Annotated in this window: 48 protein-coding genes and 1 pseudogene (1 of these 49 running past the window's edge); 19 read left to right on the forward strand and 30 right to left on the reverse strand. The window is 64.5% G+C overall.

Translation table 11 applies throughout. From position 1 onward, the window contains the following. The coding region (locus ACV229_RS35480) for a serine hydrolase domain-containing protein (RefSeq protein ID WP_448087734.1) at positions 1-1,828 on the forward strand (1,828 nt) is incomplete at its 5' end. Positions 1,829-1,978: 150 nt separating this feature from the next. Here the strand turns inward: ACV229_RS35480 and ACV229_RS35485 are convergent. The 3 genes from ACV229_RS35485 to ACV229_RS35495 all read right to left on the reverse strand — a co-directional run bounded on the left by ACV229_RS35485 (position 1,979) and on the right by ACV229_RS35495 (position 7,324). Next, entirely contained in the window at positions 1,979-3,898 is a 1,920-nt protein-coding gene (locus ACV229_RS35485) for a serine hydrolase domain-containing protein (protein WP_448087735.1), read from the reverse strand. Positions 3,899-4,021: 123 nt separating this feature from the next. Next, complete coding sequence (locus tag ACV229_RS35490) at positions 4,022-4,903, reverse strand: sterol desaturase family protein (RefSeq protein WP_448087736.1); 882 nt, start codon at positions 4,901-4,903, stop codon at positions 4,022-4,024. Positions 4,904-5,383: 480 nt separating this feature from the next. Further along, the gene (locus tag ACV229_RS35495) at positions 5,384-7,324 is read right to left on the reverse strand and encodes an ATP-binding response regulator (protein ID WP_448087737.1); all 1,941 of its coding nucleotides are present in this window, start codon (positions 7,322-7,324) and stop codon (positions 5,384-5,386) included. Here ACV229_RS35495 and ACV229_RS35500 point away from each other — a divergent pair. Beyond that, positions 7,295-7,954: a response regulator gene (locus tag ACV229_RS35500; protein ID WP_448087738.1), complete on the forward strand. Its 660-nt coding sequence runs from the start codon at positions 7,295-7,297 to the stop codon at positions 7,952-7,954. The two genes, ACV229_RS35495 and ACV229_RS35500, sit on opposite strands and share 30 nt — an antisense overlap. 224 nt (positions 7,955-8,178) lie before the next feature. Here the strand turns inward: ACV229_RS35500 and ACV229_RS35505 are convergent. From ACV229_RS35505 to ACV229_RS35515, 3 genes and pseudogenes are all read right to left on the reverse strand, one after another. Next, a pseudogene (locus tag ACV229_RS35505) lies at positions 8,179-8,616 on the reverse strand (hypothetical protein); the annotation flags it as partial. A gap of 108 nt (positions 8,617-8,724) precedes the next feature. Next, positions 8,725-9,474, reverse strand: a complete 750-nt coding sequence (locus ACV229_RS35510) for an alpha/beta fold hydrolase (RefSeq protein WP_448087739.1) — start codon at positions 9,472-9,474, stop codon at positions 8,725-8,727. A gap of 43 nt (positions 9,475-9,517) precedes the next feature. Continuing rightward, entirely contained in the window at positions 9,518-9,823 is a 306-nt protein-coding gene (locus ACV229_RS35515; RefSeq protein ID WP_448087740.1) for a putative quinol monooxygenase, read from the reverse strand. Between the two features lie 107 nt (positions 9,824-9,930). On the opposite strand from ACV229_RS35515, the gene ACV229_RS35520 reads away from it, so the two are divergent. After that, the gene (locus ACV229_RS35520; protein ID WP_448087741.1) at positions 9,931-10,890 is read left to right on the forward strand and encodes a GlxA family transcriptional regulator; all 960 of its coding nucleotides are present in this window, start codon (positions 9,931-9,933) and stop codon (positions 10,888-10,890) included. Positions 10,891-10,987: 97 nt separating this feature from the next. On the opposite strand, the gene ACV229_RS35525 is transcribed toward ACV229_RS35520, so the two are convergent. The 6 genes from ACV229_RS35525 to ACV229_RS35550 all read right to left on the reverse strand — a co-directional run bounded on the left by ACV229_RS35525 (position 10,988) and on the right by ACV229_RS35550 (position 17,638). Then, positions 10,988-12,280, reverse strand: a complete 1,293-nt coding sequence (locus ACV229_RS35525) for a D-amino acid dehydrogenase (RefSeq protein WP_448087742.1) — start codon at positions 12,278-12,280, stop codon at positions 10,988-10,990. Positions 12,281-12,438: 158 nt separating this feature from the next. Further along, positions 12,439-13,089, reverse strand: a complete 651-nt coding sequence (locus ACV229_RS35530) for an isochorismatase family cysteine hydrolase (RefSeq protein ID WP_448087743.1) — start codon at positions 13,087-13,089, stop codon at positions 12,439-12,441. Beyond that, the gene (locus ACV229_RS35535; RefSeq protein ID WP_448087744.1) at positions 13,086-14,045 is read right to left on the reverse strand and encodes a D-2-hydroxyacid dehydrogenase family protein; all 960 of its coding nucleotides are present in this window, start codon (positions 14,043-14,045) and stop codon (positions 13,086-13,088) included. The genes ACV229_RS35530 and ACV229_RS35535 overlap by 4 nt, the downstream gene beginning before the upstream one ends. A 102-nt stretch (positions 14,046-14,147) precedes the next feature. Beyond that, complete coding sequence (locus ACV229_RS35540) at positions 14,148-14,900, reverse strand: maleate cis-trans isomerase family protein (RefSeq protein ID WP_448087745.1); 753 nt, start codon at positions 14,898-14,900, stop codon at positions 14,148-14,150. A 40-nt stretch (positions 14,901-14,940) separates the two neighbouring features. Further along, entirely contained in the window at positions 14,941-16,260 is a 1,320-nt protein-coding gene (locus ACV229_RS35545) for an MFS transporter (RefSeq protein ID WP_448087746.1), read from the reverse strand. Positions 16,261-16,753: 493 nt separating this feature from the next. Next, positions 16,754-17,638, reverse strand: a complete 885-nt coding sequence (locus ACV229_RS35550; RefSeq protein ID WP_448087747.1) for a LysR family transcriptional regulator — start codon at positions 17,636-17,638, stop codon at positions 16,754-16,756. A gap of 268 nt (positions 17,639-17,906) precedes the next feature. On the opposite strand from ACV229_RS35550, the gene ACV229_RS35555 reads away from it, so the two are divergent. Further along, positions 17,907-18,542: a YbhB/YbcL family Raf kinase inhibitor-like protein gene (locus ACV229_RS35555; protein WP_448087748.1), complete on the forward strand. Its 636-nt coding sequence runs from the start codon at positions 17,907-17,909 to the stop codon at positions 18,540-18,542. Positions 18,543-18,733: 191 nt separating this feature from the next. Then, positions 18,734-19,453: a helix-turn-helix domain-containing protein gene (locus tag ACV229_RS35560; protein WP_448087749.1), complete on the forward strand. Its 720-nt coding sequence runs from the start codon at positions 18,734-18,736 to the stop codon at positions 19,451-19,453. A 49-nt stretch (positions 19,454-19,502) separates the two neighbouring features. On the opposite strand, the gene ACV229_RS35565 is transcribed toward ACV229_RS35560, so the two are convergent. Together ACV229_RS35565 and ACV229_RS35570 are read right to left on the reverse strand one after the other, a co-directional pair. Next, positions 19,503-20,564 carry a DMT family transporter gene (locus tag ACV229_RS35565; RefSeq protein ID WP_448087750.1) on the reverse strand — a complete coding sequence of 354 codons (1,062 nt, stop codon included), beginning with the start codon at positions 20,562-20,564 and terminating at the stop codon, positions 19,503-19,505. Positions 20,565-20,643: 79 nt separating this feature from the next. Next, positions 20,644-21,570, reverse strand: coding sequence for a LysR substrate-binding domain-containing protein (locus tag ACV229_RS35570; protein WP_448087751.1), 927 nt, complete (start codon positions 21,568-21,570; stop codon positions 20,644-20,646). 305 nt (positions 21,571-21,875) lie between these two features. On the opposite strand from ACV229_RS35570, the gene ACV229_RS35575 reads away from it, so the two are divergent. Both ACV229_RS35575 and ACV229_RS35580 read left to right on the forward strand, forming a co-directional pair. Further along, positions 21,876-23,093: an MFS transporter gene (locus ACV229_RS35575; RefSeq protein ID WP_448087752.1), complete on the forward strand. Its 1,218-nt coding sequence runs from the start codon at positions 21,876-21,878 to the stop codon at positions 23,091-23,093. Positions 23,094-23,193: 100 nt separating this feature from the next. Then, the gene (locus tag ACV229_RS35580) at positions 23,194-23,853 is read left to right on the forward strand and encodes a M24 family metallopeptidase (RefSeq protein ID WP_448087753.1); all 660 of its coding nucleotides are present in this window, start codon (positions 23,194-23,196) and stop codon (positions 23,851-23,853) included. Between the two features lie 62 nt (positions 23,854-23,915). Here ACV229_RS35580 and ACV229_RS35585 read toward each other — a convergent pair whose 3' ends face one another. The 6 genes from ACV229_RS35585 to ACV229_RS35610 form a co-directional block, all read right to left on the reverse strand. After that, positions 23,916-25,037 carry a WD40 repeat domain-containing protein gene (locus ACV229_RS35585; protein ID WP_448087754.1) on the reverse strand — a complete coding sequence of 374 codons (1,122 nt, stop codon included), beginning with the start codon at positions 25,035-25,037 and terminating at the stop codon, positions 23,916-23,918. 669 nt (positions 25,038-25,706) lie between these two features. Continuing rightward, a complete protein-coding gene (ilvD, locus tag ACV229_RS35590; RefSeq protein ID WP_448087755.1) occupies positions 25,707-27,566 on the reverse strand; it encodes a dihydroxy-acid dehydratase in 1,860 nt (619 codons plus the stop codon). 108 nt (positions 27,567-27,674) lie between these two features. Then, entirely contained in the window at positions 27,675-29,150 is a 1,476-nt protein-coding gene (locus ACV229_RS35595) for an MFS transporter (RefSeq protein ID WP_448087756.1), read from the reverse strand. 38 nt (positions 29,151-29,188) lie between these two features. Then, on the reverse strand, positions 29,189-30,223 hold the full coding sequence (locus ACV229_RS35600; protein WP_448087757.1) for a cyclase family protein: 1,035 nt from the start codon (positions 30,221-30,223) through the stop codon (positions 29,189-29,191). Positions 30,224-30,291: 68 nt separating this feature from the next. Continuing rightward, positions 30,292-31,569, reverse strand: a complete 1,278-nt coding sequence (locus ACV229_RS35605) for a CaiB/BaiF CoA transferase family protein (protein ID WP_448087758.1) — start codon at positions 31,567-31,569, stop codon at positions 30,292-30,294. Between the two features lie 27 nt (positions 31,570-31,596). Next, on the reverse strand, positions 31,597-32,346 hold the full coding sequence (locus ACV229_RS35610) for an IclR family transcriptional regulator (protein ID WP_448087759.1): 750 nt from the start codon (positions 32,344-32,346) through the stop codon (positions 31,597-31,599). A gap of 230 nt (positions 32,347-32,576) precedes the next feature. Here ACV229_RS35610 and ACV229_RS35615 point away from each other — a divergent pair, with 230 nt between their 5' ends. The 4 genes from ACV229_RS35615 (at position 32,577) to bfr (ending at position 36,869) form a co-directional block, all read left to right on the forward strand. Then, the gene (locus ACV229_RS35615) at positions 32,577-33,470 is read left to right on the forward strand and encodes an HpcH/HpaI aldolase/citrate lyase family protein (RefSeq protein WP_448087760.1); all 894 of its coding nucleotides are present in this window, start codon (positions 32,577-32,579) and stop codon (positions 33,468-33,470) included. A gap of 110 nt (positions 33,471-33,580) precedes the next feature. Beyond that, positions 33,581-34,660, forward strand: coding sequence for a porin (locus ACV229_RS35620; protein ID WP_448087761.1), 1,080 nt, complete (start codon positions 33,581-33,583; stop codon positions 34,658-34,660). Between the two features lie 52 nt (positions 34,661-34,712). Next, positions 34,713-36,206, forward strand: a complete 1,494-nt coding sequence (locus ACV229_RS35625) for an MmgE/PrpD family protein (protein ID WP_448087762.1) — start codon at positions 34,713-34,715, stop codon at positions 36,204-36,206. 183 nt (positions 36,207-36,389) lie between these two features. Then, on the forward strand, positions 36,390-36,869 hold the full coding sequence (gene bfr / locus ACV229_RS35630; protein ID WP_448087763.1) for a bacterioferritin: 480 nt from the start codon (positions 36,390-36,392) through the stop codon (positions 36,867-36,869). A 47-nt stretch (positions 36,870-36,916) separates the two neighbouring features. Here the strand turns inward: bfr and ACV229_RS35635 are convergent, their stop codons facing one another. From ACV229_RS35635 to ACV229_RS35660, 6 genes are all read right to left on the reverse strand, one after another. After that, on the reverse strand, positions 36,917-37,108 hold the full coding sequence (locus ACV229_RS35635) for a DUF1289 domain-containing protein (RefSeq protein ID WP_448087764.1): 192 nt from the start codon (positions 37,106-37,108) through the stop codon (positions 36,917-36,919). Positions 37,109-37,111: 3 nt separating this feature from the next. Then, a complete protein-coding gene (dmeF, locus tag ACV229_RS35640) occupies positions 37,112-38,404 on the reverse strand; it encodes a CDF family Co(II)/Ni(II) efflux transporter DmeF (protein ID WP_448087765.1) in 1,293 nt (430 codons plus the stop codon). An 8-nt stretch (positions 38,405-38,412) separates the two neighbouring features. Beyond that, positions 38,413-38,691 carry a metal/formaldehyde-sensitive transcriptional repressor gene (locus ACV229_RS35645; RefSeq protein WP_448087766.1) on the reverse strand — a complete coding sequence of 93 codons (279 nt, stop codon included), beginning with the start codon at positions 38,689-38,691 and terminating at the stop codon, positions 38,413-38,415. A 466-nt stretch (positions 38,692-39,157) separates the two neighbouring features. Next, on the reverse strand, positions 39,158-39,877 hold the full coding sequence (locus ACV229_RS35650; protein WP_448087787.1) for a ProQ/FINO family protein: 720 nt from the start codon (positions 39,875-39,877) through the stop codon (positions 39,158-39,160). 1,105 nt (positions 39,878-40,982) lie between these two features. Continuing rightward, positions 40,983-41,474, reverse strand: a complete 492-nt coding sequence (locus ACV229_RS35655) for a flavodoxin family protein (protein WP_448087767.1) — start codon at positions 41,472-41,474, stop codon at positions 40,983-40,985. 225 nt (positions 41,475-41,699) lie between these two features. After that, positions 41,700-42,356, reverse strand: a complete 657-nt coding sequence (locus ACV229_RS35660) for a TetR/AcrR family transcriptional regulator (RefSeq protein ID WP_448087768.1) — start codon at positions 42,354-42,356, stop codon at positions 41,700-41,702. A gap of 82 nt (positions 42,357-42,438) precedes the next feature. On the opposite strand from ACV229_RS35660, the gene ACV229_RS35665 reads away from it, so the two are divergent. From ACV229_RS35665 to ACV229_RS35675, 3 genes are all read left to right on the forward strand, one after another. Then, positions 42,439-43,557: an MBL fold metallo-hydrolase gene (locus ACV229_RS35665; RefSeq protein WP_448087769.1), complete on the forward strand. Its 1,119-nt coding sequence runs from the start codon at positions 42,439-42,441 to the stop codon at positions 43,555-43,557. A gap of 1,714 nt (positions 43,558-45,271) precedes the next feature. Beyond that, positions 45,272-45,967: a ParA family protein gene (locus tag ACV229_RS35670; RefSeq protein ID WP_042585344.1), complete on the forward strand. Its 696-nt coding sequence runs from the start codon at positions 45,272-45,274 to the stop codon at positions 45,965-45,967. Then, positions 45,960-46,985, forward strand: coding sequence for a ParB/RepB/Spo0J family partition protein (locus tag ACV229_RS35675; protein ID WP_448087770.1), 1,026 nt, complete (start codon positions 45,960-45,962; stop codon positions 46,983-46,985). Before ACV229_RS35670 ends, ACV229_RS35675 begins: the two co-directional genes overlap by 8 nt. Before the next feature lie 42 nt (positions 46,986-47,027). On the opposite strand, the gene ACV229_RS35680 is transcribed toward ACV229_RS35675, so the two are convergent. Further along, positions 47,028-48,344 carry a RepB family plasmid replication initiator protein gene (locus tag ACV229_RS35680; protein ID WP_448087771.1) on the reverse strand — a complete coding sequence of 439 codons (1,317 nt, stop codon included), beginning with the start codon at positions 48,342-48,344 and terminating at the stop codon, positions 47,028-47,030. Positions 48,345-51,053: 2,709 nt separating this feature from the next. Between ACV229_RS35680 and ACV229_RS35685 the strand changes: the two genes are divergently transcribed. Next, complete coding sequence (locus ACV229_RS35685; protein ID WP_448087772.1) at positions 51,054-51,389, forward strand: DUF4148 domain-containing protein; 336 nt, start codon at positions 51,054-51,056, stop codon at positions 51,387-51,389. Positions 51,390-51,645: 256 nt separating this feature from the next. On the opposite strand, the gene gcvA is transcribed toward ACV229_RS35685, so the two are convergent. Next, positions 51,646-52,548, reverse strand: coding sequence for a transcriptional regulator GcvA (gcvA, locus tag ACV229_RS35690; protein WP_448087773.1), 903 nt, complete (start codon positions 52,546-52,548; stop codon positions 51,646-51,648). A gap of 145 nt (positions 52,549-52,693) precedes the next feature. Here gcvA and ACV229_RS35695 point away from each other — a divergent pair, with 145 nt between their 5' ends. Both ACV229_RS35695 and ACV229_RS35700 read left to right on the forward strand, forming a co-directional pair. After that, a complete protein-coding gene (locus tag ACV229_RS35695; protein ID WP_448087774.1) occupies positions 52,694-53,992 on the forward strand; it encodes an adenylosuccinate synthase in 1,299 nt (432 codons plus the stop codon). A 301-nt stretch (positions 53,993-54,293) separates the two neighbouring features. Then, entirely contained in the window at positions 54,294-55,232 is a 939-nt protein-coding gene (locus ACV229_RS35700; RefSeq protein WP_448087775.1) for a LysR family transcriptional regulator, read from the forward strand. A gap of 136 nt (positions 55,233-55,368) precedes the next feature. Here ACV229_RS35700 and ACV229_RS35705 read toward each other — a convergent pair whose 3' ends face one another. Continuing rightward, complete coding sequence (locus ACV229_RS35705) at positions 55,369-56,085, reverse strand: dienelactone hydrolase family protein (protein WP_448087776.1); 717 nt, start codon at positions 56,083-56,085, stop codon at positions 55,369-55,371. A 168-nt stretch (positions 56,086-56,253) separates the two neighbouring features. On the opposite strand from ACV229_RS35705, the gene ACV229_RS35710 reads away from it, so the two are divergent. Further along, positions 56,254-56,400, forward strand: a complete 147-nt coding sequence (locus ACV229_RS35710; RefSeq protein ID WP_448087788.1) for a nuclear transport factor 2 family protein — start codon at positions 56,254-56,256, stop codon at positions 56,398-56,400. A gap of 284 nt (positions 56,401-56,684) precedes the next feature. On the opposite strand, the gene ACV229_RS35715 is transcribed toward ACV229_RS35710, so the two are convergent. After that, positions 56,685-57,005, reverse strand: coding sequence for a DUF4148 domain-containing protein (locus ACV229_RS35715; protein ID WP_448087777.1), 321 nt, complete (start codon positions 57,003-57,005; stop codon positions 56,685-56,687). Between the two features lie 464 nt (positions 57,006-57,469). Between ACV229_RS35715 and parS the strand changes: the two genes are divergently transcribed. Further along, a protein-coding gene (parS, locus tag ACV229_RS35720; RefSeq protein WP_448087778.1) for a type II RES/Xre toxin-antitoxin system antitoxin crosses the window boundary here: on the forward strand, positions 57,470-57,671 show its 5' end (the start). Its footprint extends 254 nt past the window's final position; the window shows 202 of its 456 coding nt (coding positions 1-202); it begins with the start codon at positions 57,470-57,472; its stop codon lies beyond the right edge, outside the window.

The raw sequence follows: 57,671 nt of genomic DNA on the forward strand, positions 1-57,671 counted from the left end.
ATTCCTCGGCTATGCGGGAGCGGGCCTGCTGGCCGCCGCGTTGCCGGGCTGCGGCGACGCCGTGAGTGCCACGCCTTATGGCAACACCATCGCGGCGGCCAGACAGTCGATCCAGGCCGTGCTGAACGGCAACCCGCAGAAGCTGGCGAGTATCTCGGTCGCACTGTTCAAGGGCAACGACATCGTCTGGAGCGACGCCTTCGGCTCGGCCTCGATGCAAACCGGCACCGCGGCCACGACGACGACGCGCTACAACATCGCGTCGGTCAGCAAGGTGCTCGCGGCGTTGGCCGCCGTGATCCTGCAGGACCGCAAGCAACTCGACCTCGATGCGCCGATCGTCAACTACCTGCCGGACTTCTCGATGCTGTCGCCGGAATATGCGCAGATCACGCCGCGTCATCTGCTGTCGCATGCCAGCGGCTTTCCCGGTTGCAACTACTTTTCCATCGATACGTTCTCCCCGATCGACGGTTATGCGCGAGCCACGATGGCGATCCTGAAGAACCAGCATCTGAAACATCTGCCCGGCGAAATGGCCGTGTATTGCAACGACGGCTTCACGATCTTCGAACTGGTTGTCGCGGCGGTGACGAATACGAGCTACGCGTCGTTCGTACAACAGAACATCCTCGCGCCGCTCAAGATGACGAACTCCGGTTTCCTGACCACGCCGGTGACCGCGACCCGGACTTCGGGCGAGTTCGCGTATCCGTATCTCGCGGGCAAGACGTTCGAACTCGAATACATGAATGCGTACGCCTCCGGCGGCCTGAACACCACGCCGTCCGACATGATGAACCTCGCGCAGATGTTCATCGACCAGGGCGTGTTTCAGGGCACGCGGATCGTTTCGGCGCAAGGCATCGCGGACATGGCCGTCGACCAGACGTCGAATCTCGCGATCAACCCGCAGCCCGGCTGGCCGTGGGGGCTCGGATGGGATTCGGTCGCGCAGGCGACGCTGGATTCGGTCGGCATCGCCGCATGGAACAAGAACGGCGGCAATACCTTTTTCCATTCTGACTTCTTCGTGCTGCCGCACGCGCGCATGGCCATTCTGGTAACCGGCAGTGCCGGGAACGATCCGAGAAGGATTGCCGAGACCATCTTGCTGAACGCGCTCGTCGAAGACGGCACGCTGGGCGCCCTGCCACCCCTTGTCAGCACGGCCGTTCCGCCGGCCGCCACGCCGCCGAACGTCGCGTCGATCGTCGGCAACTATGGCAATCACCTGTATCCGCTTCGGGTGCGAGCGAACGGCGACGGTACGCTCGCGCTGGAAAAGTGGAGCGGCAGCGAATGGGATCCGCTGCAGGATGGCGCCACGTCGTATCGGTACTGTAACGACGGCTGGTGGTGGAGTGCCGGAAACACGGCACACAGCTATCGCTTCGAAACCGTGGCGGCAGTCGATCCGGACGGCAACCCGTACACGTACCTGATGGACCGCACCACGCGTTTCGGCGCCGGCCATGTCTCCACGGCGATACCGTTCGCCCAGAAACTGCCCGACCGGTCGGCGCTGGACGACGCATGGAGCGCGCGTCTGCAGACGCCCGTGTGGAAGATGAACAATACGGACCTGATACGCGTCCAGCTCGTGGCGGATCCGGGCGCCGCGCTGTTGAGCCTCGCGCAGATTCCCGACTTGCGGGGCTACATCCTGCTCGACAACCAGCCGCTGGTGCCGCTTGCCGACGATCGCGGCGGCATGGTGCTGAAGATCCCGATGAACATGGGCCGCGACCTCCACGAAATCGTCTTTACCACCGTCGACGGCGTGGCGACCCTCACCGACGGCGGTGCCGTTTTGACACCGGCGTGAAGACAGGGCCGGGGCGCGGCTGGATGATTCACCGACGATATCGCGACGTCGACGAGCCGCGGAACCGGCCGCGGCTCGCCGGCCCGGTATCGCCGTCGCTGCACTGCCGTTCGCAGCGAACGGCAATCCTCGAACACGTCACCCGGGTAATCAAGCCCGCTGGCACAGCCATCCGGACGCGGCCATCGTCTCGACGTCGTTTACGTTCGTCAGGCTGATTTCGAACAGATCGCGGCCAAGCATGACCGGCACCGTGACGGACATCCCGCAGCGATCGTCGGCCAGTGGCTTCAACAGCTGGTAGCTGGTATGGACACCGCCATCGACGCTGTAGCCGAACACCACATAGCCCCGCAACGCGTCCATGCTGGCGAGCGACACGCGCAGCTTGCCGGGCGTGGACACCGACTGCGCCGACTCGTTGATCACGTTCCATGACGAATTCACGCGCGCCTGCCACGCGGTGTCGAGCGCCGTCAGTTCCTTCAACTGCTGCGCATACGGCGCGACGCGGAACACATAGCCCGAGCGGTCGACGAGACGCTTGGTCAGATACCGGTTGCTCACCGCATTGCCCGCGTCGTCCGTGCCCGGCAGCATATCGAACCGGTACGACGTGGCATCGCCGTCGCTCCACCACCAGCCGTCGCTGCGATACCGGTAGGGTGTCGCGTCGGGGCCGAGTGCCGCCCACGCGGCGCCGTTCCATTTCGTCAACGCCAGGCTGCCGTCCGCGTTCACGGCGACTTGCACCGGCGTTGCTTCGTTACCGTAGACGCCATCGACCGCGGAAACGTCCGGCGACGGCGCGGCCGGCGGCGCAACGGCATCGATCCGTGCGGGCGCGGCGGCGATGCTGCCGTCTTCCTGCAGCGCCTGCAGCAGGATCGCAGGCGCGATGCTGGCCGCATCGTAGCCCATGCTGCCCGTGATCATCAGCGCCATCCGCGCGGCCGGCAGCACATAGAAATGGCTGGAAAAGAACTGCGTGCCGCCACTCTTGTACGCCGCCGCGGCGCCGGCGGCGCGCAGCACCGGATCGTCGACGTCGTCCCAGCCGAGACCGAAAGCGTACGAATAGCCGAGCCGGGTCGACTTGATCTGCCACCGGTCGGTCTGGTCCGTCAGCATGTCGGCGATCCCCGCCGCCGACGCAATCCGTTGCCCCCGGAACAGGCCGTTGCCGATGAACATCTGCGCGAGGTTCATCATGTCGAGCGGCGTCGTCGCCAGGCCGCCCGTGGCGTACGCGTTCGTGAATTCCTGCCCGTACTGGGTCCCGTTCGCGTACCCGAGCGCGAATTCGCCGCTCGTCGGCACGCTGGTCAGAAAGCCGGAATTCGTCATGCTCAGCGGCGTGAGGATGTTGTGCTGAACGAAATCCGTGAAGCTTTGCCCGGTGACGGCCGCAACCACCAGCTCGAAGATCGTGAAGCCGTCGTTGCAGTACACCGCGAACTGGCCCGGCGGATGATTCAGGTGCTCGTTCGCGAGCACCTTCTGCGCGGCCGCCGCATAGCCGGGAATCGGCACATACGAAAACATGTCGTTCACGTTCTGGCCGGGCAGGCCCGACGAATGCGACAGCAGATGGCGCGACGTGATCTGCGCGTACTGCGGCGACAACATCGAGAATGACGGCACGTAGCGCACGATCGGCGCGTCCAGGTCGATCAGCCCGCGATCCTGCAGGATCACGCCGGCCAGCGCCGCGATGACCTTGGTGACCGAGCCGATGTTGTAGCGCGTCGTCATCGTTGCGGCGGCGGCCGGGCTGACCACGGCACTCCCGAAAGCCTCGGCCCACACCACCTGGTTGCCCTTCAGCAACGCAACCGAGATGCTGGCGACATTCTCCGGGTTGGCGTCGCGCGCGGCCTGAATGGATTGTCGTCCCGCCGCAATGGTTGCGCGATACATCGACTGCTGCTGGATGCTGTCCGCCCCGCCGCAACCCGGCAGCACCGCGGATAACAATCCCGCACCGGCATACCCGAGAAATTGCCGGCGGCCGGCGCTGGCCGGGACGGCGCCTGAATGCGGATCATGCGGGTAGCGTGGGTTCGGCATAGGTGTTTTCCTTGTTGTCACTCCGATGTCATCCGGTATCCCGAACCGCGATTCCCGGCCATTCCGGCACGGACACCGCAGGGCGTCGGCCATCGCGGCGCGGTGGCCCGGCGTTTCCGTATCTCAAGAAACCTGCTGCGTCGCGCGCCGCGCGTCACGGGTAGTCAGCGAACTGCCGTCCGGGCTCCAGCCCGGCGGCCGGATCAGATAATGGATCGCCGTGCGCAGGTTCCCGGCCTTCGCGAGATCGCGCGCGAGGTTGCCCCACTCGTAAAACGCGATCCTGAACGGATTGTCGGTGCCGATGCTCGAGGTCAAACCGTAGTGCGGCGTGAATCGCTCCGGCGTGTACGACCGGAACAGCCGATCCCAGATCATCGTGGTTCCGGCGTAGTTCGTATCCAGGTAGTCGAAATCGCTGCCGTGATGGACGCGATGCTGCGACGGCGTGTTCAGCAGCGCCTCGAACCAGCGCGGCATCTTGCCGATCGCTTCCGTGTGAATCCAGAACTGATAGATCAGGCTGACCGACTGCATGAACAGGATCATCTTCGGATGGAACCCGAGCAGCGGCATCCACGCCCAGAACAGGAACGAGCCGCTGATCGTGCCCGTCCACGTCTGGCGTAGCGCCACCGAAAAATTGTATTGCTCAGATGAATGGTGCACCGAATGCGAGGCCCAGAACCAGCGCACCTCGTGACTCAAGCGATGGAACCAGTAATAGCTGAAATCGTCCGCGAAGAAGCACAGCACCCACGCCCACCAGACGTCCATCGGGACCGTGAAAATGCGATGCTCGTAGACCCAGCTCAGCACCGCCAGCACGAGTCCGCCGGTCAGGACGCTGACGACGAACGCGCCCGCCGCGAGCGCGATATTCGCGAGCGTGTCCCTGGTCCGATACAGCGGCCTCCCGAGCACCGCGGCGAGCACGACTTCCACCACGATCAGCGCCGCGAAAGCCGGCAACGCGGCAACCATGATATTGGGCAGATTTTGCATGACCGTTGCGCTCCAGGCCGGCGGGTGAATACGCCGAGGTTGCCGTTCAAGGATTCGACCGCGATCTGCCGGTCGGATGATGCGCAAGGGCGTCGAGATTCAAGGTGCCGGCACGGCACCCTGTCGCGATGCTTTCAGAAAGTGTCCGCGCCCGAAAGAATCGGCCACACCCGGTCTGGCCGGTTCTTCCGCGGCGCCAGGCGGCGCCGACGACGTGCCGATTCGATCGGGCCCGCGGCCCGACCTCCGTCGCGAGCCGGCCGGCCCGATGCCGGCCGACTCGAACGAAAGGATGGTCTACCCCGGATACCCCGGTTTTTCTGCGATACCCCGCGCTACCGTTTTTTGACTATTGCCAGCAGTTGCGAAGGTACTGCACGCGAATGGCCCGGGTAAATACCGCATATGCAGTATTTGCCGCGCAGGCCACCGTCTCGAACGCTTCACACTCACGGGGCGGCGAAAGCAGGAGAGATGCCGTCAAACCGGTGCGTCGATCAACGCCCGCATTTCCTGCGGATCGAGCGGCTTGTGCATGACGCTGAAGCCGCTCGACGACGCGGCATGGATACCCTCGGGCGACGTATCGCCGGTAATGATGATCGCCGGTATCTCGCGCCCGATGACCCGAAACACTACATGGACGACATCCGCGCCGGTCACGTGCATCGCCAGCCTGAAGTCGGTCACGATCATGTCGAGCACGGCGCGATTGGACGTCGCCAGCTCGACCGCCCGCTCCAGGGATTGCGCAGCGACCACTGTGTGGCCCCAGGCTTGAAGCAGGGTTTGCATGCCGGCCAGCACGTCGCGGTCGTCGTCGACGACCAGAATGGTTTTCAGCGTGCGCCGGCGGCCGGAATCCGGGTCCCTGCTCCGCTCATCCATCCCGGCATCACGCGGCTGGGCATGCTGGATCGCAGCCAGCCGTACGGAGAAGAGCGAGCCGCGGCCCGCGGTCGAGCGCACCCGGACGCTGGCACCGATCAGCACGGCAGTGCGCTGCACGATTGCCAGCCCTAGGCCCAGCCCCTGTTCGCGGTCGCGTGCCGCATTGCCGATCTGGTAAAACTCCCGAAAAATGTTCGGCAGTTGATCGGCCTCGATGCCGATGCCGGTGTCGAAGACCTGGATTTCGACATCCGCGCCGCGGGGGCGGCAGGCCACCAGAATCCCGCCGCGGTGCGTATAGCGCACCGCGTTCGACAACACGTTCGATAGTGTGGTGTGCAGCAGCACCGCGTCGGTTTCCAGCCAGATCGAGGTCGGCCGGATCTTGAGCGCCAATCCTTTGGTCAACGCGGCCTGACGAAATTGATTTTCCAGTGCATCGAGTTCCTGCTGCAGTGGAAAGCGGCGCGGTTCGGCATCGATCACGCCCGCATCCAGCCGGGAAATGTCCAGCAACACGTTCAGCAATTGCGACATGCCTTTCAGCGCGGTCCGAAGCCGTTCGGCAATATCGTCGAGCGCCTCGCGCTCGACGGTCGGCGCCCGAGCCATCGCGCGCAGCGTCGCGATGTAGAGTCCCAGCGCGTGAGTCGGCTGGCGCAGGTCGTGGCTGGCGGCGGCCAGGAACTGCGATTTGCTCCGATTGGCGAGCTCGGCGCGCTCCTTCTCCTCGGTCAGTTGCCGGATCAGGTCGACGTTCTCGAAACGCAGCGATACCGCGTCCCGCACGGTACGCTGCAGGGTCCGGCTAAAGGCCAGATTGACCCCCAGCAGGAACAGCGACAAAAAACCCAGCACCGAAAACAGCGCATTGCCGTACGCGAAAGACCGAATCGCGAACGGCAGCACGGTCGGCAATGCATAAGCGATATAGGTCGGCCACCACGAGGATAGCGAAGCCACCGAGCCGCCGGTCATGCCGGCCAGCACGATGCAGATCAACGCCGTCACGATCGTGTTGTGCGGCGCGAAAAACAGGACGCCCATGGCTCCCCACAGGCAGCCCGACAAACCCGCGAACAACACGTATCTCCGCGCGCGACGCATCGCCGTCTCGACGGGGTGCTCGGCCGTGCGACGATCGCGCCATACCATCACGATACGGATGCCGGTCAGCACGTAGATCGCCGCGGCCCATCCCAGCAGACTCCGTTGCGAAACCTCGCCCCACAACAGAAAGGTTGTCAGGCTGACTACGGCGATATTGCCGAACAGGATCGGCGGCGACTGGCGGTACAGCGTATTGACCAGTTCCAGCCGCACATGGGCGCCATATTGTTGAGGTATCCTTTTTGCCATTTCGTAGTCGCGTGTCGGATCCGGCGTCAAGCGGGTCTGGTGTCGATCTTGTCCGTCGCATGATGTGCCAGCACCGGGGATCGCGTTGTATTGTCGCAAAGGAATGGACTTCCGGGTGATCCGGGAAAAGGCGAAAGAAAAATGAAAAGCATCGTGCTTGCCGAAGACCACGCCATCATTCGCGACGGGTTGAAGCTGTTGCTGAACACGCGGGCCGACTGGCGCGTAGCAGGTGAAACCGGCGACGGGCGGATGGTCGATCAGTTGGTGCGTGATACGCAGGCGGACTTGCTGCTGCTGGATCTGGATTTGCCCGGTTGCTCCGGCATCGAACTGGCGAAGCGAATCAAGGCGCAATCCCCGCAGACCAGGATTCTGGTGGTCACGGGCAATCAGAACCCCGTCACGGTCCGGGCGGCGGTGGCCGTCGGCGTCGACGGGTATATGCTCAAACACGAAGACGGCGACGAACTGCTGCATGCCATTTCGCTGGTGCTGTCGGGTATCCGCTATATCAGCGACGCGCTCGCCCATGCCCTGGAGATCGCGGACGGCGGTGCCGCGCCGTCGGTCACGGCACGGGAGAAGGAGATCCTCGTGCTGATCGCCAACGGACACTCCAGCAAGGACATCGCAACGAAGCTGAATCTGAGCGTGCTGACGGTACGCAAGCACCGGCAGAATCTGATGTCGAAACTGTCGTTGCATAACGTCGCCGAACTGACCGCGTATGCGATACGCGACGGCCTGGCCGTATCGCCCCTTCCCGGCGACGTTCGCGCGGACGAAATGCTGCGCTGAAGTCCGGTCGGCCGGCGCCAGGGCGCGATTGTCGGCCAACTTCGCGCTTCCGGGTTCGGCCATCTGGTGGCATTCGGGGGCGCGGACCGGAAGGCAGGAAAAGTCTGGATGCAGCCATTCGACTTTGCCTCGATTCGGAAGGCTCGCTGGCTCTTGACCTATGCGCAACGCAGTGACAAATGAGCGCCATGTCAATCATCAGCGATAGCGTTCATCTTGCTGGCATGCACGCCGATCACCGCGAGGCCGTGATCCTTGCATTTTCGGGCCCAGCCGCGCGCGTAGGGCAGCGCACGGACGCAATTGATGTACGAGTAGGTCCAGAAGTCGACCATCACGACCTTGCCGCGCAGCGACTGTGCCGTGAGCAGCGGGCTGTCGAGCCACCGGGTGGCGCCCGCCAGAGCGGGCGGCTCGCCTTCTACCGGCAGCGCGCCCAAGGCTCTGGCAGCGGCCTGCACGGGGCCCACGAGATGTATCGCGTCGATCAGTTTCTGTTCGACTACGCTGGTACTCGCCAGCGATACGTGTGTCAGCAGATGAGTATCCAGCCCGAGCGCAATGGCGGCCACCCCCGAGAATACGAAAGGCAGCACGGGCAGGATGCAGGGACTCAGGATGGTGAGCACCCCGCCCAGGTAGGCAGGGATCAGTAAAGGCATGGGAGCGACTTCCGTGGTGGGTTCATGGCGCGATTTGCGCGGCCTCGCGCCCGGATTGCATCCCGGTCTGCACGAGGCCGCGGGCAGCGTGGCCTATCGACTATCTGGCTACTTCGCGGCAGCCTCGATGACTCGAGCGACCTCGGCCGGATGCGACATGTAGACCGCGTGGCCTGCGCTCACTTCGGTAACCTTGGCGCCCGAGCGTTGATACATCCAGCGCTGAAGCTGCGGGCTGACTACGTGATCCTGGGTGGTCAGAACCGCGTAGCTAGGCTTGGTTCGCCAGGCCGCGACAGGCACCGGGGCGGCCACGGCTTTCTCCGCGAGTGGCTGCTGCGAATCTGCCAGGAATTGCGCCTGCTCAGCAGGAAGATCCGCCGCATAGGTCGCACGGAATCTCACCGGCGGGATGTAGAAGAACTTGTCCGGCGTCGCGCGCATGGCATCGTTTGGCGCGGCAAACTTCTGCAAGAGTTGGCCGCTGGCCTCGCCTTTGTCGGGTTGAAGCGCCGCGACATAGACGAGTGCGCTGACCTTCGGGTCGGCGCCTGCGTCCGTGATGACGGAGCCGCCATAGCTATGACCAACCAGCACGACAGGGCCCTGCTGCCGGTCGATGACGCGCTTGGTCGCGTCGACGTCCTCGTCCAGGCTGGTCAGCGGCTCCTGCACGATACTCACGTGATAGCCGTCTTTCGACAGGATGTCGTAGACGGCACGCCAGCCCGAGCCGTCCACGAGTGCGCCGTGAACGATGACGATATCTTTTGCCGGCTTCGCAGCTTCGGCGTGGGCCATCGTGCCACCCGCGGCAACCATGATGGCAACGGAACACATCTTTCGGAATGCGAACATTTTAATCTCCACGATTGCTTGTGCAAACTCATGTACAGGGGTTTCAGGCCACTGCGTTCTTCATGGCCAGAACGTCGAGCGTCTCGACCGCAGGCGGGCATGCCAGCAGCTCATCGACCCGCGCCATCAGGCTCGTTGCCATGTTGCCGGCGAGATGCGCCTGGCGATCCTCTTCACTCGCAAAAGCGTCGAAGACGCCGAACGTGTTCGGCGACAGCCTGAGGGCGAACCAGATCGGCGTCGTTGCCTCCCGATTCGTCAATTCCAGGCCGTCGGCAAGAAAGTCCGCCACTGCCTGCTCCTTTCCGGGCTTGGCTTCAAGTCGGACAAATAAAGCGTGCTTGATCATCTGCGTTCTCCAGTCTCCGCGTGAGGGGCCACGCGATGAGCGCACTTTACAAACGCGGCAGGCTGGGGAACACTGTCTGAATCGACAATTTTGATATCGATTCCGCCATGCGGATTTTTGTTCTGGCGCTTGAAGGCGTGTTCGACACCGGCCTCACCACCGTGCTCGATGCGTTGACGACCGCCAACGAACTTGCGCGCACGACGGGGATGGCCATACCGGGCTTCGAAGTCACCGTGGCGGGGATGCGGCCAGAGGTGCGCACTGCGCTTGGGCTGCAGGTTCCCGTCCACGACATGGCAGGTGCCCCTGCGCCGGACTGGGTCATCGTACCGGCGCTCAACAGGACGACGACGGACCTGCTCGTGCCTTCGCTCGGCCGCGCCGACGTGATCGACGCGCTCGGTGCATTGCGCGCGTGGCACGGTGCCGGCGCTCATATCGGCGCCGCCTGTACGGGCACCTTCGTGCTGGCCGAAAGCGGCTTGCTCGATGGGCGCGAAGCCACGACCACCTGGTGGCTCTCGCCGGTGTTCCGGCAGCGTTACCCCGAAGTGCACCTGGATGCGCATCGCATCGTCGTTCCCAGCGGCAGCACGGTGACGGCAGGGGCCGCCCTGAGCCATCTCGACCTTGCGCTCTGGCTGATCCGCAACAACAGCCCTGAGCTTGCGGGGCTCGTGGCCAAGTACCTCGTATTCGATTCGCGGCCGTCGCAGTCCGCCTTTGCGATCTCCGATCACCTGGCCCATTCGGACCCGCTCGTCGAGCGTTTCGACCGCTGGGTGCGCGAACACCTCGACACGGCCATCGCACTCGACGACGCCGCGGACGCACTGGCGACGAGCACGCGGACATTGACGCGACGCCTGAATGAAGTGCTCGGCAAAACACCCGTCGAGTACATCCAGGACCTGCGGGTCGAGCGCGCCGTTCACCTGCTGAAGACGAGCAAGGACAGCGTGGAGCGCATCGCCGAGCAGGTCGGCTACGCGGACGGCGTCACTTTGCGCACGCTGCTGCGGCGGCGGCTAGGCAAGGGGGTCCGTGAGTTGCGGGCGTCGTGAGTCCTGTCGACCTTCAGGTCGGACCCTGTCGGGTCCGGCAATCGCACCTTCCGCTCCGTCTCCCCCTTGTTGCGGTCCACTGCCTCCGATATCCCGTTCAGTTCAATTCGAAGTCAGCCGGTGGCGCAGGCTCATCCGCGTATCGGAACACGTTGAGATCGTCATGCTGGATCGCCGGCTTCTTGCCCGAGATCAGGTCGGCGAGCAACTGTCCGGAGCCGCAAGACATCGTCCAGCCGAGCGTGCCGTGCCCGGTATTGAGGAACAGATTCGGCAGGCCCGTCCGGCCGACGATCGGCGTACCGTCCGGCGTCATCGGGCGAAGTCCGGTCCAGAACGTCGCCTTCGACGTGTCGCCACCGCCCGGAAACAGATCGTTGACACACATCTCGAGCGTCTCGCGACGCGCCACACGCAGCTCTTTGTCGAAGCCGACGATTTCCGCCATGCCACCGACACGGATGCGCTTCTCGAATCGCGTGATGGCGATCTTGTACGTCTCGTCGAGCACGGTCGACACCGGCGCGGCGGCTTCGTTCGCGATCGGCGCGGTGATCGAGTACCCCTTGAGCGGATAGACGGGAATCTTCACGACGCCCGACAGGAATTTCGTCGAATACGAACCGAACGCAACAACGAATGCGTCTGCATGCACGAGCTTGCTGCCATGCAGCGCACCGACGACTCGGCCACCTTCGACGACCAGGCTATCGATGACGGTGTTGTAGCGGAACGTCACGCCGAGCTGTTCTGCAAGCGCCGCAAGGCGTGTCGTGAAGAGCTGGCAGTCGCCGGTTTCGTCTCCGGGCAGGCGCAGCCCGCCGGTCAGCTTGTGCGACGTCGCCGCAAGTGCGGGTTCAACCCGCGCGAGATCCGCCGGCATCAACAGCTCATAGGCGACGTTCGCCTCCTTCAGCACGGCGATGTCCTTCGCGGCGCCTTCGAGCTGCTGCTGGGTCCGAAACACCTGGAGCGTCCCGCCGGTGCGGCCTTCGTACTCGATCCCGGTGTCGGCGCGCAGCGTCTGCAAGCAGTCGCGACTGTACTCGGCCAGCCGAACCATGCGGCCTTTGTTCACCGCATAGCGCTCAGCCGTGCAGTTCTGCAGCATCTGCCACATCCATTGCAGCTGGAATTGCTTGTCTGCATCATCGGGCCGGATCGCAAGGGGGGCATGCTTCTGGAACATCCACTTGACCGCTTTGAGCGGCACGCCCGGTGCAGCCCATGGCGCGGCATAGCCGGGAGAAATCTGGCCAGCGTTCGCAAAGCTGGTTTCGAGCGCAGGACCCGACTCGCGATCGATGACGGTCACCTCGTGACCTGCGCGTGCAAGATAGTAGGCGCACGTCACACCCACAACACCGCTCCCCAACACGACGACTCGCATGCTGTTTCTCCTCAGGTGTCCAAGCACTTGACGTTCCGCCAGCGAATTCCGTGGTGCCGCAGCCTCCAGCCCGTTCGCCCATGTTAATGGACTCACGGCAGTTTTATTTATCGTTTTCCGTCAATCGACGGCTGAATTCATCGATCTGCGCAATCGCCTCAAACCGCATCGGCGAGCAGCAACAACGCCTCCGCCAGCGACAGCACCGTTGTCCGCGAATCGAATGCGGTAGAGAACAGATGTTCGTGTACCACCTGATCCGGGTCGTAGCAGCAATCCTTGACCGTGTACAGGCGGAAGTCCGCGTCGCTCGCATACGCGACCGACGACAGCACGACACCGGTCGACGCAATGCCGACCATGATCAGCGAATCGATACCTTGTGCGGACAGCCGCACCTCCAGATCGGTGCCGAAGAACACGCTGGCGCGATGCGCGATGATCAGCGGTTCGTTGGCCTGCTTGCCCAACTCCGGCGAGGTCCGGTCGTCGACGAAGAGGCCGAGTTGCTTGATTCCTTGCCCGTTCTTGTTCAATGGGCTGACTTCCGGATAGCCGGGACTGAACCGGAGGTTGGCGAAATAGACGCTGACGCCTTTGGCCCGCGCCGCGTCGCAGAGCTTCCGCGTATTGGCGAGCAAGGCCGGCGCGACCGATGGAAAGAGTCCGAGTATGTCGGTCTGGTAATGCATGACGACGAGCGCGGTTCGCGCCGGCGCGATTGCCGGAAGCTGCGAACCGATGCGCTGCGCGGACGTGCCGCCGGTCCCGTCATTCGTGCTGCCGTCGGGACTCACGTTGGTTGTCATTGCGCCACCTGACGCTGATCAAGCCAATCGACAATATTGCGCACGGTATCGCCGTAAAACGTCTCGTACAGCTCACGTGTCACATAGCCGATATGCGGCGTGGCGAGCACGTTGTCCAGCGAGCGCAACGGGTGCGTCAGCTCGAGCGGTTCGACATCGTACACATCGATCGCCGCCCCTGCGATCTGTCCGCTCTTCAGCGCGGCGAGCAGCGCGGCCGTATCGACGATCGGGCCGCGCGACGTATTGACGATGCGGCTCGCGGGTTTCATTTGTGCAAGCTCGGCTGCGCCGACCAGACCGCGCGTGCGTTCGCTCAACTGGACGTGGATCGACAAAAAGTCGGACGTCGAGAACAGCGTGTCCTTGTCGACCCGCTGCACGCCTTTCGATTCCGCGCGCTCGGCCGTCAGGTTCTGGCTCCACGCAATCACGTTCATCCTGAAAGCACGGCCGATCACGCCGACCGCCGAACCGATATGACCCAGCCCCAGAAGGCCGAGCGTCTTGCCGGCCAGTTGCGTGCCGAGCCTGCGCTGCCAGCCGCCGTCACGCAGGGATCGATTCTCGACGGGGATATTGCGGGCCATGGCCAGGATCATCGCCCATGCGAATTCGATGGTCGGTGTGGACGAATAGCCCGTGTGAACGACCTTGATCCCGCGCTCGGCCGCCGCGTCCATGTCGATCGACGCGTTGGCCGGGCCCGTCGACGCGATCAGCTTGAGATCGGGCAGGCGCTCGATGATCGAACGCGTGAGTGGCGTTCGCTCGCGCATCACGCAAACCACGTCGAATGGCGTCAGGCGTTCGACGAGATGCTCGGTGTCCGCCACATGGTCGTTGAAGACCGTGATTTCCGCGCGGTTCTTCAGCGGAGACCAGTCGGCCACGTCGAGCGCGACGTTCTGGTAGTCGTCGAGAATGGCGACGCGGACAAGAGACGAGCTGGACATGTCTTCCTCCACAAGATCCACAAAATCCACGAGAGCCGCGACAGGCCAGGCCGCAGCACCGCATTCAATCGAATGCGGCCCTGACGCGGGCAGCATCGCACATCAGAACCGGCCGGACAACAGATGCCCTGCGTTCGGCACCTGGGGCCGGAGGTCGAGCGTCTTGAGAATCCGGTACACCGTCGCAACCGACGCGGACAGCACCGGCTTGCCCAATCGGTCCTCGACCGCCTGAATCGCCGGCAAGGACGGCATCTGCACGCAGGCCGACAGCACGACCGCATCCGCTCCGCTCACGTCGAGACGCTTCACGTGGTCGAGCAGGTTCATCGGATCGAGGCGCCCGACCTCGAGATTGTCGGACACTTCCAGGCTGAGCGAATCGGTCACTTCGATATCCTCGCTCTCGATATAGTCCGCAACCTGTTGCGTGAGGGGCTTCATGTACGGCGTCAGGATCGCGACCTTGCCGACGCCCATCGCCTTGATGCCGTCGCACAGCGCGCCGGCGGAACTGACGATCGGCGTGCGGGCATGGTTGTCCTCGGTCACCTGGCCCAGGCGCTGCTCCGACAGCCGGTGATAGCCGGGCCCCTGGCACATGATCGCAACGAGGCACGCGTAGGCCAGCACGTCGCAACGCGCGTCGCTGAGCTCTTGCGCGCAGCGGTCGCTCTGCACGTCCATCTTCTTCAACGCTTCCGGCGTCACATGCATCATGCGCATGCGGGCCGAATGGAAGGTGAAGCGTTCGTCGGGAAACACTGCCTGCCGCGCATTGAGCATCGCGGGAATTTCCGTTTCCATCGTCGTGTTGGAGCTCGGCACGATCTGGCCGATGCGATAGTTCTTCATGATGAGACCGATTGGTGAAAGAAAGAAGGAAAGGACCGGGTCAGTTGCCGCTCGTCAGTTCCGCACCGCGCGTTTCCTTCAGCGCGAAGACGAGAACGGCGGCGGCGACATAGGTGAGCGAGGCCAGGCAGTAGGTCTGCGTGAAGCCGATCACCGAGATCAACGCGGGGACCAGCTTGATGCCGACGATCGCGCCGACCCGGCCGAAGTTGAAGCAGAAGCCCGCCGCCGTCGAACGCAGGCTGGTCGGAAAGAGTTCCGCATACCAGGCGCCGAAACCGCTGAAGTAGCCGGTAAAGAAGCCGAGCACCGCGGACAGGCCCCCGAGCATCGCGATGTTGCCGGCGGTCCACGCGAGCCGGCCGTCCTGCAGCGGAATGGCACGCGCGCCGTAAGCGAACAGCGGAATGGCGACCGCGATGCCGGTGAAGAACAGCGCGAAGGCCTGGCGGCGACCGATCCGCTCCGCCAGCACGCCGAACAGCAGATAGCCGGCCGTCGCACCGATGCCGGTCCATACGAGGAACACGGGCGCCTCGTCGATCCGCACCTGCAGCACGCTTTGCAGGTAGGTCGGCGTGAACGTCATGATGATCCAGTAGCCGTACATGCCCAGCATCGAAATGGACAGCGCGAGCAGCGTCGTCCTGCGCAGGCCCGGTTGAAAGATCTGCAGCAGTCCGCTCCTGCCGGCATTCGCGCGAAGGTAGCTGCGGTTCGCGAGCCACACCGGCGACTCCTTGACGAACGCGAAGATCACGAACGCGATGCAATAGGCCGGAATCGCCGCAGCGATGAACAGATGCCGCCACGACGACGGATCGGCCGGATCGAGCAGCGTCCACGCGAACACGGCGGACAGCAGGCTGCCTGCGGACCATCCCGTCTGCATCAGCGCCATCGCCCGCGCGCGCCCCGACGCCGGCCATACTTCGCCGACGAGTGCGACCGCGGCCGACCACAGTCCGCCCACGCCGATCCCGACGGCGAAGCGGCACAGCGCGAGTTCCGGCACGTCGCGTGCGAAGCCGCACATCAACGTGCCGGTCGCGTACGTCAGCACCGACACGAGCAGGGTCGTCTTCCGGCCGATCCGGTCGGCGAGGTTGCCGAGCAGGAATCCGCCGATACCAGTCGCCAGAAGGAACCACGCGGCGATCGACACGACGCTCGACAGCGACGCCGAAAACGAATGCGCGACGGACAGGATGACGAAGCTGAAGATCGACGCGTCGACGGCGTCGAACAGCCATGCGCCCCATGCCCCGCCCAGCGTGGTGTAACGAAGAAAGCGCGAAGTCGATCCGTGCGGGATCACCGCCGAAGGTTGCATGGTCTCCATTGCTCCATTGATTTTCATGGCCTGTCTCCGGGCCCGGTCGGTTTGCGGTCGTACCGCGGAGTTGCCGGGCATGTCGTCGATACGCTCCCGCGTCGGTGAACGGGGAGTCAGTCGGTGTAGCGTAGAAGCCGCATCGGTCCGTGTACATCGACCATTCGCGAGCCCGTCATCGCGAAATGCGATGACGGGGCTGGCAGGCTCGGGGGCACGGGCGCAGAGCGTCGACGCAGAAGAAACGCGCAGACGGTGGCGGCCCATCCGGGCAACGGCAGCAGATCGATAGGGCGGGGATTACGAGCGGTGTGTCGCAGGGCGCGACGTCAAAGCGGAATGGCGGATCGCAACCGATCGGATGACCGGAGGAAAGCGCAGCGATGCGGTCGGAACTGATCACCCCGCGCCAACATCAGGACCACGAACCAAATCTCCTGCACGCAGCGTTGACGATCGATACCGAGGCGCCCCCGATTGCGATCGCCCTTCAAGGTTTGCGACAGCAGGCCTCGCAGGCTCAACCGCTTGCGCGCAGATGGTCGAAGAAAAGCCGCGCGGACGGCGACAGCGCATCGACGCGACGCACGCAGATCGACAGTTCCCGGTCTGCCCATGGCTCGTCGAGATCGAGAACGTGCGCGCCGGACAGCAGATAGTTCTCGGCAATGCCGGCGGGCAGGACGCCGATTCCGACGCCGCATTCGACCATCCGGCACAGCGCGTCATAGGATGCGACCTCGACGCGGGAACGCAGCGACTTTCCCAGTCGCCCCGCTGCCGTCAGCATCTGCAACCGCAAATGCGTGCCGCTGCGCAGCACGACGTGCTCGTAATCCAGCGTGTCGGCAAATGACACGGATCCGCGAGCGGCCAGCGGATGATCGTGTGCGACCAGCACCTTCAATCGGTCCCGGCGGAACGGATAGACCTCGATATCGGCGCTATACGGCAAGCTGGTGAAGATGCCGATGTCGGCGACATTCGCGGCCACGCCTTCCGTGATCGCGAGGCTTTCGCGTTCCAGCAATTGCAGATTCACGCCGGGGTGGTTCGTCGTGAAGGATCGGATGAGCGGCGGCAGGAACGTCGATACCGCTGAAATATTCACGAGCACGCGAACGAGCCCGCGGCGCCCGTCCGAAAACTCGCCCATGCGGACCGCGATATCGTCGATGCTGTCCAGCAGGTCGCGCGCCAGCACGGCGAGATTCGCGCCGGCCGCCGTTGGCGTCATGCCCTTGTTGGTGCGCACGAGCAGTTGCGCGCCGACCGCATGCTCGAGCTCGCTGAGCCGCCGGCTCACCGCCGCCGCCGCAATATGCTCGTGCGTCGCCACGCTTGCGATCGTGCCGGTCTCCACGACGCGCACGAACAACTTCAACGAAAGGGGATCAAGCTTCAATGTCTCGCCCGTCCTGCCAGCGACTGTCTCCAGGCCTCGCGCGCGACGGCCGGTCGCCGACGCCATCGCCGCGGCGATGCCCGCTCGGCATCGCCAGGGTACTTTATGCCCGAAACCCGGCGAATGATCCTTTACCAATCAAATTGATTGGATATGTGACACGTTTGATCGCTTGAGAGATCATCGACCGACTCCAAGTCCCTACAATGCGGGTGTCGCACGTCGCTGCACACGCGACGCCCCGATTTCCCCATTGGACAAACTTCATATGAAACTCACCAGCCGGAGCTTCCAGAACGGCAAGGCGATTCCGGGCGAATTCGCGTTCGCCGTACCCGATGCGGCAGCCCATGTCGCGCTGTCGGCAAACCGCAATCCGCACCTCGCGTGGAGCGACGTGCCCGCAGGCACGCAATCGTTCGTCGTCGTCTGCCATGACCCGGACGTACCGAGCCGCGGCGACGACGTGAACCAGGAAGGCCGCGTCGTGCCTGCGTCGCTGCCCCGCGTCGACTTCTTCCACTGGCTGCTGCTCGACATCCCGGCCGATACCACCGAAATCGCGGCGGGCTCGCATTCGGACGGCGTCACGCCGCACGGCAAGCCGGGGCCGGACGCCCCCGGTGGCCACCGTCACGGCATCAACGACTACACCGGGTGGTTCGCCGGCGACGAACAGATGAAGGGGGATTACTACGGCTACGACGGCCCGTGCCCGCCGTGGAACGATACGCTCGTCCACCATTACGTGTTCACCGTCCATGCACTCGCGACCCCGACCCTGGCAGTCGCGGGTCCGCTGACCGGCGCGAACGTCCGGGCGGCCCTTGCCAACGCGCAAGTGCTCGGTCAGGCGAGCCTGACCGGCCTCTATAGCCTGAATCCCGACGTCGTGATCGGCTGAGCGGCCCATTCGCGAGCGATTCGAGCATGGCCTGGATACCTTCTGCCACTGCCGCGACGGAGCCCGCAACCGCACGATCGAATGCGGATCCGTCATCCTGGCGATCGCCGTCCGGCGCGCCGCTGCTGAGACGCGCGTTGTGCGGGCTCGCGCAGCCTTCCCTGAAGCAACCGCAACGCACGCCGCGGTTCATGTTTCACGAGGCGACGGCGCTGCTGATCGTATCCGGCCAGCTCGATCTCGATGACGGCACGCATCGAATGTCGATGAGTACACCTGAATCACTGGTATTGGTGGAGCCCGATACCCGCGCGGATCTGCTGAAAACGCCCGGCGGCACCGAGCAACGTTTCCGCTCGATCTTCCTGACTTTCTCGGCCGTGCTGCTGGACAGCTTTCACCGCGCCTATCCGACCGCAAGAAACGACGCGCCACCAGCAGCGCCGTTTCGCGGGGTGCCGCTCGACCGCGATCTCGCGGCGACGCTGCGTCATGTCATCGAAAGCGTGGAGGACAGTGCCATCAGCGACGAGCGGCTTCGATGCCGGCTGCTGGACTTGCTTCTGGCACTCGCCGAACGCGGGCACGTGTTTGGCCGCGTCGATCTGGACAGCACGTCGGGACGGCTTCGCGCGCTGATCGGCGACGAGCCCGCGCGCCACTGGACCGCGCAGACAGCCGGCAAGGAACTGGCGATGAGCGCGGCCACGCTGCGGCGGCGTCTCGCCGGCGAACATGCGCGATTCGAAGACCTGTTGATCGATGTCCGCATGCACCACGCGATGATGCTCGTCCAGACCACCGCGTGGGGTATCGCACGCATTGCGGAGGCGTCCGGCTACAAATCCCGGGCGCGCTTTACCGAACGGTTCCAGGAACGCTTCGGCTATATCCCGTCGACCGTGCGATAGCCCGCAACGAACGCGCCGCCCCGGGCCAGGACACCATCAGCGCAATCGATCAATGCCGATGCCGATGATGGATATCCGGGAAATGCGCATGCGAATGCGTGATCGGCAGATGCACGTGCGGATGCGAGTGCGGCTCGACACCGTCGTACGGGAAATCGTGCTCGTGCTGGTGATGCTCGTCGTGACTGTGACGATGCGTATGCTCGAGCGCGTCGTGCGTGTGTTCATGCTCGTGCCGCTCGCGCACATGCAGCCAGATTCCGAGCGCCATCAGCGCCGCGGCGATCCAGAACGTGACGGCCGGCAGCTCCGGCCAGATCAGCAGCGACAGCGCGACGCCGAACAGCGGCGCGACGGAAAAATAGGCACCCGTGCGCGCCGTGCCGAGATGGCGCAGCGCGACGACGAACAGCACAAGACTGATCCCGTAGCCGCCGAGCCCCGTCAGCATCGCGGCGGCGGTTGCCGTCAGCGGCGGCAGCGTCGCGCCGGCCGCCAGCGCGATCGCGATGTTGACGGGACCGGCAATCAGGCCTTTCAGGCACGCGATGACCATCGCGTCGTTGGCCGACACCTTGCGCGTGAGGTTGTTGTCGATCGCCCAGCACAGGCACGCGCCGGCGATCAGCAACGCGCCCACGGGCACGCGCGCTTCGCCGGGCGTCCACGACAGCAGCACGCCGCCCGCGACGATCGCCACCATGCCGAGAAACACCTGCGTGTCGACGTTCTCCCGGAACACCATCCACGCGATCACGGCCGTCAGCACGCCCTCGAGATTGAGCAGCAGCGCGCTCGTGGCAGCAGGCGTGCTCGCGAGTCCGAGCATCAGCAGCGCAGGCCCGGCGACGCCGCCCGCAGCGATCGCGCCCGCCAGCCACGGGATTTCCGATCGCTTCAGCGAATGCTCGGTGCCGGTCTGTCCGGCAGGCCGGCGCAGCCGGCGAATGACGATGCCGATCCCCAGGCCGGTCCCGCTGCCGAGGTAGAACAGGCCGGCCACCATGAACGGCGACATCGCGCCAAGCAGCGCTTTCGCGAATGGCGTGGCGGCGCCGAACAGCGCGGCGGCGGTCAGGGCGACGATGATCGCGTTGAATCTCGAACTCATATATTCGTGGACTGTTGGTAAGGTGCCAGACCGGCTGTCGTGTGCCGGTCAACGTTGCAACGCGGGTCCGGATCTTACGCTACCCGAAAAGTTCGACATCCGGCAGCGTCGCGACACTCGTTTCGCGCATCAACCGGATGAATTCCGCGATGAAGGGTTTGCCGATGCTCTGCGGCAGCGTTGCCGACCACAGTTCAGCGGTCAGGCCCGCCGGCGTGATCGGCCGGGCGGTCACATATTGCCGCTCGAGATAGGAATTGACGGCCCACCGCGGCAACACTGCAATACCGCGCCGGCTTGCCACGAGCATCAGGATCGCGACGGTCAGCTCCGTCGTCCGGCGTGACGGGTAGATGCCGGCCGGCTTGAGTAGCTGCTGGAAAATATCGAGTACGTCGTCGGCCAGCGGATAGGTAATCAGCGTCTCCGCGCGAAAGTCTTCGGCTTCGAGGTACGCCTTCCTGGCGAGCGGATGCCCGTTGGCAACGAGTGCGACCAGCGGAAACCGGAACAGCGGCTGGTAATGGACCGCCTCCTCGCCCTCGTTGCACGACACGATCGCGAGATCCGCCTTGTCCTGATGCAACAGCCCGATTGGATCGGATTGATACCCGGAAACGAGATCCACATCCACCTCGGGCCATCGGGCCCTGAATGCGTCGACCGCGGGCATCAGCCAGTCGAAGCAGGTATGGCACTCGATCGCGATCCGCAGCGTCCCCAACGCCCCTTCCGCCATCCGATGCAGATCGCGCGCGGTCTGGTTCAGGATCGGCAGCACCTGGTCGGCCGCCTCGAGCAGCCGCTTGCCAGCGGGCGTGAAAACGACGGGGGACGATTTGCGGACGAACAGCGGCACGCCGTAGAAGTCTTCGAGGGCCTTGATGTGATGCGACAGCGCACCTTGCGTGAGGCGCAGCCAGGTTGCCGCGCGCGACACGCTGCCGCTGTCGCGCAGCGCCATCAGCGTCTGGAGATGGCGAACGTCGATCGGAATGCGGTCCATGAGAAAAATCGCGGTCGGCGCGTGAATGCGGTGATCGAGGTAATGGATTCTAGCGCTGCCGCGTAGTCGGCGCCGCACTTCGTTTCGTGCGCCGCAGCCCGCTTGCACACGCCAGCCGACGCCAATCAATCATTAAAAATATTGCGGATGAACGGCAAATTTATTCGTTTGAATAATAGTGGCACGTTCCCCATACTCGAGAGCATTCTCCGGTCGAAGACGCCGGCGCTACATCCCCGTCTTTCGTCCCGGTCCCGGCATCGGTGTGCTCGCGCCGCGCCGCCATTCACGAAAGGATTGCCCCCATGTTCGGCCAACCGATGCACCGTCAGGTGTTCATTCTTGCTACCGCGCAAGCGCTGATCCAGACCGCTTCCGTGCTGGTGATGACGGTCGGCGGTCTGGCCGGCAGCCAGATCGCGGGCCGCCCCGAACTGGCGACCGCGCCGATCGCGGCCATGTTCCTCGGCACCGCCGCGACGATGTTTCCGGCGTCCGCGTGGATGGCCAGGGCCGGCCGCCGCGCCGGCTTCGTGCTCGGCGCGCTGCTGGGCGTGATGGGCGGTCTCGTCGCAGCGCTGGGTACATGGATGGGCTCGCTGCCCGTCCTTGCGCTCGGCACGTTTCTGGTCGGCGCCTACCAGTCGTTCGCGCAGTTCTATCGCTTCGCGGCCAGCGAGGTCGCCGACGACGCTTTCCGCGCCCGTGCAATCTCGCTCGTGCTGGGCGGCGGCATCGTCGCCGCGCTGCTCGGCCCTTCTCTCGCCCGCTTGGGCGGGCCGCTGCTGCAGCCGCTGTACGTCGGCTCGTTCCTGATCCTGTCCGTCGTGTCGCTGATCGCGGTCGGCGTGCTGAGTTGCCTGCACATGCCCAACGCGAAGGCAGACCACGTCGACACGAGAAGCGGGCGACCGTGGGCACGCATCGTCATGCAGCCGGCCTATCTCGTCGCGCTGTTCGGCGCGGTGACCGGCTACGGCGTGATGATCCTCGCGATGACGGCCACGCCGATCGCAATGGTTCACCACCACCACGCACTGTCGGTGGCCGCGACTGTGATCCAGCTCCACGTGCTCGGCATGTTCCTGCCGTCGTTCTTCACGGGTTCGCTGGTCGCGCGCTTCGGCGCGCTGCGCATCATGCTCGCGGGCGTCGCGCTGCTGACGGGCCACGTGCTGACGACGTGGAGCGGCGTGGGCTTCGGTTCATTCGCGGGTGCGCTCGTGCTGCTCGGCGTCGGCTGGAACTTCCTCTTCATCGGCGGCACGACGCTGCTGACTACGACCTACAGCCCGGCCGAGAAAAGCCGCGCGCAGGCGACGAACGACATGACGATCTTTGCCGTCGGCGTGACCTGCTCGTTCAGCACCGGCGGACTGCTCAAGACGTTCGGGTGGCAGACGCTCAATGGCCTGCTGCTGCCGTGGCTCGCGGCCGCCGCGATCGCGATCGTATGGCTGGGCGTGAGGAACCGGCGGCGCGATGCCGATACACGCGGATGGAGAACGGAACCCACGCGATGAACGACATGGCGGCAGCGCGCCGCCGCGCCCGCAGATGCGTGGACAATCCGCCCACCCCTCGCTATATTCATACGGATATAACGAGACAGGAGCAACACGCGTGAGCACCGAGTTGAAACAGGCAGTCGGAAGCAGGTTCGTGCTGGAGCAGATGCTGGCGGCCCGCGACCGCACGTGGGAAGTCATCAATATCGTCGCCGGGGCGATCAAGCCGGGCATGCGGGAATCGGAAGCGGCCGCGCACTGCACGACCGTGATGAAGGAGCTCGGGATGGACCGCATCTGGCACCCGGTCATCGTCCGCTTCGGGGACAACACGCTGAAGACCTTCAAGCAGCGTCCGGACGGCGATCCGTGCCTGCGTGACAACGACATCTATTTCATCGATCTCGGCGTGGTGTGGGATGCGCACGAGGGCGACGCGGGCGCGACGTTCGTCGTCGGCGACGATGCGGAAATGCAGGCCTGCGCGGAGGCCGCGCGAACGCTGTTCGACGACGTGAAGCAGCGCTGGCAGACGACCGGCGCGGCAGGCACCGCCCTCTACGCGTATGCCGGGCAGCGCGCCGCCGAGCTCGGCTGGCGCCTCAACGTGGACATCAAGGGCCATCGCGTGTCGGACTTTCCGCATGCGATCTACAAGGCCGGCGACCTCGGCGATTTCGACGCGTGCCCCGACGCCGGGCTGTGGATCCTCGAGATCCAGATCGCGCATCCGACCCGTCCGTTCGGCGCGTTCTACGAGGATCTGCTCGCCTGACGCGCAACGCGCGGCGGACCGGCGCCCCCGGCGCCTGCGGATGGCCCCGGTGAGCAGCGCGATCACTTGCCGATCACCGCATCCCACACCCGCGCGGTGCGGTCATAGGATGCGGTCACCACCCGCTGACCGTCCGCGCTGAAGGCGGCGGAGAAAACCGTGTCCCGATGCCCGTCGAGCTGCGCGACCTCCTTGCCGGTCGTCGCGTCCCACACCCGCGCGGTTCGGTCATACGATGCGGTCACCACCCGCTGACCGTCCGCGCTGAATGCGGCGGAGCGAACGCTGCTCTGATGCCCGTTGAGCTGCGCGACCTCCTTGCCGGTCGCCGCGTCCCACACCCGCACGATCGGGTCAACGGACGCGGTGACCACCCGCTGACCGTCCGGGCTGAAGGCGGCGGAGAAAACCGCCCACTTGTGTCCGGTGAACTGCGCGATCGCGTTGCCGGTCGTCGCGTCCCAGATCCGCGCGGTCCGGTCGAAGGACGCGGTCACCACGCGTTGACCGTCCGGGCTGAAGGCGGCGCAGATAACCGCTTGCCCGTGTCCGTTGAGCTGCGCGATTGGCTGGCCGGTCACCGCGTCCCACACCCGCGCGGTACGGTCCGCGGATGCAGTCACCACCCGCCGGCCGTCCGGGCTGAAGGCGGCGGAGAAAACCGCCCACTTGTGTCCGGTGAACTGCGCGATCGCGTTGCCGGTCGTCGCGTCCCAGATCCGCGCGGTCCTGTCATCGGACGCGGTCACCACGCGCTGACCGTCCGGGCTGAAGGCGGCGGAGAAAACCTCGCCACGATGCCCGATGAGCTGTGAGATCTGCTTGCCGGTCGCCGCGTCCCACACCCGCGCGGTCTGGTCATTGGACGCAGTCACGACCCGCTGACCGTCCGGGCTGAAGGCGGCGGACACGACCTTGCCCAGATGACCGGTGAGCTTCGCGATTTCCTTGCCGGTCGACGCGTCCCAGATCCGCGCGGTCCTGTCATCGGACGCGGTGACCACTCGCCGACCGTCCGGGCTGAAGGCGGCGGAATTGACCGGGCCATCATGCCCGTCGAGCTGTGCAATCAACATCGACGCGTATGCCCCACGCACGGGTTCCGGCTCAGCTTCTGCCGATCCCGACGCGAACGATTCTCCGGCACACAGGAATCCAAGCAATATGAAGAAAGCCTTCAACATGGTGTTCCTCGCTTCTCTCTGGTCTGCGGTTGCATCGCGGAACGCACGCCGATTTTCCGCTCGATGGCCGAAATGGCGCCCCGTCGGACCGGCCTGGACTCGCAGCAAATCACGCATGGGACACACTTGTGTAGCCTAGCAATTCGTTTCTTGAAGTCCCCCTATGGGAACTACTGCTCCTGCCTAAGTCCAGTAAGGTCGGGAAGACCCCCGCTGAGCGTTTGGGCTTAGCGAAGGACCCTGTCCGGGTGGAGGACATCGAGTATTTCCACCCGCACGCAGCGGACTGACGGATAGCGAGCGCCAAGCAGGCAAGTCAGTCCAGGAACGCCGCGACAGAACGTGTTCAGGCTGGGCCAGTGCCCTCGCCGTGTCCGACACCTCCTCCGCGGTGGCCGACTTTTTGTGACCGCCAACGATGGCCTCGGTCTCCGCCTGGGTCATGCGCAATTCGTCCCAGCCAAGCAGGGCCAGGTCCCGGTTGGCCTGGAGGCGAGCGAATTCGGCCGGCGGCTCGCCCCGGCTGATAATGGTTTGTTGGAGGACACGCCGAGCGCCAGTTCCGGCTCGGTCAGCGACATCCACGGAAATCCGCGACGCCCTCCACAAAAAAAAAGCCGCTCCGGATGAGCGGCTTCGCGGCAGACGGGCACGCGGCCCGCTGCAGAGTCAGTCGTCGAGCAGCGACAGGTCGCGCACTGCGCCCTTGTCGGCCGACATGACCAGCTTCGCGTACGCCTTGAGGGCCGCGGACACCTTGCGCGGACGCGGCTTCGCGGGCTTCCACCCGTTCGCGTTCTGCTCTTCGCGGCGGCGCGCCAGTTCCTCGTCGGACACCAGCACGTCGATCGTGCGGTTCGGGATGTCGATGCGGATCTTGTCGCCGTCGCGCACGAGGCCGATCGCGCCACCGGCCGCCGCCTCGGGCGAGCAGTGGCCGATAGACAGGCCCGACGTGCCGCCCGAGAAGCGGCCGTCCGTCAGCAGTGCGCAGGCCTTGCCCAGGCCCTTCGACTTGATGTAGCTCGTCGGGTACAGCATTTCCTGCATGCCCGGGCCGCCCTTCGGGCCTTCGTAGCGAACGATCACCACGTCGCCGGCCTTGACCTTGTCGTTGAGAATGTTCTCCACCGCCTCGTCCTGCGATTCGGTGACGTGGGCCGTGCCCTCGAACACGAGGATGCTCTCGTCCACCCCGGCGGTCTTCACGACGCAGCCGTCGAGCGCGATGTTGCCCGTCAGCACCGCGAGGCCGCCTTCCTTCGAGAACGCGTGTTCGTACGAGCGGATGCAGCCTTCCGCGCGGTCGAGGTCCAGGCTCGGCCAGCGCGTGTCCTGGCTGAACGCGACCTGCGTCGGAATGCCGGCCGGGCCGGCCAGGTAGAAGGTCCTGACGGCGCCGTCCTGCGTGCGGGAGATGTCCCACTGATCGAGCGCGTCCTTGAGCGTGGGCGCATGCACGGTCGGCACGTCGGTGTGCAGCTTGCCCGCGCGGTCCAGCTCGCCGAGGATCGCCATGATGCCGCCCGCGCGGTGCACGTCCTCGATGTGGTACTTGTTGGTGTTCGGCGCCACCTTGCACAGCTGCGGCACGACGCGCGACAGCCGGTCGATGTCGGTCATCGTGAAGTCGATGCCCGCCTCGCGCGCGATCGCCAGCAGGTGCAGGATCGTGTTGGTCGAGCCGCCCATCGCGATGTCCAGCGTCATCGCGTTCTCGAACGCCTTGAAGCCCACCGCGCGCGGCAGCACGCGCGCGTTTTCCTGTTCGTAGTACTCGCGCGTCAGTTCGACGATCCGGCGGCCGGCGCGCTTGAACAGCTGCTCGCGGTCCGCGTGCGTGGCCACCACCGTGCCGTTGCCGGGCAGCGACAGGCCCAGCGCCTCGGTCAGGCAGTTCATCGAGTTGGCCGTGAACATGCCCGAGCACGACCCGCAGGTCGGGCACGCGGAGCGTTCCACCTCGGCCACGTCGGCGTCGGAATAGGCGCTGTCGGCCGCGATCACCATCGCATCCACGAGGTCGAGCTTCTTGAGCTCGACGGTCTTGGTGACGGGATTCGCGAGGCGCGTCTTGCCGGCTTCCATCGGGCCGCCGGACACGAAGATCACCGGGATGTCGAGGCGCATCGCAGCCATCAGCATCCCGGGGGTGATCTTGTCGCAGTTGGAGATGCACACCATCGCGTCGGCACAGTGCGCGTTGACCATGTACTCCACGGAATCCGCGATGATGTCGCGGCTCGGCAGCGAATACAGCATGCCGTCGTGGCCCATCGCGATGCCGTCATCGACCGCGATGGTGTTGAATTCCTTGGCCACGCCGCCCGCGGCTTCGATCTCGCGTGCGACGAGCTGGCCGAGGTCCTTCAGGTGCACGTGGCCGGGCACGAACTGGGTGAACGAGTTGACGACCGCGATGATCGGCTTCGAAAAGTCTTCGTCTTTCATGCCGGTGGCGCGCCACAGCGAGCGCGCGCCCGCCATGTTGCGGCCGGCGGTGGAGGTTTTGGAACGGTATGCGGGCATTGTGGTTGCTGAAGAAATATCGCAGAAAGGAAGCGGGCCACGGGATTGAAGGCCCCACACACGCCCTTGCGAACAACCTCTTGAGCTGCGCTCCGGGCAAAGGCGGCATTATCCCACACGCGCTCGGCGCGCGCCGGCCACGTCGCCCGCGCCCGGCGGCGCGGCCTCCGCCGCCGCGATCTCGTCGAGCGAGCGGTCATTGGTGCGCGGACCGAACACGCCGATCGACAGCACGACAACCAGCATGCTGGCGCCGATCAGCACGAACACGGCCGGCACGCCCAGATGCTCGAGGATCAGCGCGACGACGTAGCTGCTCGCGACGCCGGTCAGCCGCCCGAACGAATGCACGAAGCCGAGCGCGCGGCTGCGGATCGCCGTCGGAAAGATCTCCGCCTGATACGCGGTGGCATTGCTCGCGAGCGTCGTATTGCAGAACGTGATCAGGATGCCAAGCCCGATCACGGCGGCGGCGGACGACGACAGCGCGAACGCCGTGCCGAACAGCGCGACGCCGGACGCCGTCGCGACGATCAGCCACTTGCGCTCGATCCGATCGGACACCGAGCCCGCGACGAACGGCGACAGCGGATACGCGAACGCAATCAGGAATGCATACAGCAGGCTCTGCGTGACGGGCGTGCCCCGGGCGGCCAGCAGGCTCGGCAGCCACTGGCTGAACCCGAAGAAGCCGATGCTCAGGCACGCGTTGAACGCGATCAGCATCAGCGTCCTGCCGCGATAGCGCGCATTCCATATCGACGCCGCACGCGCGTTCCCCGCTTCGGCCGGCGCCGCGGTCATCACAAGCGGCACCCCATGCGCGACCCCATGCGGCACCGCGGGCAACGGCCGGCCGGACTCGCGCTCGACGCGCGTCTCGATCGCCTGCAGCACGGCTTCGGCCTCGTCGGTGCGGCCGCGCATCGCGAGCCAGCGCGGCGACTCCGGCAGGCGTGATTGCAGCCACCAGACGATCACCGCGCCGCTGCCGCCCGCGAGTATGACCCAGCGCCAGCCGGAGATGCCGAGCGGCGCGCGCGGCACGAGCAGCCACGACGCGAGCGCAAGCACGGGCATCGCGAGATAGCCGATCGCGAAACACACGGCGAACGCGCGGCCGCGCATGCCCTTCGGCACGAGTTCCGTGAGGAACGCGCCGATCGTGATCAGCTCGGCGCCCACCCCGATGCCCGCGATCAGGCGGCACAGGTTGATGCCCGCCGCGGTGTCCTGCACGCACATCGCGAGGCTGGCCACCGTATAGAGCAGCAGCGAACCGGTGAAGACCGCGCGCCGGCCGAAGCGGTCGGCCAGGCGTGCGACGCCGATCTCGCCGATGAACAGGCCGACGAATGTCGCCGCACCGAGCGTCGCCTGGTCGGACAGGCCGAACAGACCTTTCGTGCCGACATGAAAGATGCCGTCGCGGACGAGGCCGGCCGGCAGATAGGTCATCTGGAACAGGTCGTAGACCTCGAAGAACCCGCCGATGCTCAGTATCAGCACGAGGCCCCAGATGCTGGCCGTCGGCGGCAGGCGGTCAATGCGCGCCGTCACGGCAAGCGCGTATGGATTGGACATGCTGCTGTCTCCGGAAAGAATGGGATGTCGCGCCAGGTTCAGACGGTCGCGACCGGATTGACCGGCGAACCGACGAGGCCGCGCAGATGCAGCGGCGGCGCGGTCAGCAGGAAGCGGTTGCGCGCGTGAGCGCGCAGCCAGCGGGCGAGCGGCGTGAGATGCCACAATTCGCCGAGATGGATGCCGAGCTTGAACAGGCACAACTCGTGCAGCGGCATCAGCGGCCCGCGTGCGGCGCGCGGACCGGGCTGCTGCGGCCGCTCTTCGACGGCGTGGTTGTCCGCGACCAGCGCCGCCAGTCCGGACACGTCGATCCATTCGAGCAGTTGCGGATCGGCGCCATCGAGCACGCAGCAGGCGCGATGCACGTCCGTCCCGCTGGCCGGCGCCACCGCATCTGCATCTGCATCGAGCAGCAGGTCGGCAAAGCCGGTATGCAGGCACACGATGTCGCCGCGCTCGACGACGACGCCGTCCGCCGCCATGACCGACATCAGGTCCGCGTAACCGACCTTGCGGCGCGCATCGCCGAAATGATGGCGCAGGTCGATCATCACGCCCCGCCCCTGCACGCCGCACAACGCCATGTGCTCGATGCCGAGCGCATGCGCGCCGCCCACTTGCGCGCCGGCCTCCGGCACCCGCACGTGCTCGCCCATCCGGTAGCCGTTGTAGAACACCGCCTCGGCTTCGCCGTCGCCGTCCGCGTCGAACAGCCCGCCGACGTGCGACAGCGCATCCCATTGCGTCGAGAACTGCGAGTGCACGCAGAACGCGTCGTCGCATACGACGTCGGTGGCGCGCTCGACCTGTTCGTCGGCGCGGTAGCCGAAGTACGGCCTGTCGTGCAGCAACGCGGGCATGATCGCGGGCGGCCGCCGCCGTGCGTTGAGCCCGCCGCCGCGCGGCACGTCGAGCGGCAGGCTGAGCGAAAACACGCGCCCTTCACGCACTTCGCGCACGCCCTCCAGCGTCTTCTGCGGCGTAATCCAGTTGAGGCGGCCCTTCTGGTCGTCGGCGCCGAAGTCTCCCCAGTTCGAGCCGGGCGGCCGGTGTATCCAGCGCGGTTTCATGGTTGAAGTCTCCTTGATTGTGGTTGTCGCGGGCCGTGTTGCACGCCGCTCGTGCGCGGCATCGGCCGTCATCCGTGGCAGATCACCCCGCGTTCGGTCAGCCGGGCGAATTCGCGTTCGCCGAGCAACGGGGCGAGGATCTCGCGGTTGTGCTCGCCGAGCCGCGGCGCGGGCCGCCGGAACGTACCGGGCGTGTGCGAGAAGCGCGGCGCGATGTTGTGCATCGGAATCGTGCCGACGTCTTCGTCGGGCAGATTCACCAGCGCCTCCCGCTCGATCACGTAGTCGTCCTTAACGATCTGGCTAACATCATGGATCGGGCCGGCCGTGACGCCCGTTTCCTCGAAGAATGCGAGATTCTCGTCGAGGTCGCGCGCTGCGATGAACCCGCCGACGATCTCGTCGAGCGCCTGCGCGTGCTGCACGCGCAGCACGTTGGTGCGGTAGCGCGGGTCGTCCACGAGGTCGGGCCGGCCGATCGCGCGGAACAGGCGTTCCGCCATCGTCTGCGTCGAGCTCGACAGGCACAGCCACTTGCCGTCGCGCGTGCGGTACGCGTTGCGCGGCGCCGTGTTGGTCGAACGGCTGCCGGTGCGCGGCTTGATCGTGCCGGTCAGCGCGTAGTTGGCTGCGGACGGCCCGAGGATCGACAGCAGCGGCTCGAACAGCGACACGTCGATGACCTGGCCCGGTGCGTCGTTGGCGTCGCGCGCCCACAGCGCGACCATCACGGCAATCGCGCCGGAAAGGCCCGCCGTCATGTCGCCGAGGAACATCGGCGGCAGCACCGGCTCGCGATCGGCAAAGCCGTTGATCGCCGCAAAACCCGAATAGCCTTCCGCAAGCGTGCCGAAGCCCGGCTTGTGACGGTACGGGCCGGTCTGCCCCCATCCGGAGATGCGCGCGATCACGAGCTTCGGCCGGACCGCCAGCAGCACGTCGGGGCCGAGCCCCATCTGCTCGAGCACGCCCGGCTTGAAGCTCTCGATGAAGACGTCTGCCTCGCGCACCAGCGCGAGGACGATCTCGATGCCTTCGGGCGTGCGCAGGTCGACGCACACGCTGCGTTTGTTGCGTCCGTACACCTTCCAGTTCGTGCTGATGCCGCCGGCGCCGACCGCACGCAGCGTATCGCCCTGCTCCGGCTCGACCTTGACGACGTCCGCGCCGAAATCCGCGAGCTGCACGCTCAGCATGTTGCCGGCCATCAGGCGCGACAGGTCGATCACGCGGACGCCTGCCAGCGGACCCTGCGCGCCGGCGTCGAATTGACGGGCATGAAGCGGGCCGATGCGCGCCGCGTGACGCGCGCCGTCGGTTCCGGATTGTGCTGCGGGTTCGAACATTCCCGATCTCCTTGTCGATTAGTCGTGCTATTCGTGCAATTCGCCCTGCGGGCTGATGGACGCGGGCATGCTGCCCGCTGCCGGCAGATCGCCGCCCAGCGTGTGGGTGAGCTCGCTCGCCGCGGCCTGCACGCGCGGCAGGTAATCGGCGAGCACCTTCTTGTTGAAGCGGTAGCGCGGCACGCCGAGCGAGATCGCGCCGGCGAGCGAGCGGCCCACGCCGAACACCGGGCACGCGATCGCGGCGCTCTCCGGATCGCGTTCCGCGATCGACACCGTGTAGCCCTGCTCGGCCGCCTTGTCGTAATCGCCGCCGCGCGTGCCCGAGAACGCGAGCAGGATCCGTCCGGCCGCGCCGACGTCGAGCGGGAAGCGGTCGCCTTCACGCACATAGGTGTGCACCGCGCGCTGCGCATACGCGCGAAACAGGCACACGCGCTCGTCGCCGTCCCGCACGTAGAACGCCGAGGTTTCGCCGGTCTCGGTGGACAGCCGCGTCAGCAACGGCACGGCGTGCTCGCGCAACTGAAACGATTCGCGATACATCATGCCGAGGTGGAAGGTGGCGGGCCCGAGCACGTAGCGGCCGTCGGGCATGCGCTTGACGAACTGGAACATTTCCAGCGATTCGAACAGACGCAGCAACGTGCTCATGTTGAGCCCCGTCGCGTCGCTGACCTGGGCAAGCATCAATCCGTTCGGCGCATCGCCGAACGCCAGCAGCGCCGTCAGCGCGCGGTTGACGGCGGACACGCCGCCATCTGCCTGAGCATTCATACCTACCTCGCAAAGAGAAACGGGGTCGTCTCGTGCTGACGGTCGACCCCATAAAAAACGAAAGTCACTTTCATTTTTGTCGATCGCTTGCTTCGTGTCAACAGGGACTGTCGATAGAGCCGCTCATCGCCATCACCAATATCCCCACGTATCTCAAGGGTAAACATCGATCTTGACGATCCGGTTCGCCTCACATAAAAATGAAAGTGACTTTCATTTTATAGAAAACCATGGAACCTCTCCTTCAGGACGACCCGGCGTGGCGTTCGCTGCTGTATGTGCCGGCTCATGTCCCGCGCTTCGTCGAAAAAGCCGCCACGGCCGGCGCCGACGTGCTGCTGCTGGACCTCGAAGACAGCGTGCCCGACGACCGGAAGGATCTCGCCCGCAACGCGCTGGCCGAGGCCGTGCCGCGCCTGAAGGCGGCCGGGAGCGACGTGCTCGTGCGCATCAACGGGCCGCTGCAGTTGCTGGTGCCCGATCTGCGGGCCGCCGTTGCCGCCCGGGCAGACGGCGTCGCGATACCGAAGGTGCTTGGCGCGTCGCACCTCGAAGCCATCGACGCGTTGCTCGGTGACCTGGAAAGCGAACACGGCATCGCGCACGGCGCGACCCGCGTGATCGCGATGGTCGAGACACCGGGTGCTTTCGACGCGCGCGCCCGCATTGCCCGCGCGTCGGCGCGCATCGCGGCGCTGATGCTCGGCGGCGGCGATTTCGCGCTGCACTGCGAAAGCGATGCGAGCCCGGAAGTCCTCCATGTCCCCAAGCAGCTGATGGTGATCGCCGCACGCGCGGCGGGCGTGCTGCCGCTCGGCCTCGCCGGCACCCCCGACACGCTCGACGACCTCGATGCGTTCGAACGGATGGCCCGACGCTCGAAGGCGATGGGTTTCGCAGGCGCGACCTGCATCCATCCGGCGCAGGTGCCCTGCCTGAACCGCGCATTCGCACCGTCCGCCGACGAGGCCCAGGCGGCGCGGACATTGATCGATGCGTACGAGATCGCACGCGCCGAAGGGCGTGGCGCACTGCGCATCGGCGGAAAAATGATCGACGCGCCCGTCGTCGAGCGCGCCCGGCGCGTGCTGGCCCGGCACCGCGACCTCCCGCCGCGAGGCTGACCGGTCCGTCGCACCGGCAGACTCCGCGCGATCTGGCGCAGAAGCGGCGTCATTCAAGACGATCGATTCGCATAACTAACACAACAACAATTGCAGCAAGGAGACAAGCGATGAACAGAACACTGCTCGCGATGTGCGGGCTCGGCGTGGCATCCGCCGCCGCGAACGCACAGAGCAGCCTGACGCTGTACGGCGTCGCGGACGCCTATGTCGAATACCTCACTCACCAGCAGTCGACCGTTCCCGGCGGCTCCGCGCCGCTCGTGCGGATGGGTTCGGGCGGCAAGAGCGGCTCGCGGTGGGGCCTCAGGGGCACGGAGAATCTCGGCGGCGGCTGGCAGGCCGTATTCCGGCTGGAAAGCTCGATCAACGTCAACAACGGCACCGGCTCGGGTGCAGGCGGCTTCGACCGTTCCGCATGGGTCGGGCTGCAACACGACACCTGGGGCACGCTGCGCGTCGGCCGCCAGTACACGACGCTCTTCGACGTGATGGAGCACTACTCGCCCACCATCGCCTACTCGACGATCTACGAGCCCGCCGGCGCGATCGTCGGCGTCAACTTCCGCGAAAACAACATGGCGAAGTACCGCGTGAACATCGGGCCGGTCGCGATCCAGGCGCATTACGTGTTCGGCGGCACGCCGGGGGCGTTCCGCAGCGGCGCGGCGTCCGGCATCGGCGTCGAGTACACCGGCGCGGCGCTGTCGTTCGCCGCTGCGTACGATAACGTCAACGGCACGCAGCCCGCCGATTACACGCACTTCCGCCGCTATGCGGCCTCCGCGATCTACACGGTGGGTGTCGCGCAGTTCATCGCGGGGATCGTTCATGCGAACGGCACCGTCACCACGCCCGGCGTCGTCACCCGCTTCAACTTCTACTGGCTCGGCACGCGCTACCAGATCACGCCGGCCCTGCAGGTCATCGGTGCGTTCTATTACGAGGACATCGGCAAGCAAAACCCCGCGCAGGGCCAGCCCACCCCGGATCCCGACAATCCGAAGCAGGTCACCGTGCAGTTCAACTATGCGCTGTCGAAGGCGACCACGCTCTATGTCACCAGCGGCTACGCATGGCGCGCCGCCCTCGATTTCGACAACGACAACTATCACTTCCTCAACTATTCGCTCGCCGCGAATCGCGGTGGCTCGCTCGGCCTTGCGGTCGGCATGCGCAAGCTGTTCTAGCGCGGCCCGGCATGCATTTCGCCTTTTCGTTCATTTTCCGGAGTACTTCAGCATGAACCGACGCCACTTTTTGTCGACCTTCGCGTGCGCCGCCGCTGCCACTGCCGCCGCCTTGCCTTACCGCGTGCACGCGCAAACGGTGCCCGCGATGCCCGGCACCTCGATGCCGCCCGCCTCACCCGACAATCTTGCCCACCAGCTCGCCGACTACGCCGCGTCGCTTCGCTACGCGGATCTGGACGCGGCCACCGTCGAGACCGTCAAGTCGCATTGCCTCGATGCGCTCGGCTGCGCGATCGCCGCGCACGACGAAGTGCCGGTCCGCATCGCGAGACAGGTCGCCGCCGCGGCCACCGGCGGACCGTCGACGATCGTCGGCACCACGCGCCGCACGAGCCCCGATCTCGCGGCATTCGCGAACGGCGCCGCGCTGCGCTACTACGACCTGAACGACGCGTACGCAGGCAAGGAGACCGGCCATCCGAGCGACAACGTCGCGCCGTGTCTTGCGGTGGCCGAGGCGCAGCGCAGCAGCGGCCGCGACCTGATCCTCTCGATCGCGCTCGCCTACGAGATCAACTGCCGCCTGATGGACGCGGCCGCCATCAGCCCGCGCGGGTGGGACCACACGTGCTACAGCCTGCCGGCGGTCGCGCTCGCCGCCGGCAGGCTGATGGGGCTGACGAAGCCGCAACTCGTGCAGGCCGTGAATCTCGCGATCAACGGGCATATGGCGCTCAACCAGACGCGTATCCAGGCGCTGTCGAACTGGAAGGCGCTCGCCGACGCGGATGCCGCGCGCAACGCGATCTTCGCGACGAGCCTCGCACGCGACGGCTTGACGGGACCCTCGCCGATCTTCGAGGGCAACGCGGGCTTCTTCCGGCAGATCTCGGGCGCCTTCGAGATCGATCCCGCCGGGTTCGGCGGGCGCGGCGGGCGCTTTCGCATCAACGACTGCATCGTGAAGTACTACCCGGCCCAAGGGCTCACGCAGACGGCGATCCCCGCAGCCGTCGACGTCGCGTCGCAGATCGGCGACGTCGAGCGCATTCGAAGCATCGAGATCGCGACGACGCGCGTCGGCTACGTCACCGCCGGCAAGGATCGGCAGAAGTGGGCGCCCGAGACCAGCGAGACCGCGGACCACAGCCTGCCGTACATCGTCGCGCGCGCGATGCTCGACGGCGACATCACGACGGCGAGCTACACGCCAGCGGCCTTGCGCGATCCAAAGCTGCGCGCGCTGATCGAACGGATCACGGTCGTCGAAGCCCCCGAGCTGACGGCACGCTATCCGCAGTACGCACCGAATCGCGTGACTGCGGTCACCGACGACGGTCGCCGTTTCTCGAAGGAGGTCGACGACCTGCCGGGCTTCCCGCGTCACCCGATGACGCGCGCGGATTTCGAAACCAAGTTCGGCAGATGCGTGCGGCGCTATTGGCACCCCGCGCAGACTCGGCGCGTCATGGACCGGCTGTGGCGTCTCGACGAAGCGTCCGACGTGTCGAAACTGCCCGCGCTGATGGTGATTCAAGCCTGAACATCGCGCACGGGAATGCGACTGATTCGCCTTTCGTTTTCGTCGTCCCGTGCGTCGTTCTGCGCATCATCCCGCGCACCGTCCGTTTGGCGCCGCGAGATTGTGATTCGGCGGTTCACTGACTATCGTTGAAACGGCACGACGTCACGAAGGTGAACAGCGCTCGATTGGGGGGACATCGCTATGAAGGGCGACAAGAAGGTCATCGACTATCTGAACGCGCAATTGAAGAACGAGCTGACGGCCATCAACCAGTACTTCCTGCATGCGCGCATGTATCGTCACTGGCAGCTCGACAAGCTCGGCAAGCACGAGTATGACGAATCGATCGGCGAAATGAAGCATGCGGACGCGCTCATCGAGCGCATCTTCATGCTCGACGGCCTGCCGAACCTGCAGGACCTGCACAAGCTGCTCGTCGGCGAGCATACGGAAGAGATCCTCGAGTGCGATCTGAAGCTCGAACGGGCGTCCCAGGCGCACTGCAAGGAAGCGATCGCATACTGCGAATCCGCGCAGGACTATGCGTCGCGCGAAATCCTCGAAAACATCCTGGACGAAACCGAGGACCACATCGACTGGCTCGAGACGCAGCTCGAACTGATCAAGAAGGTCGGCATCGAGAATTACCTGCAGTCGGGGATGACGTCGTTCGAGTCATAGGCATCGCGGCGATCGATGACGGGCGTGGCCGCGCCGCCACCGTCGCACTAGCGTTCGGTCGGCGTCCCGCGCTCGAGCTTCGCTTCCCGCCGCGCACGGTCATTGACGATCTGGTGCCGCCGATGATCCGTCATCTTCTTCCACGCGCGCGCTTCCTCCAGCGTGCGGAAGCAGCCGATGCAGAAACCCGTTCGTCCGTCGAATGAGCAGATGTCGACGCAGGGCGACTTGACGGCCATCGGTCACACCCCCGGCTGCACGCGCACGATTTCGACGGTCACGTGCGACAAGCCCTTGAGGCGGCCGAGCAGCCCGTGATAGAAGCGCGCGTCGCGGCTGCCGTCGCGGGTCGCCACCGACACGACCGCGCTCATGTGACCGGGCCCGAGACGCCACACGTGCAGGTCCGCGATGCGGTCGCCGCCGCCCTCGACCGCGTCGCGCACCCGGTCTTCCATCCGCGGGTCGGATCGCATGTCGAGCAGGATGCCGCCCGTGTCGCGCATCAGGCCGTACGACCAGTTCGCGATCACCAGCGCACCGATAATGCCCGCGAGCGGGTCCATCCAGAGCCAGCCGAATGCGCGCGCGAGCACGAGCCCGACGATCGCGAGCACGGACACCGCAGCGTCCGCCATCACGTGCACGTAGGCCGATCGGATGTTGTGGTCGCGCGCCGCGGCCGCGTGTGCGTCGTCGTGGTCATGATCATGCTCGACGAATTCGAGCGCGTGCTCGTCGTCGCCGATTCGCACGACGGCCTTGAACACGTGCGGCTCAGGAATGACGTCGAGCGATTCCAGATAGCCGCCGCGATCTGCCATCGCGAACGCCTGCCGGGCGCCGTCGGGACGCACGGTCGTCACCGAGACCGGTTCGCCGCCGAACGTTGCCGCGTCCGTTGCCGCGTCCGTTGCCGGCGCAATCCGGAAGACCGGCGGAACGCCGTCCTCGAACACCGTGACATCGAACACGCCCGTGCGCGTGAAGATCCGTTTCGGCGCGTCGTCGTGTGCGTGCTCGCCATGATCATGGCCATGCCCGTGATGGTGATGATGACCGTGGCCATGATGATCGCCGCTCAGCAGCCAGACGCTCGCGAGGTTGACGAGCAAGCCGAGCACCGCGATCGGAATGGCTTCGCCGAAATGAATCGGTACCGGGGACAGGAAACGCGATACGGCCTCGTACCCGATCAGCAGCGCGATCATCGCCAGCACGATTGCGCTGGTGAACCCCGCCAGGTCGCCGAGCTTGCCGGTGCCGAACACGAACCGCGGATCGCTCGCGTGCCGCCGCGCATACGTATAGGCCAGCGCCGCGATCAGCATCGCGCCCGCGTGCGTCGACATGTGCAGGCCGTCGGCGACGAGCGCCAGCGATCCGAACAGGCTCCCGCCGACGATCTCCGCGACCATCATCGCGCTGCACAGCGCGATCACGGCCCACGTCCTGCGTTCGTTCTGCTCGTGTGCCGCGCCGAGGAAGATGTGATCGTGTCCTGCGCCGAACGCGGCGTCCTTGAAATCGCTCATGTCGTGTCTCACTTGAAGTAGCTGTGCACGACTTCGATCAGCTGCTCGGTCGCGCTGCCTTCGTCATGGCCGCCGTCGTGCTCGACGTCGACCAGATGCGACCTGATATGGTCCTCGAGCACGACGGCCAGCAGGCCGTTCATCGCGCCGCGGCAGCTCGTGATCAGCTGCAGCACGTCGTTGCAGCCGCGCTCCTCTTCGAGCGCGCGTTCGATGGCTTCCACCTGCCCCTTGATGCGGCGAACCCGGTTGAGCAGCTTCTGCTTCTCGCGAACTGTGTGACTCATCACCAACCTCCAGATAGGGTAGGGGAGTATATCTCATTACCCAATTCCATATAGGGTACAGGGGTATACCATCTTGTCGAAGACGAACGCGTGGCGCTCCACGCAACGGCGTCGACGCGGAAAGTCACAATCAGTCGGGGGAAGAGATGCCGGTTTCCCACGGTAGCGCGCACTTTGCGCCGAGCTCACGCGTGGATTGGCATTCAAGAGTCGGACAACGCAACGAAACGCGGCGAATCAAGCAGCCTCGTCGACGCAACGCAATGCCGGATGCTCGCTATCGGGAACGCATTCGCAAGCACATCGAGTCCGACATGTCGAACGAATACCGGCGGCGGCGCGCTCGTGATCGAGCATGAATCGCTCGCTGCCATCGGCGTTGCGCCGTGGCATACGGTCTCGCGGAAAGGAAACTTGAACGTACCGCCAGCGATGCGGGGGCATCGCTGGCGGCCATGGCGACGCGTTACTCTGTCTTCGCCGCTTGGGATTCAGCCTGCGCCGCTTGCACGTCGACGTTCTCCACCTGCGGCTCGGTGTTCGCCTGCTGCGAATCCGATTCGGCCGTCGCCTGCTGCGATGCGACCTCTGCCGGCTTCGACTCGGCCTTCGCCGATTGCGCCGCGCCCTTCCCCGGGCGTCGCGCCTTCAGTCGTCTGGCGCGCGCAGCATCGTCCTTCGATACCCGCCCGGCTTCATTGCCCTGCAGATCGACGCGCACTGCGTCCTCGACCATGCACGACCAATAGCGATTGCCCCGGCACCACGTCGCCATCGCTTCGCGCAGCTCGTCTTCCGTCAATCCGATCGCTTGCGCTTCGCTGGCGAGATCCGCCCAGATGCCGACCTTCAGCGGCACCTTCGGCGCCGGGTTCTTCGGAAATGCGAGCGGGAAGCGGCGCTGCAGCTTGCCGATCGCGACGATGGTCGGATCGACCGGCGTCGACGAGCGGGCTCCGGACGCCCCTTTTGCGCCGGAAGCGCCCTTTGCGCCGGACGATGCCTTGGCGCCGGAAGGTCCCTTCGCGCCGGCAGCCGGTCTGGCCCCGGACGATGCCTTGGCCCCGGACGGCGGTTTGCCTCCGGACGACGGCTTCGCCTCAGACTGCGATCGCTTGGCATTGCGTTCCTGCTTGGCCTTGGCCGCGAGCTGGTTCCGCAATTCGGCAAGTTGTTCAAAACCCATAAATTCAATCCACCAGGAATAGGTAAGGCGTGCTTTCGCGGCGACTCGACTCGCACGCGCCTTTCTACGCGGCGCAAAGCCGTGCCGCGCAATACGCAGCAGCACGTCACGGACACCTTCGGCGCATCCGTCGTCGACGCGGAACGCACAGCATGAGCGGCTGGCGCACACCCCGTGTTTCAGGCACCCGGCCGGGATGCCGGATACAACGCAGGAGTGAAGTATACCGGTACGCGGGCGCAACGGCTGACACGCATGTGCACGCCGCCGGAGTGGCGACGATGGCGCGACCGCGCATGTTCGCTCCGGATTGCGGCGATTGCGCCGCCCGCTCGCACGCCCGACGGGGATCCGCGTGGCCATCGCGTCGCCCAGGCTCGTGGTGCAACGGGTCCGCATGACGGACCCTCGCCGCCCCTTTCGGGTACGGCGGCAGGTTATCGGATCGCCCCCCATGCTCGGGTCCGCGTGCGGCGCGACGGGTGCGCATTCCCGCACGCCGGCGAGCACTACCGCAACGTCGCGAACGACGAACGGCATGTCGCCTGCCGAGCATCGGGAATGCCATGCGGACATGTGCGACGAGCGTCGCGGCACGCGGTGTCACATCATTGTGCCTGCATCGAATCCCGGAAAAATGCGTAGTACGTTCGGGATATCGTCATCTTCGGCCGCTGGCGCGTCGCGCGGTCCCGTGAAGACGCCGTGGCCCGAGTGCCACCAGCTGCCGGTACAAGCGCAAGCGTTCGCACTCAATTGATACGGAGTTCGAAGTGTTTCGTTTCGCAAAAGCGATGCCCGTACTCGAGCCGGAATTTCCTGCTACCGACCCGCGATGAATCGCTGACCGATCCGCGCGAACACCAACGTTGCTGCCCATGGGATCAGGGGAATCCGAATGTGAGGTCTGCCGCGATACGCATCGCACGCAGCATGTGTTCCGCGTCGGCACGAAGTGGCGAGGTTTCACATGTCGCATCGTTTCACGGCACGGATCGCGTCAGCACGGCGCGCGCCCGGCAGCTTTGTCGCCCGGTAGCCGTTTATGGGAAATGACGGCGTCGGCCGAGCCCCGTGCGACAGGGTGTACCACGCAATCGCGCCTTCAAAAGACGCCCAGCGCGAGGCCGGCCGCCAGACCGGCGCCCAGTTCCGCGCAGCGTGCGAGATCGCTGGCGTCGATCGTCTTGGGTGCCAGAATGCGCTCGGGTGTCTGTGCATGGGTGCAGACGATCAGGCCCGGCGCGACGTTCTTGAGCCGCCATCCGGTCGCGATGCGGTCGATCTGGCGCAACGCGTTCTGCCCGTCGCTGCCGGCGCAGATCATCGCCGCATACGGACGGCCGTTGATGCGATCGAGCGCCGCGTAATAGCAGCGGTCGAAAAAGTCCTTCATCAGCCCCGACATCGCGGCAAGGTTCTCCGGCGTCGCGAACAGATAGGCATCGGCCGCGAGCACGTCGTCCGGGCTCGTCTCGTCCGCGCGTTGCAGCCGGACCGACACGCCAAGCTGCTCACGTGCCGCGTCGGCGGCCGCCTCGGCCATCTGTCGCGTGCCTCCGGTCATCGTGTGGTAGATGATCAGCAGCGTCTTCATTCGTGCTTGCTCACTGTACGTCCCGTGAATCGCGCAGGCATCGGCGCGTTGTCGATCGGTTCACGATGCAACCGGCCCCGTGTCGACGCGCGGATCGGTCGTGCGACGTGCATCGCGTGATGCACGTTGCTTCCTCCAATGTAGGCCAAACGCCTGAATGCCGAGATCGGGCGAAGGCCAGCGGCGTCTGGCGAGGTGTTCCGGCTGGTGCGGCGCTGCATTGGTTCAACGTCGGCTTTTACTGTCGTTCCCGCTTTCGCTCCCGTTCCGCTCGTAGTACGCGAGAAACATGTCGGCCGCCGATTCCGCGACCTGCCTCTGCGCCTTTTCGCCAAGCGGCGGTTGACCCATCGTCACCTGTGGCCAGAACGCGAAGGCCTTCACCACGCCCTGCAATTGCAGTGAAGCAAATGCCGGATCCGGGACCGCGAGCCGGCCGGCCGCCGCCGCTGCCCGAATCCAGACCGTCACATCCTCCTCGCGCTCGCCCAGGCGCTCGACCATGTCGCGCGCGCGTTCCGGCGAATGGATACCCGTTGCGATCGCGACTCGCGCGAGCGCAAGAAACGCATCGTCGTTGAGCAGGCGCAGCTTGCGCGCCAGCAATTCGAGCAGTTGCTCGCGCAGCGGCACGTCGCCGCGATAGGCCGGCGGGTTGCCCGTATGGGTCGCATCCCACAGCTGGTGCAGGATCGCGGCGAACAGCGCTTCCTTGCTCGGGAAATGGTTGTAGACGGTGCGCTTCGACACATCCGCGCGCGCGGCGATCCGGTCCATGCTGGTCGCGTCGTAGCCGGCCGCGAGAAATTCTTCGATCGCGGCGCTGACGATGGCCGCGCGCTTTCGATCGGTCAGACGTTGATGAGTGGCATTCGTATCCATCTTCAAATTTTACACCCGGCAGTTTACTTTTCTCGAAAACAAACTACACTGATCGGTGTACTTTTGTTTCCGACGGATTCCCATGTCATCGCTCCCCGACTTCATTCATCGTACGCTGGGCTTCACCGCCGCCGAGCGCGGCCGTGCGCAGTCCGCAGCCTCGCCGCAACACGACGGCGAACGTTTCCGCAATGTCGCGCCGCGGCCGGTCGAAGGATTCGGCAAAATGATGCGCATCATGTGGAACATGCTGTTCAACAAGCCGCGAGAAGCGGTGCCTGCGGGCCCCGTCCCGGTCGACTCGCTGACCCGTAAACAACTCGAAGCTGCACCTGATCGCAGCCTGTACCGGCTCGGGCATTCGACGCTGCTGATCAAGCTGCGCGGCGAATTCTGGCTGACCGATCCCGTCTTCGCGGAGCGTGCGTCGCCGTTCCGCCGCCTCGGCCCCAAACGCTTCCATGCGCCGCCGATCGAGATCGCCGGTCTGCCGCCACTGCGCGGCGTGATCCTGTCGCACGATCACTATGACCACCTGGACCGCGACACGGTGCTCGCCCTCGCCGCAACCACCGGCGTGTTCCTGACGACGCTCGGTGTCGGTGACCGCCTGATCGAATGGGGCATCGATGCAGCCAAAGTGCGGCAGCTCGACTGGTGGCAAAGCGCAGAGATCGACGGGCTGACATTCACCGCCACGCCCGCCCAGCACTTTTCCGGCCGCAGCCTGTTCGACGGCAACAGCACGCTGTGGGCGTCGTGGGTGATTGTCGACGAAGATCTGCGCGTGTTCTTCAGCGGCGATACGGGCTACTTCGACGGATTCAGGACGATCGGCGAACGCCTCGGACCGTTCGACGTGACACTGATTGAAACCGGCGCCTACGATGCGCAGTGGCCGTACGTTCACATGCAGCCGGAGGAAACCGTGCAGGCGCACGTCGATCTGCGCGGACGCTGGCTCGTGCCGATTCACAACGGCACGTTCGATCTGGCAATGCATCGCTGGCAGGAGCCGTTCGAGCGCGTGACGGCGCTGGCGGTTGCGCGCGGCGTCGAACTGTCGACGCCGCGTATGGGCGAGCGGCTGGATCTGGCCGCGCCGCATCGCGGCGAGCGCTGGTGGCGCAAGGTCGCTGAAGCGGCACGCACGCCGAAATCGTTGTGGCCTGCCGTTTGTGCATCGCGTGCGGCCAAATAGGCGTGTCGGCCTGGAAACGGCGGCATGCGGGTCGCCCGGTTCGGATGTCAGGCGTTGCGCGTTGCGCAAGGCGAACGGATGCGCCCGCTAAGACCGCTTGGGCCCCCTCTAGCATGTCGGACAAAGCCATGATGTTCTGCCGGTGTGCGACTGGATCGGCGTGCGTTGCTCGAATTGCCTCGCGACGTGTCGACGCATTGCCATACCTTCGTATGCGTCGCGATTGCCCCGACTGCTCAGCTCATGAGTTGACGCTGGCGGCATACAGGCGATTGCACTTTTACGATGATCCATCGGACCGCGGCAGACGTTATGCACGGTTGTCACGTGACAACTCCCCCTCATTGCAGCACGTGGGCGCCGGCTGTATTGATAGGCCGAATGGCTGAAGCGTATCAAATACTACGAAACACGTATAAATTTGTACTGTTTTGCGGCCGATCAGCGTGTCCGGCGGAAATCAGTCACGAAATGGCATTCCCCCCATCTCAAAGGGTCAATTGCGAGGCGGATGCGTGAAACAACGCGAAGAATTTCCGGTAAACCCTTATCAGACAAGGATTTCCGAGCACGCCCCATTTCTGACAGTTGTTTCACGATGTGGATCGTCGCCCGTTCATGTCAGCGCCCAAATGGTCGATCCACCGTCGTTTCGGCTCGACACGCCCCTATCGGCGTTTGACGATTGCGTCGTATGTGCCCCATGCGGACACTCATCCGGCGACGACATGACAAGTGTAGCGGCTCCTTGCCCACGGCAAGGAGCGCATTCGAAGCCAACGGTGGGGCTCACATTATTAGGGCCACATCAATCACCCCTGAATTATCAACGCAGATGGACTCCCCGCCCCAGAGCATCGCGTCAGACTCGCGCTGCATCCGCGATCAAGCACGCGGCCATTACACGGTCGCCTGGAAGCGGCATGCCCCGAGATCTTCGGTGAAACGGCGAATCACGTTCGCGAATTTCGTTGAATAAGCACGCACTCCAATCTAATCACCACCTCAGCCACTGCGCATTCAATAGTAGGCATTCCTGTGCTGTCGGGATGCCGCAATCGACCATTCGATGAGTTGTCACGTGACAACTCATCGCCCAGCGATAGATTCGCGAGTCAACGTTATGTTTTTCGCGCCGCTGAAATCTCACCGAACACGGAAGGTGGAAGGCGTCAGCTAACTTTTCCTTCCAATAACCCGAACAGCTGTTACCAAGGGCGCGCCCCTGGGCCCGGGTTGTCACGTGACAACCAGAACCCGCAGTGCCATCAATGGCTCGCACAAAGTGGATGCATCTCCGGCTTGGCAACTCCCAGATAAACGATGCGTTCGTCGCTCGACTCCCATTCGCGTGCGCGTAGCGATTTGTCACGTGACAACCTCACATTCAACAGCCAGCCCAAACTCTTTCGATCGATTGAGCGTCATCGGATCAGCATCGAGCCACCGATTGAGGCTCGCAGTGTTTTCGATAACACATCCACTTGATTGATCAAATTTTCCACCATTCAACTTGAAGCCGATTTTTCGCAGTGAAATTTGTCTCCGTTTTTTCTCATGTATCTCCTCGGACGACGTGTGTCCAACGTTGGCCATCTGTCCGATTGTCACGTGACAACCATATCGATCTAGAAGATTTCGCTGCAAAGAACATCTTGTCTGGACATTTCACCAACAATTGCATATATTGCGCAAAACTCCTTGGAGGAATTTAATGGCTTTCAAGATTGCCGTCAGTAATCAAAAAGGTGGGACTGGAAAGACAACCATCTCCGTCAACATTGCCGCAGCCTTCGAGGCCGGCGGGAACAAGGTTGCACTCATCGATGCCGACCCTCAGGGCACCTCGGTGCGCTGGGTCACGAGCGGCGAGAACACCCTTCCGATGACCGTCCTCTCGCTTGCACCTGCAGGGCGCGGCATCGGCGGGGAGATCAAGAAGCAGGACGCGCATTTCGACGTGATCGTCGTCGACTGCCCCGGCAACCTCGAAGACCCACGCATTGCGTCGGTGCTCGAAGTCGCCGACTTCTGCCTTGTCCCGCTGTCGCCGTCGCCCGCGGATCTGTACAGCACCGTCGCGATGATTCGCATGATCGAGTCCATGCGCGCGGTCCGTAACCCGAGCCTCTCTTCCGCATTGATGCTCAACAGCGTCAATGGAAAAACTAAAATGCGTGAAGAAATTTTAAAAATTCTAAAGGCTGAAGAAATAGGGGAGCATCTGCTGGACAGCCAGATCGCCCAACGCGAGGTGTATCGCCAGACCTTCGCGCTCGGCACCACCATCCATCACCACAATCGGTATCTGAAGGGCCTCAAGGAAGCCCGCGCGGAGATCGAGCGGCTGGTCACCGAAATGGCCCAATACATCGCGTCGACGCGAGCTACCGGAACCGCTCATGGCTAACGACACATCGAAAGAGAAGAAGGCGACGGGCAACCTCCACCTCGCGGCCGGTCTGCTGCGCGGGCTCGCGCAGGAAAACGCGGCGCTGGAAACACGGTTGCCGGAACCGTCGCAAGCGGCACCCGCTGCGAATGGGACGCCGGCGTTCAAGCCGGTCGCGGCAGCGCCCGTCGACGCAACGGATCTCGGCGCGCCGCAAAGGGTTGCCGTAAAGGATTGCATCCCGAACCCGTTCAACCCCCGGATCTTCTATTCGGAATCGAGCCTGCACGAACTCGCGCTGACGTTGAAGCGGGAAGGGCAGATCGAGCCGATCAAGGTGACCCGGCTGCCGGAGTTCCCCGGCAAGCTCGTCGTGATCGACGGGCAACGCCGATTGCGCGCCACGAGCATCAACGGCGACGAATACATCAACGCGACGTTCCGGTCGGATCACACGCCGGAGCAGCTCTATACGATCGCCTACCGCGCGAACCACGATCACGAACGCCAGACGATCTTCGACGATGCGGTCGCCTGGAAACGCCTGCTCGACGAGAAGGTATTCCCCGACCAGAACACGCTGGCCGAAAAGATCGGCAAGGACAAGGCGACGATCAGCAAGACGCTGTCGCTCAACGCGTTGTCCAATACGCTCCTCGAGCGGATGGCTGCGGCGAACGACGTCGTCGGCCTGCAGGCCGCGTATTTCCTCAAGCTGATCTTCGAGCGGCTCGGCGAGCCCACGGCCGACCGGCTGCTGTCCGCGGTGATCGACCGCAAGAAGTCCGTGCGCGATCTCGAGAACTTCCTGCGTGCGCAGAGCGACGCAAACAAGAAGGCGGGACGGACGCGTTACAGCGTTCGCCACGACTTCGCCGTCGACTCGCGCGCGATCGGTCAGTTGAAGACCTACCCCGATGGGCGTCTCGATCTGCAGCTCAAGGGCGTCGACACCGCGCATCAGGAGGCGCTTGCCGACAAGCTCAAGGCGGTGATCGACGCGTATGTCACCGACCTCGCCAGCGCGCAAAAGTAAGGTGCCCAAATAAAAAGACCTCGCAATTGCGAGGTCTTTTTTTCAGTTCCCGGCGAGACTGCTTCGGAGCAGGAATTCGAGCAGGTCGTCTGAAGTCGGTTCGCCCCAGGTGTCCAGCGCGAGCCACCGGAAGAAGCTCGTTTGCGCGAGCTTGCTCGCCTTCTTCTTCGGCGACAGCGTCAGATCCTTCGAACCGGCCACCGTCTCGTTGTAGCGCTCGATGAGCTTGGTCTGGTCATCGATCTCCAGTTCGCGGAAGTACGCGCCTGCCTCGTCGATCTTGGCCGCAAGATACTTGTCGCGGATCTGTTCCTGCTTGCTCTGCTGGGTTTCTTTCGCGGGGGCGGCCGCGTCCGTCGCCTGCCCGTCGGACAATGTGTAGCCGTGCGTCAGCGCCTTGCGGAAATACGCGCCAACATTGTCGATCGGCGCCGCATTCTTCTTCGTGGTCCGATTGAGCGTGTACGCGATCGCGGCCTTGATGCGCTGTACGCCATACTGCGTAATCAGCCGGCGCGCCTCCGATCGCGGAATGCCGAACTTCGCGACTTCCTCGACGAGCGCCTCGTTCTTGACGTCGCCTTCCTCCACCGTGTCCGCGCTCGTTTTGCGCGTCACCTTGAACTGCACCGCTTCCACGCTGCGGCCGGACTTGTGCTCGATCAGTTCGAGCGTGTGGTCCGAAACTTCGTTCACCTCCTGAATGCACGGCACCAGGACCTTGCTCTTGAACAGCTTGTATTCCTTGTACGACTGGGACGCCTTGTCCTGGCCGAGGATCAGGTCGCGGAATTTCGGCAGCGGAATCTTCGCGGTAATGCCGATCCCTTCGTAGCGCACCGTGTTCTCCCACAGCGCGAGCGAATGTGAACGCCGGAACTCGCGCGCAATCCGCATATCGATCAGCGCATAGATCTCGGGGTTGAGCAGCTCGCTGCGAATCTGGTCCGAGAAGCTGTACTTCAATACCGATTGCTCGAGTTCCGCGCCGGCCAGCAGGCCCGACGCCTTCCAGACCGTCGAGCGATCCGCGGCCAGATAGTCCCAGTTGACGACGGTGCTGATGAGCGAGTTCACCGTGTCCTTCACGTACTTCGTATTGTTGCTGTTCAGCCCGCTTTCGTGCGAAAGCGACGCGATCGAAATCGAGAAGCTCGTGCGACCCGGCTCGAACGCCTCCTGCCGGAGCGCATTCTTGATCAGCGAACTGAACATCTTGCGCTGCTGCAGGCCGATCTTTCCCGACTTGGGTGCGATGTGAATCGCCTGGACCGCCTTGCGCAGCAAGTCGGGAGGCTCTGGCGTCTGGAACAGCGAGACTTGTTTGTCGGAGCCTTTGCTTGCGGGCTTTCGCGGCATCGTGATGTCCGGATAAGGTTGCCTTGTTGAAAGCGGACTTTATACCTTTTCGCCGCCGAGAGCAACGTCCTTGCTCGCACATCACTTGCACTATCGCGGCTAACCTATCGGCAATAAAGGGGTTTTTTTGACAAGACGACCTGTGTTCCGCCCCATAACCATCTACCTATCCGCCAATATCCATCCCAAAAGCAGCTACCTTTCGTACGTGGCGATCGTATCGGGCTTCGCCAAGTCCCGGTCGAAGGTACCCATTTATGGTAAGCAAACGACTAAAACCGCCGATTGCGGCCGAGTTCGTGGTGCCGTGCAGCACGATGCCGTTTTTCTCCCATAACGAGCTACCTTGAATGGTTCCCATGAATGGGTACCTTTGGAGACGTTCAAATTCGGCAGATTGCGATCATCCAGCAACTGTGCGTCGGGACAGGTCCCATAAAAGGTAACCTTCCAAAATTCCCATAGCCGGGAACCTTTCCAGCGGACTGATCCTGTTTATGGGGAACCCCGGCGCGAGCTGCCTGCGGAACCCGATTGGCTCGACGGAAACTTCAGCCCATAAACGGCTACCTTGCCGGCTTCCCATAAATTGCTACCCAAGGACACAGACGACGCAGTTGCGCTAGCACGATCCCGCCTCGATCTCCCATAAAGGGGTACCTCAACAGGCTCCCATAGACAGCTACCCATGGAGTTTCGTGGCCAAAATCCCATAACAGGGTACGCTTGCCCCATATCCACATCCCCGAATCCCCACAGCCTGCTACCCATCTCCCCAAATCCACAGACCGGAGACCCCAGACCTTTCTACCTCCGCTCCCATAAATGGGTACCGAACACCGGTCAAACCCTTGCCAGTCAAGGCTGTGAGCCGTCTAAAAGTAGTTAAAGTAGTAAACGTTGCTTTCTAAAGATGTAAACACACGTGTGCTCCAGGAAAGACCAACCCCCATAAACCGCTACCCAATCGCTGGACGTAGCTGTATTTGGTAGCTTGAGAGCCCGGACTGTGGAAGCTTCTCCTGGTAGCAACGCACAATATTGACTACGTTGCAGCAGCCTGATGGCCAAAACGAGAGGTGAGCGCATACTTACAAGCGCCGAAAAGTAGAAAGCTATGGGAGCAAATCGGGTAAAAGGCGCCCATTCCGGCCCATAGGTTCCCTGTTATGGGAGTGCAGACGTCAGCATCGACGTCAGGTATCCACCCATGGTTGGCGACTCGATCAGGACTTCGGCCTCGAGCGACGTCGAGATCTGCGCCGTTCATCCCAGCGCCTCCTGTGACATAGCGGTTCGCCGTTCGAAGCACTCAACACAGCCGAGCCAATGAGTGACTTGAATCCTTGCGACGCCTCACGGCAAAAATTGCCGGCGAGCGCGGGAGCAGTCGGTCCTGGCAGGTGCCGTTGCGCCTTGGTGGCCCGTGGTGAATATCCTCCTTTCAGACACTCTCGTCCCTGTGCATTGACGCGCCGACGAGGCGCTTGTCACCCGTTCGTATCGACGCGTCATACATTTTCCGCGATCGCTGACAAAGCCCCGCATTCCGCTGTGAACCTGGAGTCGTTTCCTGTGGGGCCCATCTGCCTCGTCGCGATTTTTCCGTCGACGTGAGCGGGGCGATACCGCCACCCCTCACCGACACCCATTCGACGTCCGGTTCCCGAAGAAGCTCACCATCGAAACATGGCAGATCCCGTAAAAGCTCACCTTCATGACGATCTGCATGAACTGAACGAGCCTGCTTCTATGACGTCTACCCGCTGAATGCACACGGATTGTCGAGTCGCAGGGCCTCGGAACCCTCCGCTGCCGCATTTCCTGCGGGGATGTCCACGTTTGCCGCCCGTCGTCGTCGCCTCGATCCCACAACATTCGCTACCACTGCCGCCCGACCTGACGCGCAAAATCACGACACAGTGCGATCGACCGACGCGGTGAGCGACACGACTCGCACATCTTCACTTCGGCGTCGGCGGGGCGAGCAAGGTATCCGGCCATGGTCGGTTTCAGCCAAAGGTATAAAACGGCACGCGCGACAGGTAACGTCGCTCGCGCAGGCGTGGTGACCTATCGATCGCGATGGCTCGTCGGGCTCGCGTTCCGACACGTGAGCGGGAATCGATGCTGCTCGATCACCTCGCTGCGCTACACCACGTTGTTCTTTTGTGGCGCCGTTGTCGGTCGCTCGTCGAGCGAGATGTGAAGTGCAGTCCGATCCCGATTCGGCATCACGATACGCATGTGTTGCGATACCGGCCAGCGCGCAATCAGATGACGATTGGTCCGTCTCACACCGAGGGTCATGACCGCCTCGCGAGATCCTGCGCGTCTCTTCAAATTAACGACGCCGACAACGCGAATCGGACATCGCGTCAAGCCCCGTTCATTGCGTCGAGAAGTCAGCGCACGGTGCCGAAATATTCCGTGCGTTGAAACACCGGTTGCAACGCGCGACGCACGCCCCTGTTCGGCCATTGCCGATGACACCCGTATCGTTCCGGGGCAATCCAATCGACGCGCGACAACCGTGCATGCGTCGCGGACGACATCCGTAAATGCCCGGACGATCGATCTCGGCGGCACCACGCGCGCTGCAACGCGGTTATGATGCAGAAGCCCCGATCGAGACATCCTCGCATCGGGGGCAGGGGCGGTATCTCTACGTACTTCAAACCGTAACCAATCAGAACAGAGAGTCCAGCGATGCGAATTCAATACAGAAGGATCACGCTTGTTGCTGCCGCAGCAGCTTTCCTGATCGGCGGGACGGCTTCGTCGTTCGCACAGACGGCCAGCGAGCCAGCTGCGACTACGACGCAGGATGCGAAGGCGGCTGAAAAGGCAGCGAAGAGTCAGGCACGCAAGGAAGCGCGCGCGCAGCGCAAGGCCGAACGCAAGGCAGCGCGGGCAAAGAACACCGCCGAGCTGAAGAAACTCGAAGCCGCGGGTTACAAGCCGGCGGTCAATGATCCGAACTATCCGCAGAACCTGCAGGACGCGCAGAAGAAGGCCAATGCCGCGGCTGGCGCGAGCCAGTAAGCAATGCCCCGGGCGATGCGCGGTTTTCGTCGCGTATCGCCTGTTTTCCCTCGCGATGTCGGGCACATCGCGTCACTTTAGAAGTGTTGTCGAGTCGGCCATGAGTGCGCTGACGAAACGTTCGTTATCCTTTTAATATTTTCTGCGATGCCCGTCCATGAAATATGATTCGGCATGCTATGTGATCGCGCTCCTGATCGACTGGCCGAGCACCAGGTAGGCACGTTGTCCGTCGGCGTCAGTCCTCGGCCGTCCGTCATCCACCGCGCGACGCTGCCGCATTCCCCGCGACTGCCAGCCAGTCCTTGAACGCGCGCACGGCATCGTCCTCTGCGCGCGCATCGGCGACGTAGGTGAAGTACCGCCACGGCGGCAACGCCGGCGTCTTGAACGGCTGCACGAGCCGGCCTTCGGCGATATCGTCGGCGACGAGCGCGATCGGCCCCATCGCGACGCCGAGCCCGTCGAGCGCACCCTGCAGCGTCAGGTAAAAGTGTTCGAGCGTCAGCGAATGCCGCGGTGTGAGCTGCGCCTGCCCGGCCGCCGCGAGCCATTCCGGCCACATCCCCGGGTAGGTCGCCGCGTGCAGCAGTGTGAAGTCGGCGAGGTCCGCGGCTGTTCGCAGCGTCTTCCCTTCGAGCAGCTTCGGCGAGCACACCGGCAGACGGACTTCGGAAAGAAACTCGTCGGCCACGTACCCGTCGATGGTCTGCGGGCCGCCGCGAATGATCAGGTCGACCTTGTCGCGCAGCTTGTCGATCGGCTCGTTCGACGTGGACAGCCGCACCTCGATGTTCGGATGGGCGACCTGGAACGACGACAGCCGCGGCACGAGCCAGCGCAGCGAAAACGTGGCCGGCGCGCTGACGCGCAGCACCTGCTGCTGTCCGAGTTGAAGCTGCTGCGCGGTGGCGAGCGCAATGCGGTCGAATGCGGCGCCGATTTCGGCGAGATACGCGCGGCCGGCGTCGGTCAGTTCGACCCGGCGGTTGTGGCGCTCGAATAGCGGCCGTCCGAGCCAGGCTTCGAGCTGCTGGACATGCCGGCTGACGGCGCCATGCGTCACGCACAGCTCGTCGGCGGCCAGCGTGAAGCTGCCGTGCCGCGCAGCCGCCTCGAACGCGCGCAGGGAATTCAACGGAGGGAGTTTCCGGCTCATCGCTTCATGTCATTTCGCGTTAAAAAAACTCACGCGATATATCAGGTTTAATCGTTTGATCACTGCGAAAGGCTCCGCCAATATGGCACACAATCGGCTCGACGGGCCGGAATGGTGTCGAAATTTCTCACATGGAGAGCGGAGCATGCCGAATGTCGTGGTGGTGGGCGCCCAATGGGGCGACGAGGGCAAGGGGCGTCTGGTGGACTGGCTCGCCGGGCAGGCCGACATCGTCGCGCGCTACAACGGTGGCCACAATGCGGGGCACACGCTGGTCGTCGACGGGAAGACCTACAAGCTTGCGCTGTTGCCGAGCGGGCTCGTGCGCGGCAAACGCGGCGCGATCGGCAACGGCGTCGCGCTCGATCCCGAGGCGCTGCTCGCCGAGATCGACCGCGTCGTGGCGCTCGGGCTGACGGTGAGCCCGGACAACCTGTCGATCGCCGAGAACGCGACGCTCGTGCTGCCGGTCCATCGGGCCATCGATGCGGCGCAGGAAAAGCTGCGACGCGAGCCGATCGGCACCACGCTGCGCGGGATCGGCCCCGCGTACGAAGACAAGGTCGGCCGCCGAGGGCTGCGCGTAGGCGATCTGGCCGAGCCCGACGCGCTCGCGAAGAAGCTCGATGCGCTGCTCGATCATCACAATGCGTGGTTCAGGGGGGTGGGGCTCGACGAATTCCCCCGGGACCCGATGCTGGCCACGCTCGTCGAGCTCGCGCCGAAGGTGCTGCCGTTCGTTCGTCCGGTGTGGGCCGACCTCAACGACGCGCACGACCAGGGCAGGAAGATTCTCTTCGAAGGATCGCAGGCCGTGATGCTGGACATCGACTGGGGCACGTATCCGTACGTGACGTCGTCGGGCACCGTTGCATCGGCGGCCGCGGCCGGCACGGGGCTCGGCGCATCGACGCTCGGCCACGTGCTGGGCGTGACCAAGGCGTATGCGACGCGCGTCGGCGGCGGGCCGTTCCTCACCGAGCTCGACGACGCGGTCGGCCGCCGGCTGCGGGAAAGCGGTCGCGAGTACGGCGTCAATACCGGCCGTCCGCGCCGCTGCGGATGGCTCGACGGCGCGCAGCTTCGGCAGGCCGTCAAGGTGTCCGGGATCGATTCGCTCGCGTTGACCAAGCTGGACGTGCTGGACGGATTCGACACGATCCGGCTCTGCGTCGGATATGAACTCGACGGAATGCGCGTCGATCACTTGCCCGCGAGTCTCGCAGCGCAATCCCGTGCGAAACCGGTCTACGAGCAGTTCGACGGCTGGGCTGAAGCGGTCGGGGGCAAGCGTCGACTCGGCGATCTGCCGCCCGCAGCGCGCCGCTTCATCGCGCGCGTCGAGGCGGTCGCGGGAGTGCCGATCTCGCTGATCACGACCGGGCCTGAGCGCGACGACACGATCGTGCTGCGGGACCCGTTCGAAGCGGCAGTGCGCGCGTAGCGAGCGGTGCTGTCGGCTGGCGGAACTGGACATGCCCTGACCGGTGCTGTACTGTTCCGCACCATTCGTACCGGAGCGGATATCGCTGTCCTGTTCGGCGCGGACGCGGATTCGCCGGGCGCCGCAGCGATGTCCGCGATCGCGCGGCACGCGACACCTGTCCGGCGTCGCAACGACGGTGGCGGCATGTTGCGTCGCATGGCTCGCGCTGCGACGATACCGGAACGGACCGGGGCCCGTGCGCATCGCTACGCACCGGGTCTGCATGGCGCGAGGCGATGTCATTCCCGAGGGCATGTCGATGGATACGCTACAGATGATGCGCATATTTGTCCGCGTGGCGGAGGAAGGCAGCTTCACGAGTGCCGCCCATCGGCTCGACATCACGACAGCCTACGCATCGCGCTCGGTCGCCCAGCTCGAAACACACCTGCGCACGCGCTTGCTCAATCGCAGCACGCGCCGCATTGCGCTGACCGACGCAGGGCAGCGCTACCTCGACCGCTGCCAGCGGGTGCTTGCCTATATCGACGAGGCGGAGGCGGAAGCCGCTGATGCGCAGGCCAAGCCGTCAGGCCGGCTACACGTGCACGCGACGACGAGTTTCGGCCAGGCTTACGTGGTGCCCGCGGTGGTCCGCTATCGGCAGCGGTATCCGTCGGTGGCGGTCGAACTGACGCTGTCGCAACATGTGCCGGACATCATCGACGAAGGCTACGACGTGTCGCTGCAATTGAGCACGACGGAGCTGCCCGATTCGGGGCTCGTTTCGCAGCGGCTCGGCGCCGTGCACAGCGTGCTGTGCGCGTCGCCCGCGTACCTGCGCGAACGCGGCACGCCGCAGACGGTCAAGGAACTCGAAGGGCACGCGTGCCTGCAGATCGTCACGCCGGTGTTTCCGCGCGACCAGTGGCATCTCGACGGGCCCAACGGCCGCGAGACGTTCGAATTGCCGCAGCCCGATTTTCAGGTGAACATTGCCGATGCGCTCGGCGCCGCATTGCGCGCGGGTCTCGGCATCGGCTCGCTGCCGATGTCGACCGCGTTGCCCGCGCTGAGCAGCGGCGCGCTGGTTCGCGTGCTGCCCGAATACCGGCTGCAGAAGCTGACGGCCTACACGCTGTATGCGTCACGCCAGTACCTCGACGCGAAGATCCGCACGTTCGTCGATTTCCTGCGCGAATGCGTGCCCGAGATGCTGGCTGCCGACGAGGCGGCACTGTGCGCGACCCATGACTGAGCACGCGATCGTCGGCATACCGTTACCGGCAAGCTGAAAGGGCTGAACGAGGTCTGGGGCGAATCGCGCTCCGCCGACTGCATTCACTGCGTCGGCGGACCTCGATCATGCGCGCGGAGTCGCGCTTACTTGCTCTTTACTTGCTCTTGTCGTTCCAGAGCGTGCGACCCAGGAACGTGAGCGTGCGGTCCCACGCCAGCTGTGACCACACCGGATCGAACTGCGTCGCCGCCAGACGCGCCGGGCCGACGGCCGTCTCGTTCGCAAATGCGTGATGCGCGAGGTAGCGGTGGAACTCGAAGCCGACGTTGGCATCGCTCAGCTTCTTCTCCAGCGCGTCGACCTGGTCGATCTTGAAGAACGCGTCCTGCGTCGCCCAATGGCCCATCAACGGAACCTTGATCTTCGACGGATCGATATAGTCGAGCGGCGGGAGGCCGTACCACGCGACGCCGGCATCCACGTCGGCGAACTGCATCGACAGCAGCGTGAGTGCGCCGCCCATGCAATACCCCGTCACGGCGACGCGCGCAGCGCGCGTCTTCAGATACTGGACCGCGCCGGGAATATCCTGCGATGCGGCGTCGCCGAAGTCGAGCCCGGTCATCAGGTGGTGCGCCTCTGCTTCCTCGACCGTCGATTTGCCGCGGAACAGATCGGGCACGAGCGCGAAGTATCCGCACCGTGCGAGCCGGTCCGCGACGCCGCGGATCTGGTCATTCAGGCCCCACCATTCCTGGATGACGACGACCGCGGGCGCGCCCTCGGTCTTTTCCGGCGTCGCCAGGTAGCCCTGCAGTTCCTGACCGTCCGGGCGGCGGAAGGTGATCATGGATCCGGATGTTTGAGACATGAAACCGCTCCTTGTAGAAAATTCGCATGGATACAGCGTCAAGCCGGCCTGGCGGGCGCGACGGCGTTCGGCATCGTTGCAGATGCCGCTGCGGGCCCGCTTTCGCCCGCATCGACCGGCTCGGCACACGCGGGAATTCTATGCTTAAACGTGCGCGATCGTCGTGCGGTGCGTGGGGCGTTTGCGCGGGCCCGATTGGTCACGCGACCATCGCGATCGCGGCTGCGCACGACGTGGGTCATCGTGCGGCGGGAAGGGCGATGGAAGATCCTTCAGCATCATTTCTCGGCGCCGCCCGATGTGCCGCCGCTGTGAGTCGACGACGGAATGGCGCACGTCGGATGCAAGGCGTGACGAGATCGATGTAAAAGAAAGCATTCCTGAATATTTGTGTTCCGCGAACGCTGATTTTCTGCCCACTGTCTGCGCCAGTCCGGTCCGCGTTAAGTGCGTCAGCCGTCCCCCGATGGTCCCTGATCCCGTGACGTCGGGTTGTATCAAACGCCCCCGTGCTGCTGCTGAACGCAAAAACACCACGCCCCCGCTGAACGGGGGCGTGGTGTTCGAGCCGCGTCGCGATCCGCGACGGGCGGTCCGGCTTACTGGCCGAAGTAGGTCGAGCTCGGGCCGTTCTGCGTGGCCGGCACGAGGCGGCCCGCACGCACGCCGGCGGCTGCCTGCGCGCCATAACCGGCCGCGTCGGCGTTCGTGACGCGCGCCTGGGCGGCTTGCAGCGCTTGCGGATATTGCAGGTCCGCCACTTCCGGCCTGTAGCCGGCTTGTTCGAGCTGAACGAGTTCCGCGCGAACCTGTTCACGCGTCACCTGGCTCGATTGGGCGAATGCGCCATACGAGGCGGACAGGGCAGTGGCTGCGACGACAGCGTAAATGATCGACTTCATGATGACCTCCGGTTTCATTGATTTCGCGCTTCACTGGTTGTGCTGAGCGGTTGATTGCATCGTAGCGATGGCGGCATCGGCCGGAAATACCGATTCCAGTGAAAAATTGTTGCGGCCTGGTAAACAATGCGGCGAGGAGGGCGTATTTAATCTGATGATTTGTGGGTGGATACGAAACGATTGTGCAGCGTCGAGCGCGGTGAACCGGGAACTTCGGATCCGTGCCGGGGCGTGCGGCAGAGGGTATCCATTGAGTTTTTATGATGCGAACAGTTGTTACGTGACAACCGGGGGTGCCCGTCAGCCTCTTTATATACTGAATTTCCGCAAAGCCTCACCGAAGCGAATCTACGATTCGCCTGACCCCGCAGCCAGCCGCGGGGCGTCGCCCACGCGACCTTGCCGCATCGGTCGCACTCCCGCGCCTCGCACGTTTTTGGCAAAACGCCTATAATGATTGGGCAAATTGCCAAGGAGCGGTCATGAGCACCATCGCCTTTCGCCCGACGGGCATCGCGCACCCACGTCAGGCCGAATTCTCGATTCTCGAAGAGCTGCTCGCGATCCGTGTCCGGTCGGGCGCCGATCTCGCCGAACTGGCGAGCGCGCGTGTCGACGTCGACGTGATCGACCGGTTGTCCGAGCACGGCCTCAAGTCGGACGAACTGGCGTTCATCATCCCGC

It is taken from the genome of Burkholderia sp. MR1-5-21, from assembly GCF_053427715.1.

Bases quoted from the DNA above. Each gene is read 5' to 3' on its own strand.
- ACV229_RS35485 (WP_448087735.1), bottom strand. From the start codon at position 3,898: ATGCCGAACCCACGCTACCCGCATGATCCGCATTCAGGCGCCGTCCCG.
- ACV229_RS35490 (WP_448087736.1), bottom strand. From the start codon at position 4,903: ATGCAAAATCTGCCCAATATCATGGTTGCCGCGTTGCCGGCTTTCGCG.
- ACV229_RS35500 (WP_448087738.1), top strand. From the start codon at position 7,295: ATGAAAAGCATCGTGCTTGCCGAAGACCACGCCATCATTCGCGACGGG.
- ACV229_RS35510 (WP_448087739.1), bottom strand. From the start codon at position 9,474: ATGTTCGCATTCCGAAAGATGTGTTCCGTTGCCATCATGGTTGCCGCG.
- ACV229_RS35515 (WP_448087740.1), bottom strand. From the start codon at position 9,823: ATGATCAAGCACGCTTTATTTGTCCGACTTGAAGCCAAGCCCGGAAAG.
- ACV229_RS35520 (WP_448087741.1), top strand. From the start codon at position 9,931: ATGCGGATTTTTGTTCTGGCGCTTGAAGGCGTGTTCGACACCGGCCTC.
- ACV229_RS35525 (WP_448087742.1), bottom strand. From the start codon at position 12,280: ATGCGAGTCGTCGTGTTGGGGAGCGGTGTTGTGGGTGTGACGTGCGCC.
- ACV229_RS35530 (WP_448087743.1), bottom strand. From the start codon at position 13,089: ATGACAACCAACGTGAGTCCCGACGGCAGCACGAATGACGGGACCGGC.
- ACV229_RS35535 (WP_448087744.1), bottom strand. From the start codon at position 14,045: ATGTCCAGCTCGTCTCTTGTCCGCGTCGCCATTCTCGACGACTACCAG.
- ACV229_RS35540 (WP_448087745.1), bottom strand. From the start codon at position 14,900: ATGAAGAACTATCGCATCGGCCAGATCGTGCCGAGCTCCAACACGACG.
- ACV229_RS35545 (WP_448087746.1), bottom strand. From the start codon at position 16,260: ATGAAAATCAATGGAGCAATGGAGACCATGCAACCTTCGGCGGTGATC.
- ACV229_RS35555 (WP_448087748.1), top strand. From the start codon at position 17,907: ATGAAACTCACCAGCCGGAGCTTCCAGAACGGCAAGGCGATTCCGGGC.
- ACV229_RS35560 (WP_448087749.1), top strand. From the start codon at position 18,734: ATGTTTCACGAGGCGACGGCGCTGCTGATCGTATCCGGCCAGCTCGAT.
- ACV229_RS35565 (WP_448087750.1), bottom strand. From the start codon at position 20,564: ATGAGTTCGAGATTCAACGCGATCATCGTCGCCCTGACCGCCGCCGCG.
- ACV229_RS35570 (WP_448087751.1), bottom strand. From the start codon at position 21,570: ATGGACCGCATTCCGATCGACGTTCGCCATCTCCAGACGCTGATGGCG.
- ACV229_RS35575 (WP_448087752.1), top strand. From the start codon at position 21,876: ATGTTCGGCCAACCGATGCACCGTCAGGTGTTCATTCTTGCTACCGCG.
- ACV229_RS35585 (WP_448087754.1), bottom strand. From the start codon at position 25,037: ATGTTGAAGGCTTTCTTCATATTGCTTGGATTCCTGTGTGCCGGAGAA.
- ilvD (WP_448087755.1), bottom strand. From the start codon at position 27,566: ATGCCCGCATACCGTTCCAAAACCTCCACCGCCGGCCGCAACATGGCG.
- ACV229_RS35595 (WP_448087756.1), bottom strand. From the start codon at position 29,150: ATGTCCAATCCATACGCGCTTGCCGTGACGGCGCGCATTGACCGCCTG.
- ACV229_RS35600 (WP_448087757.1), bottom strand. From the start codon at position 30,223: ATGAAACCGCGCTGGATACACCGGCCGCCCGGCTCGAACTGGGGAGAC.
- ACV229_RS35605 (WP_448087758.1), bottom strand. From the start codon at position 31,569: ATGTTCGAACCCGCAGCACAATCCGGAACCGACGGCGCGCGTCACGCG.
- ACV229_RS35610 (WP_448087759.1), bottom strand. From the start codon at position 32,346: ATGAATGCTCAGGCAGATGGCGGCGTGTCCGCCGTCAACCGCGCGCTG.
- ACV229_RS35615 (WP_448087760.1), top strand. From the start codon at position 32,577: ATGGAACCTCTCCTTCAGGACGACCCGGCGTGGCGTTCGCTGCTGTAT.
- ACV229_RS35620 (WP_448087761.1), top strand. From the start codon at position 33,581: ATGAACAGAACACTGCTCGCGATGTGCGGGCTCGGCGTGGCATCCGCC.
- ACV229_RS35625 (WP_448087762.1), top strand. From the start codon at position 34,713: ATGAACCGACGCCACTTTTTGTCGACCTTCGCGTGCGCCGCCGCTGCC.
- bfr (WP_448087763.1), top strand. From the start codon at position 36,390: ATGAAGGGCGACAAGAAGGTCATCGACTATCTGAACGCGCAATTGAAG.
- ACV229_RS35635 (WP_448087764.1), bottom strand. From the start codon at position 37,108: ATGGCCGTCAAGTCGCCCTGCGTCGACATCTGCTCATTCGACGGACGA.
- dmeF (WP_448087765.1), bottom strand. From the start codon at position 38,404: ATGAGCGATTTCAAGGACGCCGCGTTCGGCGCAGGACACGATCACATC.
- ACV229_RS35645 (WP_448087766.1), bottom strand. From the start codon at position 38,691: ATGAGTCACACAGTTCGCGAGAAGCAGAAGCTGCTCAACCGGGTTCGC.
- ACV229_RS35650 (WP_448087787.1), bottom strand. From the start codon at position 39,877: ATGGGTTTTGAACAACTTGCCGAATTGCGGAACCAGCTCGCGGCCAAG.
- ACV229_RS35655 (WP_448087767.1), bottom strand. From the start codon at position 41,474: ATGAAGACGCTGCTGATCATCTACCACACGATGACCGGAGGCACGCGA.
- ACV229_RS35660 (WP_448087768.1), bottom strand. From the start codon at position 42,356: ATGGATACGAATGCCACTCATCAACGTCTGACCGATCGAAAGCGCGCG.
- ACV229_RS35665 (WP_448087769.1), top strand. From the start codon at position 42,439: ATGTCATCGCTCCCCGACTTCATTCATCGTACGCTGGGCTTCACCGCC.
- ACV229_RS35670 (WP_042585344.1), top strand. From the start codon at position 45,272: ATGGCTTTCAAGATTGCCGTCAGTAATCAAAAAGGTGGGACTGGAAAG.
- ACV229_RS35675 (WP_448087770.1), top strand. From the start codon at position 45,960: ATGGCTAACGACACATCGAAAGAGAAGAAGGCGACGGGCAACCTCCAC.
- ACV229_RS35680 (WP_448087771.1), bottom strand. From the start codon at position 48,344: ATGCCGCGAAAGCCCGCAAGCAAAGGCTCCGACAAACAAGTCTCGCTG.
- ACV229_RS35685 (WP_448087772.1), top strand. From the start codon at position 51,054: ATGCGAATTCAATACAGAAGGATCACGCTTGTTGCTGCCGCAGCAGCT.
- gcvA (WP_448087773.1), bottom strand. From the start codon at position 52,548: ATGAGCCGGAAACTCCCTCCGTTGAATTCCCTGCGCGCGTTCGAGGCG.
- ACV229_RS35695 (WP_448087774.1), top strand. From the start codon at position 52,694: ATGCCGAATGTCGTGGTGGTGGGCGCCCAATGGGGCGACGAGGGCAAG.
- ACV229_RS35700 (WP_448087775.1), top strand. From the start codon at position 54,294: ATGGATACGCTACAGATGATGCGCATATTTGTCCGCGTGGCGGAGGAA.
- ACV229_RS35705 (WP_448087776.1), bottom strand. From the start codon at position 56,085: ATGTCTCAAACATCCGGATCCATGATCACCTTCCGCCGCCCGGACGGT.
- ACV229_RS35715 (WP_448087777.1), bottom strand. From the start codon at position 57,005: ATGAAACCGGAGGTCATCATGAAGTCGATCATTTACGCTGTCGTCGCA.